This is a genomic window from Paraburkholderia sp. BR10923, assembly GCF_040948765.1.
In the GTDB taxonomy this organism is placed as follows: domain Bacteria; phylum Pseudomonadota; class Gammaproteobacteria; order Burkholderiales; family Burkholderiaceae; genus Paraburkholderia; species Paraburkholderia youngii.
This window is the reverse complement of the sequence record NZ_JBFPKO010000007.1, coordinates 344,592-401,288: the sequence shown is the minus strand read 5'-3', so window position 1 is coordinate 401,288 and position 56,697 is coordinate 344,592. Positions and strand designations below refer to the sequence as shown.

Annotated in this window: 51 protein-coding genes, 1 tRNA gene, 1 rRNA gene and 1 pseudogene; 25 read left to right on the top strand and 29 right to left on the bottom strand. The window is 62.2% G+C overall.

Annotated features, from left to right (window positions below; genetic code table 11):
* A 5S ribosomal RNA gene (rrf, locus tag AB3X94_RS16415) occupies window positions 1-103 on the top strand; the annotation flags it as partial.
* 143 nt (window positions 104-246) lie between these two features.
* Here rrf and AB3X94_RS16410 read toward each other — a convergent pair.
* Window positions 247-1,170, bottom strand: coding sequence for an SDR family oxidoreductase (locus AB3X94_RS16410; RefSeq protein WP_176109095.1), 924 nt, complete (start codon window positions 1,168-1,170; stop codon window positions 247-249).
* 11 nt (window positions 1,171-1,181) lie between these two features.
* Window positions 1,182-1,385 carry a heavy-metal-associated domain-containing protein gene (locus AB3X94_RS16405; RefSeq protein ID WP_176109094.1) on the bottom strand — a complete coding sequence of 68 codons (204 nt, stop codon included), beginning with the start codon at window positions 1,383-1,385 and terminating at the stop codon, window positions 1,182-1,184.
* A gap of 133 nt (window positions 1,386-1,518) precedes the next feature.
* Between AB3X94_RS16405 and cueR the strand changes: the two genes are divergently transcribed.
* The 4 genes from cueR (at window position 1,519) to AB3X94_RS16385 (ending at window position 4,250) form a co-directional block, all read left to right on the top strand.
* Window positions 1,519-1,941 carry a Cu(I)-responsive transcriptional regulator gene (gene cueR, locus AB3X94_RS16400; RefSeq protein WP_176109093.1) on the top strand — a complete coding sequence of 141 codons (423 nt, stop codon included), beginning with the start codon at window positions 1,519-1,521 and terminating at the stop codon, window positions 1,939-1,941.
* 303 nt (window positions 1,942-2,244) lie between these two features.
* Complete coding sequence (locus tag AB3X94_RS16395; RefSeq protein WP_013088978.1) at window positions 2,245-2,391, top strand: DUF3563 family protein; 147 nt, start codon at window positions 2,245-2,247, stop codon at window positions 2,389-2,391.
* Between the two features lie 246 nt (window positions 2,392-2,637).
* Window positions 2,638-2,988 (top strand): hypothetical protein, encoded by a 351-nt coding sequence (locus AB3X94_RS16390; RefSeq protein WP_368612088.1) that lies wholly within the window; start codon window positions 2,638-2,640, stop codon window positions 2,986-2,988.
* Between the two features lie 221 nt (window positions 2,989-3,209).
* On the top strand, window positions 3,210-4,250 hold the full coding sequence (locus AB3X94_RS16385; RefSeq protein ID WP_368593201.1) for an ABC transporter substrate-binding protein: 1,041 nt from the start codon (window positions 3,210-3,212) through the stop codon (window positions 4,248-4,250).
* A gap of 78 nt (window positions 4,251-4,328) precedes the next feature.
* Here AB3X94_RS16385 and AB3X94_RS16380 read toward each other — a convergent pair whose 3' ends face one another.
* Window positions 4,329-5,174 (bottom strand): 23S rRNA (adenine(2030)-N(6))-methyltransferase RlmJ, encoded by an 846-nt coding sequence (locus AB3X94_RS16380; protein WP_368612087.1) that lies wholly within the window; start codon window positions 5,172-5,174, stop codon window positions 4,329-4,331.
* Window positions 5,175-5,293: 119 nt separating this feature from the next.
* Window positions 5,294-6,265 carry an aldo/keto reductase gene (locus tag AB3X94_RS16375; protein ID WP_176109090.1) on the bottom strand — a complete coding sequence of 324 codons (972 nt, stop codon included), beginning with the start codon at window positions 6,263-6,265 and terminating at the stop codon, window positions 5,294-5,296.
* Between the two features lie 234 nt (window positions 6,266-6,499).
* Here AB3X94_RS16375 and AB3X94_RS16370 point away from each other — a divergent pair, with 234 nt between their 5' ends.
* Both AB3X94_RS16370 and AB3X94_RS16365 read left to right on the top strand, forming a co-directional pair.
* Window positions 6,500-7,297 carry a 3-hydroxybutyrate dehydrogenase gene (locus AB3X94_RS16370; protein WP_176109089.1) on the top strand — a complete coding sequence of 266 codons (798 nt, stop codon included), beginning with the start codon at window positions 6,500-6,502 and terminating at the stop codon, window positions 7,295-7,297.
* Window positions 7,298-7,307: 10 nt separating this feature from the next.
* Window positions 7,308-8,540: a patatin-like phospholipase family protein gene (locus AB3X94_RS16365; RefSeq protein ID WP_176109088.1), complete on the top strand. Its 1,233-nt coding sequence runs from the start codon at window positions 7,308-7,310 to the stop codon at window positions 8,538-8,540.
* 162 nt (window positions 8,541-8,702) lie between these two features.
* Here the strand turns inward: AB3X94_RS16365 and AB3X94_RS16360 are convergent, their stop codons facing one another.
* Window positions 8,703-9,902 (bottom strand): amino acid aminotransferase, encoded by a 1,200-nt coding sequence (locus AB3X94_RS16360; RefSeq protein ID WP_176109087.1) that lies wholly within the window; start codon window positions 9,900-9,902, stop codon window positions 8,703-8,705.
* A gap of 445 nt (window positions 9,903-10,347) precedes the next feature.
* Here AB3X94_RS16360 and uvrB point away from each other — a divergent pair, with 445 nt between their 5' ends.
* From uvrB to AB3X94_RS16335, 5 genes are all read left to right on the top strand, one after another.
* Window positions 10,348-12,441, top strand: coding sequence for an excinuclease ABC subunit UvrB (uvrB, locus tag AB3X94_RS16355; RefSeq protein WP_176109086.1), 2,094 nt, complete (start codon window positions 10,348-10,350; stop codon window positions 12,439-12,441).
* Window positions 12,442-12,783: 342 nt separating this feature from the next.
* On the top strand, window positions 12,784-13,332 hold the full coding sequence (locus AB3X94_RS16350) for an iron transporter (RefSeq protein WP_176109085.1): 549 nt from the start codon (window positions 12,784-12,786) through the stop codon (window positions 13,330-13,332).
* Window positions 13,333-13,444: 112 nt separating this feature from the next.
* Window positions 13,445-13,777 carry a cupredoxin domain-containing protein gene (locus tag AB3X94_RS16345; RefSeq protein WP_013088988.1) on the top strand — a complete coding sequence of 111 codons (333 nt, stop codon included), beginning with the start codon at window positions 13,445-13,447 and terminating at the stop codon, window positions 13,775-13,777.
* Between the two features lie 100 nt (window positions 13,778-13,877).
* Complete coding sequence (locus AB3X94_RS16340) at window positions 13,878-14,723, top strand: FTR1 family protein (protein WP_176109084.1); 846 nt, start codon at window positions 13,878-13,880, stop codon at window positions 14,721-14,723.
* The gene (locus AB3X94_RS16335; RefSeq protein WP_368612086.1) at window positions 14,720-16,129 is read left to right on the top strand and encodes a 4Fe-4S binding protein; all 1,410 of its coding nucleotides are present in this window, start codon (window positions 14,720-14,722) and stop codon (window positions 16,127-16,129) included. The genes AB3X94_RS16340 and AB3X94_RS16335 overlap by 4 nt, the downstream gene beginning before the upstream one ends.
* 296 nt (window positions 16,130-16,425) lie before the next feature.
* Here the strand turns inward: AB3X94_RS16335 and hemP are convergent, their stop codons facing one another.
* From hemP to AB3X94_RS16315, 4 genes are all read right to left on the bottom strand, one after another.
* Window positions 16,426-16,686 (bottom strand): hemin uptake protein HemP, encoded by a 261-nt coding sequence (gene hemP, locus AB3X94_RS16330; RefSeq protein ID WP_176109082.1) that lies wholly within the window; start codon window positions 16,684-16,686, stop codon window positions 16,426-16,428.
* Between the two features lie 185 nt (window positions 16,687-16,871).
* Window positions 16,872-17,357 carry an SRPBCC family protein gene (locus AB3X94_RS16325; protein ID WP_368612085.1) on the bottom strand — a complete coding sequence of 162 codons (486 nt, stop codon included), beginning with the start codon at window positions 17,355-17,357 and terminating at the stop codon, window positions 16,872-16,874.
* Window positions 17,358-17,443: 86 nt separating this feature from the next.
* Entirely contained in the window at window positions 17,444-17,842 is a 399-nt protein-coding gene (locus AB3X94_RS16320) for an OsmC family protein (protein ID WP_176109080.1), read from the bottom strand.
* 147 nt (window positions 17,843-17,989) lie between these two features.
* Window positions 17,990-18,868 (bottom strand): pirin family protein, encoded by an 879-nt coding sequence (locus tag AB3X94_RS16315; RefSeq protein ID WP_368612084.1) that lies wholly within the window; start codon window positions 18,866-18,868, stop codon window positions 17,990-17,992.
* 122 nt (window positions 18,869-18,990) lie between these two features.
* Between AB3X94_RS16315 and AB3X94_RS16310 the strand changes: the two genes are divergently transcribed.
* Window positions 18,991-19,998 (top strand): LysR family transcriptional regulator, encoded by a 1,008-nt coding sequence (locus AB3X94_RS16310; RefSeq protein WP_176123511.1) that lies wholly within the window; start codon window positions 18,991-18,993, stop codon window positions 19,996-19,998.
* 426 nt (window positions 19,999-20,424) lie between these two features.
* Here the strand turns inward: AB3X94_RS16310 and AB3X94_RS16305 are convergent, their stop codons facing one another.
* The 9 genes from AB3X94_RS16305 to AB3X94_RS16265 all read right to left on the bottom strand — a co-directional run bounded on the left by AB3X94_RS16305 (window position 20,425) and on the right by AB3X94_RS16265 (window position 28,081).
* Window positions 20,425-20,844 (bottom strand): biopolymer transporter ExbD, encoded by a 420-nt coding sequence (locus tag AB3X94_RS16305; protein ID WP_176109077.1) that lies wholly within the window; start codon window positions 20,842-20,844, stop codon window positions 20,425-20,427.
* Between the two features lie 16 nt (window positions 20,845-20,860).
* The gene (locus tag AB3X94_RS16300) at window positions 20,861-21,592 is read right to left on the bottom strand and encodes a MotA/TolQ/ExbB proton channel family protein (protein WP_368612083.1); all 732 of its coding nucleotides are present in this window, start codon (window positions 21,590-21,592) and stop codon (window positions 20,861-20,863) included.
* A gap of 28 nt (window positions 21,593-21,620) precedes the next feature.
* Window positions 21,621-22,361, bottom strand: coding sequence for an energy transducer TonB (locus AB3X94_RS16295; RefSeq protein ID WP_176109075.1), 741 nt, complete (start codon window positions 22,359-22,361; stop codon window positions 21,621-21,623).
* Between the two features lie 327 nt (window positions 22,362-22,688).
* Window positions 22,689-22,946: a bacterioferritin-associated ferredoxin gene (locus AB3X94_RS16290; protein WP_368612082.1), complete on the bottom strand. Its 258-nt coding sequence runs from the start codon at window positions 22,944-22,946 to the stop codon at window positions 22,689-22,691.
* A gap of 148 nt (window positions 22,947-23,094) precedes the next feature.
* Window positions 23,095-23,982: a glutamate racemase gene (gene murI, locus AB3X94_RS16285; protein ID WP_176109073.1), complete on the bottom strand. Its 888-nt coding sequence runs from the start codon at window positions 23,980-23,982 to the stop codon at window positions 23,095-23,097.
* Window positions 23,983-24,148: 166 nt separating this feature from the next.
* A complete protein-coding gene (bfr, locus tag AB3X94_RS16280) occupies window positions 24,149-24,628 on the bottom strand; it encodes a bacterioferritin (RefSeq protein ID WP_176109072.1) in 480 nt (159 codons plus the stop codon).
* A 201-nt stretch (window positions 24,629-24,829) separates the two neighbouring features.
* The gene (locus AB3X94_RS16275) at window positions 24,830-26,353 is read right to left on the bottom strand and encodes a fumarate hydratase (RefSeq protein ID WP_176109071.1); all 1,524 of its coding nucleotides are present in this window, start codon (window positions 26,351-26,353) and stop codon (window positions 24,830-24,832) included.
* Window positions 26,354-26,401: 48 nt separating this feature from the next.
* Window positions 26,402-26,971: a TIGR00645 family protein gene (locus AB3X94_RS16270; protein ID WP_217709947.1), complete on the bottom strand. Its 570-nt coding sequence runs from the start codon at window positions 26,969-26,971 to the stop codon at window positions 26,402-26,404.
* Window positions 26,972-27,178: 207 nt separating this feature from the next.
* Window positions 27,179-28,081: a DMT family transporter gene (locus AB3X94_RS16265; protein ID WP_368612081.1), complete on the bottom strand. Its 903-nt coding sequence runs from the start codon at window positions 28,079-28,081 to the stop codon at window positions 27,179-27,181.
* 471 nt (window positions 28,082-28,552) lie between these two features.
* Here AB3X94_RS16265 and acs point away from each other — a divergent pair, with 471 nt between their 5' ends.
* The 7 genes and pseudogenes from acs to AB3X94_RS16230 form a co-directional block, all read left to right on the top strand.
* Window positions 28,553-30,535, top strand: coding sequence for an acetate--CoA ligase (gene acs / locus AB3X94_RS16260; protein WP_176109068.1), 1,983 nt, complete (start codon window positions 28,553-28,555; stop codon window positions 30,533-30,535).
* 157 nt (window positions 30,536-30,692) lie between these two features.
* Window positions 30,693-31,121, top strand: coding sequence for a DUF4212 domain-containing protein (locus tag AB3X94_RS16255; RefSeq protein WP_176109067.1), 429 nt, complete (start codon window positions 30,693-30,695; stop codon window positions 31,119-31,121).
* A 4-nt stretch (window positions 31,122-31,125) separates the two neighbouring features.
* On the top strand, window positions 31,126-33,144 hold the full coding sequence (locus AB3X94_RS16250) for a sodium:solute symporter family protein (RefSeq protein ID WP_368612098.1): 2,019 nt from the start codon (window positions 31,126-31,128) through the stop codon (window positions 33,142-33,144).
* A gap of 70 nt (window positions 33,145-33,214) precedes the next feature.
* Window positions 33,215-33,305: transfer RNA gene (locus tag AB3X94_RS16245), tRNA-Ser, on the top strand.
* 149 nt (window positions 33,306-33,454) lie between these two features.
* The gene (locus AB3X94_RS16240; RefSeq protein ID WP_368612080.1) at window positions 33,455-34,201 is read left to right on the top strand and encodes a tyrosine-type recombinase/integrase; all 747 of its coding nucleotides are present in this window, start codon (window positions 33,455-33,457) and stop codon (window positions 34,199-34,201) included.
* The gene (locus tag AB3X94_RS16235; protein ID WP_368612079.1) at window positions 34,186-34,707 is read left to right on the top strand and encodes a tyrosine-type recombinase/integrase; all 522 of its coding nucleotides are present in this window, start codon (window positions 34,186-34,188) and stop codon (window positions 34,705-34,707) included. The genes AB3X94_RS16240 and AB3X94_RS16235 overlap by 16 nt, the downstream gene beginning before the upstream one ends.
* Before the next feature lie 980 nt (window positions 34,708-35,687).
* Window positions 35,688-35,826, top strand: a pseudogene (locus tag AB3X94_RS16230) (protein mobD); the annotation flags it as partial.
* Between the two features lie 166 nt (window positions 35,827-35,992).
* On the opposite strand, the gene AB3X94_RS16225 reads toward AB3X94_RS16230, so the two are convergent.
* The 10 genes from AB3X94_RS16225 to AB3X94_RS16180 all read right to left on the bottom strand — a co-directional run bounded on the left by AB3X94_RS16225 (window position 35,993) and on the right by AB3X94_RS16180 (window position 48,257).
* Entirely contained in the window at window positions 35,993-36,409 is a 417-nt protein-coding gene (locus tag AB3X94_RS16225; protein WP_176109066.1) for a universal stress protein, read from the bottom strand.
* Between the two features lie 170 nt (window positions 36,410-36,579).
* Complete coding sequence (locus AB3X94_RS16220) at window positions 36,580-37,278, bottom strand: response regulator (protein ID WP_176109065.1); 699 nt, start codon at window positions 37,276-37,278, stop codon at window positions 36,580-36,582.
* Window positions 37,275-40,103, bottom strand: coding sequence for a DUF4118 domain-containing protein (locus tag AB3X94_RS16215; protein WP_368612078.1), 2,829 nt, complete (start codon window positions 40,101-40,103; stop codon window positions 37,275-37,277). Before AB3X94_RS16215 ends, AB3X94_RS16220 begins: the two co-directional genes overlap by 4 nt.
* An 84-nt stretch (window positions 40,104-40,187) precedes the next feature.
* On the bottom strand, window positions 40,188-40,769 hold the full coding sequence (gene kdpC / locus AB3X94_RS16210; RefSeq protein WP_176109063.1) for a potassium-transporting ATPase subunit KdpC: 582 nt from the start codon (window positions 40,767-40,769) through the stop codon (window positions 40,188-40,190).
* Window positions 40,770-40,847: 78 nt separating this feature from the next.
* Window positions 40,848-42,926, bottom strand: a complete 2,079-nt coding sequence (gene kdpB / locus AB3X94_RS16205; protein WP_368612097.1) for a potassium-transporting ATPase subunit KdpB — start codon at window positions 42,924-42,926, stop codon at window positions 40,848-40,850.
* An 85-nt stretch (window positions 42,927-43,011) separates the two neighbouring features.
* Window positions 43,012-44,820 (bottom strand): potassium-transporting ATPase subunit KdpA, encoded by a 1,809-nt coding sequence (gene kdpA, locus AB3X94_RS16200; RefSeq protein WP_368612077.1) that lies wholly within the window; start codon window positions 44,818-44,820, stop codon window positions 43,012-43,014.
* Window positions 44,817-44,912, bottom strand: coding sequence for a potassium-transporting ATPase subunit F (locus AB3X94_RS16195; protein ID WP_008918365.1), 96 nt, complete (start codon window positions 44,910-44,912; stop codon window positions 44,817-44,819). Before AB3X94_RS16195 ends, kdpA (AB3X94_RS16200) begins: the two co-directional genes overlap by 4 nt.
* Window positions 44,913-45,248: 336 nt before the next feature.
* Window positions 45,249-47,057, bottom strand: coding sequence for a potassium-transporting ATPase subunit KdpA (gene kdpA / locus AB3X94_RS16190; RefSeq protein WP_176109060.1), 1,809 nt, complete (start codon window positions 47,055-47,057; stop codon window positions 45,249-45,251).
* 142 nt (window positions 47,058-47,199) lie between these two features.
* Window positions 47,200-47,607 carry a hypothetical protein gene (locus AB3X94_RS16185; RefSeq protein WP_176109059.1) on the bottom strand — a complete coding sequence of 136 codons (408 nt, stop codon included), beginning with the start codon at window positions 47,605-47,607 and terminating at the stop codon, window positions 47,200-47,202.
* A gap of 11 nt (window positions 47,608-47,618) precedes the next feature.
* Window positions 47,619-48,257: a GNAT family N-acetyltransferase gene (locus AB3X94_RS16180; RefSeq protein WP_176109058.1), complete on the bottom strand. Its 639-nt coding sequence runs from the start codon at window positions 48,255-48,257 to the stop codon at window positions 47,619-47,621.
* 358 nt (window positions 48,258-48,615) lie between these two features.
* Between AB3X94_RS16180 and kdpF the strand changes: the two genes are divergently transcribed.
* Genes kdpF through AB3X94_RS16155 form a run of 5 tightly spaced genes read left to right on the top strand, consistent with a single transcriptional unit; the run spans window position 48,616 to window position 54,811 of the window.
* Complete coding sequence (kdpF, locus tag AB3X94_RS16175; RefSeq protein WP_063744721.1) at window positions 48,616-48,696, top strand: K(+)-transporting ATPase subunit F; 81 nt, start codon at window positions 48,616-48,618, stop codon at window positions 48,694-48,696.
* Between the two features lie 51 nt (window positions 48,697-48,747).
* Window positions 48,748-50,550, top strand: coding sequence for a potassium-transporting ATPase subunit KdpA (gene kdpA, locus AB3X94_RS16170; RefSeq protein WP_368612076.1), 1,803 nt, complete (start codon window positions 48,748-48,750; stop codon window positions 50,548-50,550).
* Window positions 50,551-50,591: 41 nt separating this feature from the next.
* On the top strand, window positions 50,592-52,757 hold the full coding sequence (gene kdpB / locus AB3X94_RS16165; protein ID WP_368612075.1) for a potassium-transporting ATPase subunit KdpB: 2,166 nt from the start codon (window positions 50,592-50,594) through the stop codon (window positions 52,755-52,757).
* A 35-nt stretch (window positions 52,758-52,792) separates the two neighbouring features.
* A complete protein-coding gene (locus AB3X94_RS16160) occupies window positions 52,793-53,809 on the top strand; it encodes a potassium-transporting ATPase subunit C (protein WP_368612074.1) in 1,017 nt (338 codons plus the stop codon).
* Window positions 53,810-53,866: 57 nt separating this feature from the next.
* A complete protein-coding gene (locus AB3X94_RS16155; RefSeq protein WP_368612073.1) occupies window positions 53,867-54,811 on the top strand; it encodes a PTS sugar transporter subunit IIA in 945 nt (314 codons plus the stop codon).
* Between the two features lie 110 nt (window positions 54,812-54,921).
* Here AB3X94_RS16155 and AB3X94_RS16150 read toward each other — a convergent pair whose 3' ends face one another.
* Complete coding sequence (locus AB3X94_RS16150; RefSeq protein ID WP_368612072.1) at window positions 54,922-55,506, bottom strand: lytic transglycosylase domain-containing protein; 585 nt, start codon at window positions 55,504-55,506, stop codon at window positions 54,922-54,924.
* Window positions 55,507-56,697: the final 1,191 nt, after the last annotated feature.

Here is a 56,697-nt window from a genome sequence, read left to right as displayed (position 1 = left end):
TAGCGAGTCGGTCCCACCCCTTCCCATCCCGAACAGGACCGTGAAACGACTCCACGCCGATGATAGTGCGGATTGCCCGTGTGAAAGTAGGTAATCGTCAGGCTCCCCCAAAGCCAGAAACCCCACCGCCCAGCGGTGGGGTTTTTGCGTTTACGCGGTCGATTCCGCGCGCTTCACTACTTTCCGATCCGCAGCGCATCCTCAAGCTCCTGCGTTGCCATTAGCGTCCGCACGCAAGCCGCAGGATCAAGCGGGAGTCGCCGTTCCCCGCCATGCAAACGCGGCTAGCACCTGCCGGATCGCCGTATCGAACGGTGTGCGTTGGCCGACTCCAAGTGCCTCCAGACGGCTCGATGCCAAATGGCAGTTGTGAGGGCGCGGCGTCGCATCGGTGGGTGTGTGCTGCGCCGTCAAATGCGTGCGGAGTTGCAATGCTTCTGCCAGGCGCACGGCGATTTCGTACTTGTTCATCGGTTCGTCGCCGGACCATTGCACGATGCCGGAGATCGTTTCGCCGCGCGCGTGTCGCTCGAGCATCTGTCGGATCACGACCGCGACATCGGGCGTGAACGTAGGATAGCGGATCGCCCAAGCGTCCATCTTGGCAGCCTGGCTGCCCGGCGCTGCTGACGCCGCGATCGCCGGCACAAGGCTAGTCACGGCTGACTCCGACCAACTCACAATCGGCCCATACAGCAGCGGCAGGCGCAGCACGCATCCGAGCTCGGCCGTTTCGATTAGCGCTCGCTCTCCCTCGAGCTTGCTCTGTCCATACGCGTTCAGTGGCGCGGGTGTGCTGTCGTGACGATAGGGCGGGTGCTTGCCGTCGAACACGTAGTCGGTCGAGATCGACAGCGTCCACGCGCCGCGTCGATTCGCCGCCCCGGCGATCATTCGCACGGCATCAACATTCAACGCACGAGCATGTGCCGGATCGCGCTCGCATACATCGGGTCGGCGCTCCGCCGCGGCAATCACGACGGCATCCGGTGCCACGTGGTCGATGAAACGCTCGACCGCAAGGCTATCGCGAATATCCAACGCGACCATCTGTGGAGACGGTCGGCTAAATGCTGTGGAGACGATGTGCCAATCGACCTGGCGCGCGAGTTCGTCGTTGAGCGCGCGCCCGAGCAGCCCGGAACCACCGATTACTGCAACCTTGAACATGCCCCGCACCCTTAGCGCAGAGACGTGGCCGTATATCCGGCTCGGTCAATCGCGGCCTTCAGCGCCTCGATCGCTTGTGTCGACTCCACGAGCACACGGCCGCTCGTGAGATCTACCTGAACCTGCGCGGCGGCGTCGTGCTCGCGAATCGCGTTCGTGACGGCAGCAACACAGTGCTGGCAGCTCATGCCTTCTACATGGAGTTCGATTGTCATTGCAAAGACCTCAGCGGAATCAGATCGCGGATAGCCGAATTATGCCTGCCGTTTCGTGTTTGGGTAGCTGACCTTCCCACGATGGGAAGGTGTAGGATCGCTTAGAGTTCATCCGCAACCTTGGGAAACAGTCATGAACATCGGCGAAGCGGCCCGCGCGTCGGGCGTTACAGCAAAAATGATCCGCTACTACGAAAGCGTCGGCCTTTTGTCCGCGAAGGCGCGCACGAGCGCTGGTTATCGCGTGTATGGCCCGCAGGAAGTGCACTCTCTTCGCTTCATCCGGCAGGCGCGCCGGCTCGGATTTCTGGTCGAGGATATCCGGCGACTCCTTGCTCTCTGGCACGACCGCTCGCGTGCAAGCGCCGAAGTAAAGCGGATCGCGCTCGAGCATGTCGCCGAACTCGATCGCCGCATCGCCGAGTTGACGGACATGCGCGACACCCTCGCGCATCTGGCCGATCATTGCAACGGCGATGACCGGCCAGATTGTCCGATTATTGAGCGACTAGCGGATACAGACCTTGTTTCGGGACAGGGTTGCCATCCGCTGTAGCCGGTGGGTCGAGGAGAGTCGCAACCTGGTCTGCCGATTCGCTTTGGGTCAAACAGATTGGCGCACCGGAAGTGTGCGTTGAAACTCAGAGCAAGGACGTCCGCGCCGAGCGGGCGGGTGAATCTCAATAAAATCAGCACCGCCAGCGCACCAATTAAGTGCATCATTCCAAATTGGAATGCACATCATGCGGGCATTTCACTGGTCAGGTTGCACCTGAGGGCTATAATGCGGGTTAACCCTTTTACGGGAAATCCCTGATGTCAAATCACCGGGGATTCGATCTGATCCTTGGAGAACGTCATGTTTGCATTCATTCTTGAGAAGCTGAGCACCTGGTTCGAAACCGCGGAACGTAGCCGTCGTGAGGCATACCTCGCATCGTCGTCGGATATCGTCCAGCTCGAACAGCGCATCCGTTCGCTCGAAACCAATGGCTATTCGCGCTAAGTTTCCGCTTTGAGTTTGACCTGGCGGCGCCTGCTTTTGCGCGGCCATTGCAGTACCAATGTCGAGCCCCGTCAAAGCGGGGCTTTGTCGTATCTGCACATCGAAAACCGCGTGCCTTCGGCGTTTTTCGAGTGATCGCCGCAAGAAGGCTGCTCATGGCGAATATCGACTAGCTTCGTAACGCGGGCCGCGGTAATGTAGGACGTTTTTCGCGCAAGACGGCATTCATAACCAATCGGGCTGCCTATGTCCTCCGTCCGTTCGCTGCAAACTTTCCGATCCATGATGGCCGCGGCCGCCACGGCAACCATCGCCACCCTCTGTGCCGCGTCGGACGCATATGCGGTGTCCGATTACGAGCGTCCTCCCGTGGTTCTCGATACGCTTGGCGGCATCAATGATGGCCAGAGCGGTACCGTACTGCTAAGCGCGCCGCCTGCGCCGGAGCCGATCGTCGCCGCGCCGCCGATCGCGGCACCGGTCGAGCTGCCTGCAGAATCGCCGCCGCCGTTCGTGGTCGCGCCTTATATCCAGTTGCCTGCGGGAGGTGGCGTGCGGCCGCGGGCGATGCCCCGACCGGTGCCGTTTCCGCAATAGGTAGCGACGGCGCGAAAGATCGTCGGCGACGCTTCTAACCCGTCTCGCTTCTCCCGAATACGCCGGCTTCGCTCGCCCCCGACAATCCCATTCGGGTTTGGGCGCATGGCGTCCGTGAAACCGTCCGACGACAATCGTTGCGCGCCTCGTCGCCGTGAGCTTCGATCCCGGCTGCGCGCCTGCGTCACCGCTTCGAACGGAAAACACAAGGAGACGTCATCATGCCCAATCACTGGATGCAGCGTGCGACGCGCGCCTGCCTGATCCTGCTCGCACTGGCTACGCTGCCCGGCGCCGGGTTCGCGAAGGACGCGCCGGAAATGCCGACACTGACGATGGCCGTCGGCGGCTTACCCGGCCTCTACTATTTGCCAGTCCTCGCCGCACAGCAGCTCGGCTACTTCAAGGACGAAGGGCTGAACGTCACGCTCGAAGATTTCGCGGGCGGCTCGAAGGCGCTCGAAGCGGTGGTGGGCGGCAGCGCCGAAGTCGGCGCGGGCGCGTTCGAGCACACGCTGTTCATGCAGGCGAAGGGGCAACACTATCGCGCGTTCGTGTTGATGGGCCGCGCACCGCAGATCGTGATCGGCGTGGTGAAGTCGAAGGCCGATCAGATCAAGTCGCTCGCGGACTTCAAAGGCGCGAAGGTCGGCGTGAGCGCGCCGGGTTCGTCGACGGATCTCGTGCTCACCGTCGCGTTGCGCAAGGCCGGCGTGCAGCGCAGCGACATTTCGGCGATCGGCGTCGGAAGCGGCGCCACAGTGCTGGCCGCGGTGGGCAGTGGGCAGATCGACGCGCTATCCAATGTCGATCCAATGATGACCAAGCTCACGCGTAGCGGCGCGATCAAGGTGCTGGTGGATACACGCACGGTCAAAGGCACGCAGGAGGTGTTCGGCGGTACGATGCCCGCCGCAACGCTTTATGCGCCCGAAAGCTTCATCCAGAAAAATCCGAAGACGACGCAGGCGCTGACCAACGCGATCGTGCGCGCGAATCATTGGCTGCAGACCGCGAGCGATGCGGATCTGCTGAAGATGGTGCCGCAAGCCTATCTGCTGGGCGACCCGACGCTTTATCTCGATGCCTTTCACAACGTGCGCGACGCGTACTCTCCGGACGGACTGATGCCCGCAGATGGGCCGGCGACGGCGCTGCGCGCGTTGTCGTCGTTCGACAGCCGGCTCGATCCGAAGAAGATCGATTTGAGTGCGACCTATACGAACCAATTCGCGAGCAAGGCGGCCGCGCAGTTGAAGTGAGCCCGAGCGCAGATCGGCTTGCGCGGGCAGGCAACTGCAGACCGCACGCGCAATGCGCTCACGTGCCGCATATCGCGTTCAATTGCCGCGATATTCGACCTTGAACGTCGCAGCCTTGTCCTCGCCGAGCATCTTGACGAGCCATGGCATCTGGTCCTTCAGCATCTTGGCGAGCGTATAGGGCGGGTTCAGGATGAACATGCCGCTACCGAACAGCCCATAGCCGTCTTCAGGCGGATTGCTGACGGTCAGGCTGACGTGCAGCCAGTTGTCCTTCTGCAATTGTTTCAGCTGATCGGGAAAACGCTGCGACTCGGGGCGCTTGACCTGTGGATACCAGACCGCATACGTGCCGGTCGGAAACCGCTTCAGACTTTCCTCGACGCAGCGCAGCGTGCGCCCGTAGTCGCGCTTGTCTTCATACGACGGGTCGAGCAGGATCAGCGCGCGGCGCGGCGCCGGCGGCAACAGCGCGAGAATGCCGTCGAAGCCGTCGCCCGCGTACAGCATCGCGCGGCGACCCGCGTCGCGAAAATTGTGGCGTAGCACATCGATTTCGGTGCTGTGCAATTCGAATAGCCGCATACGATCCTGCGCGCGCAACTGTCGCCACGCGAGATATGGCGAGCCCGGATAGAAATGCAGCTGGCCATCGGCATTGAGCGCGCTGACTTCGTCGACGTAGTCGGCGAACAGCGGCGGCAGATCGTTGCGGCCCCACAGTTTTGCGATACCCGTCTCGAACTCGCCGGTTTTCGTCGCGTAGCCTTCCTTCAGCGAGTAGACGCCGGCGCCCGCGTGCGTGTCGATATACCAGTAGGCCTTGTCCTTCTGGCCAAGGTAGAGCAGGAGCTGCAACACGACGGCGTGTTTCAGAACGTCGGCGTGATTGCCGGCATGAAAGGCGTGGCGGTAGCTGAGCATGATGAGAGGACGCTGAGAGAGCGCAGGCCGGCCCGACGGAGCCGGCGACGCGCGGTCGCGTATTGTACGCGACCGCGCGTGCCCGGTTACCCACTCAGTGCGTGGCGCTGCGCGCGCGATTACTCGTGCGCGTCGCCGATGATCTCCTCGATCCGCTGCTTGATCTCCGGCGTGATGCGCGTCGCCACCTCGGCGGACCGCATGTTTTCGCCGATCTGTTCGACGCGCGAGGCGCCCGTGATCACCGTGCTGACATTCGGATTCTTCAGAATCCACGCGATCGCGAGCTGACCGACCGTGCAGTCGAGTTCGTCGGCGACCGCGCCGAGCTGGCCGACCACGTTGTTCCGCGTCGGGTCGGTGAGCTGCTGACGCAGCCAGTCATAGCCCTGCAACTGCGCGCGACTGTCGGCGGGCACGCCGTCACGGTATTTGCCGGTGAGCAGGCCCGATGCCAGCGGACTCCACGTGGTCAGTCCGAGGCCGATGTCCTCGTAAAGCCGCTTGTATTCCCGCTCGACGCGTTTGCGGTGAAACAGGTTGTATTGCGGCTGCTCCATGACCGGCTTGTGCAGATGATGCCGCTCGGCGATTTCATATGCGGCGCGAATCTCGTCGGCGTTCCATTCCGAGGTGCCCCAGTACAGCGCCTTGCCGCGCGCGATCATGTCGCTCATTGCCCAGACCGTTTCCTCGACTGGCGTGTTCGGGTCGGGACGATGACAGAACACGAGATCGACGTAATCGAGTTGTAGGCGCTTCAACGACCCGTCGATCGCGTTCATCAGATACTTGCGGTTCAGCGTGTGGTACTGATTCGGCGCTTCGTTGAGTCCCCAGAAAAATTTCGTCGACACCACGTAACTGACGCGCGGCCACGCGAGTTCCTTCAACGCATGGCCCATGATTTCCTCGGATTTGCCGCCCGCATAAACTTCGGCGTTGTCGAAGAAATTGACGCCCGCGTCGCGCGCCGCGGCAAGCGATTCGCGCGCGGCGCGGTGATCCACCTGGTTGCCGTACGTGACCCATGAGCCGATCGACAACTCGCTCACTTGCAGGCCAGAGCGGCCCAGACGTCGATAATTCATGCATGTCTCCTGGTTGGTGATGCCACGGGAATGGAGCCGGATTCAGTCCGGAAGCGTTCAGTTTAAATAGATCCGGTTCGGCGTGCGTTTTACCTATGTCGTTCACAGGGTTCATGCACAATAGCAAAGTCAGCCGCCGCGCTGCATCCGCCGAACGGTCTATACCGTTTGGCCGACTTCTCCCGGCGCGCGGCTTCGTGGTCTCATTGCTCATCAACTGCATGGAGGTTCTGGATGTCGTCTCTGAACTCGAATCTGAACGGCAAGGTCGCCGTCGTCACTGGCGCCGCGAGTGGCATCGGCAAACAGATCGCGTTGACTCTGTCGGCCGCAGGTGCGGCGGTCGCGATCGCCGATCTGAACCAGGAGGGCGCGAACGCCGTTGCTGAAGAAATCAGAAAGGGCGGCGGTAAGGCAATCGGCGTGGCAATGGACGTGACGAGCGAAGACGCCGTCAACCAGGGTATCGACAAGGTCGCCGAGGAATTCGGCTCGATCGACATTCTCGTTTCCAACGCCGGCATCCAGATCGTCAATCCGATCGAAAACTATTCGTTCTCGGACTGGAAAAAGATGCAGGCCATTCACGTGGACGGCGCGTTCCTGACCACCAAGGCCGCGCTCAAGCACATGTACAAGGACAATCGCGGCGGAGTCGTGATCTACATGGGCTCGGTCCACTCGCATCTCGCCTCGCCGCTGAAGTCGGCGTACGTGACCGCGAAGCACGCTCTGCTGGGTCTGTCGCGCGTGCTCGCCAAGGAGGGCGCTGCGCATAACGTGCGTTCGCACGTCGTGTGTCCGGGCTTCGTGCGCACGCCGCTCGTCGACAAGCAGATTCCCGAGCAGGCGAAGGAATTCGGTATCAGCGAAGAGGAAGTGATCAAGCGCGTGATGCTGGGCGGTACCGTCGACGGTATCTTCACGACGGTCGAAGACGTCGCGCAGACCGTGCTGTTCCTGTCGACCTTCCCGAGCGCGGCGCTGACCGGCCAGTCGTTCGTCGTGAGCCACGGCTGGTATATGCACTAAGGGGCGGCCCATGGCGCAACGCAATCTGAAGCGGGCGCGCGTGGGCGTGTCCGGCGACGGGGAGGGTGCGGGTCCGGCGATTGCCGCCCGCTCGCGCCGGCACCTCCGGTTGCCCAGCTACGAAACCGTCGCGCTGATGCTGCAAGGCGGCGGCGCGCTCGGCGCCTATCAGGCCGGCGTCTTTCAGGGGCTTTACGAAGCCGGCATCGAACCGAACTGGATCGCGGGAATTTCGATCGGCGCGCTGAATACGGCGATCATTGCGGGCAATGCGCCGGAACGACGCGTCGAGCGTCTGCTGCAATTCTGGGAGACGATCTGCCAGCCGGCGTTCGGACCGCCGTTGCCGGCTCCGGTCGAACACGTGCTGTTCAATTCGAGCGAAGCGGTGCGCAAGGCATTTACGGCAGCGCAGGCGATGAGCGCGATCGTCGAAGGGCAAAAGGGCTTTTTCGTGCCGCGTTTTCCGCCGCCGTTGCCGACAGTGTCCGGCTCGCCGCAATTGGCGAGCTACTACGACACCACGCCGCTGAAGGCCACGCTCGAGTCGCTGTGCGATTTCGATCGGATCAATTCCGGGGAAATACGCGTGTCGGTGGGCGCGGTGAATTGCGGCACGGGCAACTTCGCGTACTTCGACAATACGCGCACCACGCTCAGGCCCGAGCATTTCATAGCGTCGGGCGCGTTGCCGCCGGGGTTCGCGGCCGTCGAGATAGACGGTCAGTTCTACTGGGACGGCGGCCTGATGTCGAATACGCCGCTCTACGAGGTGCTCCAGACCACACCGCGTCGCGATACGCTCGCGTTTCAGGTCGATTTATGGAGCGCGATCGGGCCGGTGCCGGACAACATCACCGACGTGCAGGGGCGCATGAAAGACATCCAGTATTCGAGCCGTACGCGTCTCGTGACCGACATGCTGCAGCGTTCGCAGCGTTTCCGTCACGTACTGCGCGAGGTGCTGGACCGTGTGCCCGAAGAGCAACGCGACGATCCGTGGTGCAAGCTGGCCGAAGATCTGTCGTGCTCGAAGCGCTACAACGTGATTCACCTGATCTACCGGCACAAGGAATACGAAGGACACTACAAGGACTTTCAATTCGGTCTGTCGACGATGCGCGAGCATTGGCGAAGCGGTCTCGAAGATATTGTCCGTTCGCTCGAACAGCCCGACTGGCTCGATATGCCGCAGAACGATGCCGGGTTCGTCACGCACGATATTCATCGGGACTCGCGCTGATTCTTCGCGGAGAAACCCGACGCCGCGCCGGCAAGGCCGAACGAACAGTCCGGCAGGTATAAAAAAACGGCGCCCTTTTCTGAAAAGGGCGCCGTTTCTACAGGCAGTTGCAGCGGCGAAGCTGCTGCACTGGCGCGGCAAACCTCCGCGCCGTGAATTGCCTTACTTGAGCACGTGAGCAATCGCGTTGGCGACGACGTCGAGGTTGCGCGTATTGAGCGCAGCCACGCAGATACGGCCGGTGCTGACCGCATAGATGCCGAACTCTTCGCGCAGACGATCCACTTGCGCAGCCGTCAGACCCGAGTACGAAAACATGCCGCGCTGTGCGTTCACGAAGCTGAAGTCACGATCGACGCCGCTTGCCTTCAGGCGCTCGACGAGACCATTGCGCATTGCGCGGATACGGTCGCGCATTTCGCCCAGTTCGCTTTCCCACGTCGCGCGCAGTTCCGGCGACGCGAGCACGGCCGCGACCACCGAGCCGCCGTGCGTCGGCGGGTTCGAGTAGTTGGTGCGGATCACGCGCTTCAGTTGCGACAGCACGCGCGCCGCTTCTTCCTTGCTCGAGGTGATGATCGACAGTGCGCCGACACGCTCGCCGTACAGCGAGAACGACTTCGAGAACGACGACGACACGAACACGTTCAGTTCCTGCGCCGCGAACAGACGCACGGCTGCCGCGTCCGCTTCGATGTTGTCGCCGAAACCCTGGTAGGCGATATCGAGGAACGGCACGAGATTGCGCGCCTTGACGACCTCGACGACCTGCTTCCACTGTTCGACGCTCAGGTCGACGCCGGTCGGGTTGTGGCAGCACGCGTGCAGCACGACGATCGTGCCCGCCGCATAGCTGTTCAGCGCACTCAGCATGCCGTCGAAGTTCACGCCGTGCGTCTGCGCGTCATAGTACGGATACGATTCGACGACGAAGCCCGCGCCTTCGAACAGCGCGCGATGGTTTTCCCAGCTCGGGTCGCTGATCGCGACCTTGCTGTTCGGATTCACGCGCTTCAGGAAGTCCGCGCCGATCTTCAGCGCCCCCGTGCCGCCCAGCGCCTGCGCCGTGACGACGCGGCCGGCCGCGATCAGCGGCGAGTCGTTGCCGAGCAGCAGCTTTTGCACGGCGGCATCGTAAGCGGCGATACCTTCGATCGGCAGATAGCCACGCGGCAGTGCGGCATCGACGCGGGCCTTTTCCGCCTCGCGCACGGCGCGCAGCAGCGGAATCTTGCCTTCTTCATTGAAGTAGACACCAACGCCGAGGTTGACCTTGGTGGCGCGCGTATCGGCGTTGAAAGCTTCGTTCAGGCCCAGAATCGGGTCGCGGGGAGCTAGTTCGACGGCGGAGAACAGAGACATGATGGGTGGGCAGCAGTAGTGAAAAGAGGGCGGCTTCGCGCGCGGGCGGCCTCATCTGGAGCGTCGGCGGCGTTTCGCGTGTGCGGCGTGAGTTCGACGAAACGCGAAAATCGGGGACGGCCTATGGACAGCGGCGAGCGAGCGCAACTTCGCATTGTAACGAATCCGGGCGCTTTTTTCGGACGCCCGGTTGGCCCAAGGGCAATTATTTGCTTGAAAAACAGGCACTGGGAGCCATGTGGCAGAAAGGAATTCGAGCGGACGGGGCGATTTCGATCGCGCGACCCGGCCAAGGTGCGCTGTCCTTCGCCTCGCGCACAAGTCCGCAAAGGGCCATGACACGCCGCCGCCCGCACGGCCCGCGCCTCCCTACGTAACCCCGCTCGATCTTCGCTTTCCGCAACCCGTTAGAATGATTCTTTGCCCAAGGCCGGTGCCGCCCCTCATGTCCGAACACCATCTGACTGAAGCCGACGATACGCTCGACGAATCCAAATTCATCACGTTCGACGGTTCGCCGTTCAAGCTCTACCAGCCGTATCCGCCCGCCGGCGACCAGCCCACGGCCATCGAGACGCTCGTCGAAGGCGTCGGCGATGGTCTCGCGTTCCAGACGCTGCTCGGCGTGACCGGCTCCGGCAAGACCTTCACGATGGCCAACACGATCGCGCGCCTCGGCCGCCCGGCGATCGTGTTCGCGCCGAACAAGACGCTCGCCGCGCAGCTGTACTCGGAGTTCCGCGAGTTCTTTCCGCGCAACGCGGTCGAATACTTCGTCTCGTACTACGACTACTACCAGCCGGAAGCGTACGTGCCGCAGCGCGATCTGTTCATCGAGAAAGACTCGTCGATCAACGAGCATATCGAGCAGATGCGGCTTTCGGCGACCAAGAGCCTGATGGAGCGGCGCGACGTGGTGATCGTCGCGACGGTGTCGGCGATTTACGGTATCGGCAATCCGTCCGAATACCACCAGATGATCCTCACGCTGCGCACCGGCGACCGGCTCGGCCAGCGCGATGTCATCGCGCGGCTGATCGCGATGCAGTACAGCCGCAACGAAGCCGACTTCCAGCGCGGCTCGTTCCGCGTGCGCGGCGATACGATCGATATCTTCCCGGCCGAGCACGCCGAGATGGCGGTGCGCGTCGAGCTGTTCGACGACGAAGTCGAAACGCTGCAGCTGTTCGATCCGCTCACCGGTCGGGTGCGGCAGAAGATTCCGCGCTTTACCGTGTATCCGTCGTCGCACTACGTGACGCCGCGCGACACCGTGCTGCGCGCGGTCGAAACGATCAAGGCCGAACTGCGCGAGCGGCTCGAGTTCTTCTATAGCGAAGGCAAGCTCGTCGAGGCGCAGCGGCTCGAGCAGCGCACCCGCTTCGACCTTGAAATGCTGCAGGAGCTCGGATTCTGCAAGGGCATCGAGAACTATTCGCGGCATTTCTCGGGCGCGGCGCCGGGCGAGCCGCCGCCGACGCTCGTCGATTACCTGCCGCCCGACGCGATCATGATGCTCGACGAATCGCACGTGCTGATCGGCCAGCTGAACGGCATGTACAACGGCGACCGCGCGCGCAAGGAAAACCTCGTCGATTACGGCTTCCGGCTGCCGTCGGCGCTCGACAACCGGCCGCTCAAGTTCAACGAGTTCGAGCGCAAGATGCGCCAGGTCGTGTTCGTGTCGGCGACGCCGGCCGACTACGAAAAGAAGACCTCAGGGCAGGTCGCCGAACAGCTGGTGCGCCCGACCGGCCTCGTCGATCCCGAAATCGAGGTGCGGCCGGCGCGCAGCCAGGTCGACGACGTGCTCAGCGAAATCAACGAGCGCATCAAGGCCGGTGATCGGGTGCTCGTCACGACACTGACCAAGCGGATGGCCGAGCAGCTCACCGAGTTTCTGGCCGACCACGGCATCAAGGTGCGCTATCTGCACAGCGACATCGACACGGTCGAGCGCGTCGAAATCATCCGCGATCTGCGTCTCGGCGCGTTCGACGTGCTGGTCGGCATCAACCTGCTGCGCGAGGGGCTCGATATTCCCGAGGTGTCGCTGGTCGCGATTCTGGACGCGGACAAGGAAGGCTTCCTGCGCGCGGAGCGTTCGCTGATCCAGACCATCGGCCGGGCGGCGCGTAACGTGAACGGCAAGGCGATCCTCTACGCGGACAACATCACCGACTCGATGCGTCGCGCGATCGACGAAACCGAGCGGCGCCGGGCCAAGCAGATCGCGTTCAACGCCGCGCACGGCATTACGCCGCGTGGGGTCGTGAAACGGATTCGCGACATCATCGACGGCGTGTACAACGTCGACGAAGCGCGCGCCGAGTTGAAGGAGCAGCAGACCCGCGCGAAGTTCGAGGACATGTCCGAGAAGCAACTCGCCAAGGAAATCAAGCGCCTCGAAAAGCAGATGATGGAGCACGCGAAGAATCTCGAATTCGAGAAAGCCGCGCAGACCCGCGACCAGCTGGCGCTGCTGCGTCAGCGCGTGTTCGGCGCGAATGTCGGCGATCACGTGTCGGGCGTCGACTAATTGACGTTTCCCTCCACCGCTTTTGTCCACCATGAAAGGGCGCGGCCGCTCGCCACGCCCTTTCTCATTGGCCGGTACTCGAGCTCCCGCGGGAGCCGTCCGGAGCGGTCACTTTGGCCGTGACGAATTCCGTCCCACCTTCCTCGATACACAAAGATTTTCTTAAGCCAACCTTAAAACCATGCTGGCATGAGGCCGAGCGCACTAACAGGTTTGTTCTCATCAGCGATCGATGATAAACTCAACCAATATTGAGAATGGTTCGCATTTAAATTCACATCTGACTTGCGGCCCCGTGTTTCAATGAAATCGATTCCAGTCTGATAAAAACAAGGAGCATCAATGCGGATTTCTTCCTTTGTGCAGGGTGGCGCGGCAACGGTAGCCGCAGTCGCGGCGCTGTCGGCCTCGGCCGCCGAATATCCGATCGGCAAGCAGCAGATCCAGGGTGGCATGGAAATCGGCGTGGTCTACCTGCAGCCGATCACGATGGAGCCCGAAGGCATGATGCGCAAGGCGTCGGATTCGGACATCCATCTCGAGTCCGACATTCACGCGGTCAAGAACAATCCGACCGGTTTCGCCGAAGGCGACTGGATGCCTTATCTGCAGGTGCGCTACGAACTGACGAAGGCCGGCTCGAACCAGCCGTTGAAGGGCGACCTGATGGCGATGGTCGCGAACGACGGTCCGCACTACGGCGACAACGTCAAGCTGCAAGGCCCGGGCAAGTATCACCTGAAGCTGATCGTGGAACCGCCGATGCAGATGGGCCACATGGCGTTCGGCCGCCACGTCGACAAGGAAACCGGCGTGGGTCCGTGGTTCAAGCCCATCACGCTCGAATATGACTTCACCTTCGCTGGCATCGGCAAGAAGGGCGGTTACTGATCGGCGCGCGATGCAAACGCGGTCGCTCGACGTATCAGTGAATGCAGCAGACGGCGCGCGGACAGTCGGTGTGATACCCGGCGTCGGCGCGTCGCGTTTTCCGGAAAGGGCAATGGGAATCAACCGAAAGATCACGATGCTTGCCGCCACGTTTTGCCTGGCGGCCACGGCTCACGCAGCCGACCTGCCGACCTTCAAGCTCGAAATGAACGACGGCAAGCTGAACCCTGCCCGCATCGAAGTGCCGGCGGGGCAGCGTATCAAAATCGAAGTGCGTAACACCGGCAAGGGCGCGGCGGAATTCGAAAGCGTGCAATTGCGTAAAGAGAAGGTGCTGGCGCCGGGCGCCGATTCGTTCGTCGTGATCGCCCCGCTGGAGCCGGGCGAATACAAGTTTTTCGACGACTTTCATCAGCAGGCGCAGGGCGTGATCGTCGCGAAGTAAGCAGTGGTCTCGATCGGCGGCGAGCGCCGCGGGAAGCGGGTGCTGTCGTTCGAGCGAGACAACGGAAGCGGGCAGTAGAAGGATCGAAGGGAGAGCTTGAATGGGTCAGATTCTGTTCATCGTGTGGCGGGAAAGTGTCGAGGCGCTGCTGGTCGTCGGCATCCTGTACGCGTGGTTGAAAAATGGCGACGACGACGCGCGCCGCGGCCTGCCGTACCTGTGGGGCGGCCTGGCGGCCGGCGTGATCGCGGCGGTAGCGCTCGGCGCGGCGCTGGTCGGCTTCACCGAGGTGCTCTCCGGTGACGCGCAGGATTACTTCCAGACCGCGATGGTGCTCATCGCCTGCGTGCTGATCGTGCAGATGGTGCTGTGGATGAAGCAGCACGGCCGCACGCTGAAGCGCGACATGGAACAGTCGCTGCAAAAGAGCAAGCGCGATTCGAACTGGTGGGGTGTCGCGCTGCTGGTCGCGCTGGCGATCGCGCGCGAAGGCAGCGAAACGGTCATCTTCCTGTACGGCCTCGGCTTCGGCCAGTCGGGTCATGTCGACGGCAGCCAGATGCTCGCTGTCGCGATCGGTCTCGCGCTCGCATTCCTGACCTTCTACGTGTTGCAGCTCGGCGGCAAGATCATCTCGTGGCGGGTCTTTTTCCGCGTCACCGAAATCATGCTGCTGTTCCTCGGCGCGGGGCTGTTCCAGACCGGCATCGACAAGCTGATCGACAAGGAAATCCTGCCGACGCTCGTCGACCAGCTGTGGAATTCGTCGGCGATCCTCGATGATTCGAGCACCTTCGGTTCGCTCGTCGCGACGCTGACCGGCTACCGTGCGCATCCGGCACTGATGAATCTGCTTGCCTATGCCGTCTACTGGGCGGTCGTTTATCTGCTGGTGCGCCGCGCCACTCGCAAGCCCGCGCAGCAAACAGCAGGGCGCGCGGCATGAGCGCCGTGATGGCTTCGCGGCCGGGCCGCCTCGCGGCGGTCGGCCAGTGGATGCAGCGCCATGGCGCGGTGATTCGTGGCATCCAATGGGTCGTGGTCGCGGTGTACGCGGTCCTGATCATCGCGCCCGCGCTGATGCCGCTGCCGGACGATACCGCGCATCTGTGGAGCAACCTGACGCTCGCCGCGCAGTTTGTGTTCTGGGGCATCTGGTGGCCGTTCGTGCTGCTGTCGATGGTGATGCTCGGCCGCGTCTGGTGCGGCGTGCTGTGCCCGGAGGGCGCGCTCGCCGAGTTCGCGAGCAAGTACGGCCGCGGCCGCGCGATTCCGCACTGGATGCGCTGGGGCGGCTGGCCCTTCGTTGCGTTCGGCATCACGACGATCTACGGCCAGATGGTGAGCGTCTACCAGTATCCGAAAGCGGTGCTGCTGGTGCTCGGCGGCTCGACTTTCGCGGCCATCGTGATCGGTCTGCTGTACGGACGCGAGAAGCGCGTCTGGTGCAAATACCTGTGCCCCGTCAACGGGGTTTTTTCGCTTCTGGCGCGCCTCGCGCCGTTTCACTACAAGGTCGACGAAGACGCGTGGCGCCGTTCGTACACCAACGGCGAGCATGGGCACCGGGTGATTCCGATCAACTGCGCGCCGCTCGTGCCATTGCGCAACATGAAGGGCGCGGCCGACTGCCATATGTGCGGCCGCTGCAGCGGACACCGTGATGCGATCGAGCTGACGTGGCGCAAGCCGTCGACGGAAGTCGTGCAGTTGGGCGACAAAAAGGCGAATCCGTGGGACACCGCGCTGATCCTGTACGGCCTGCTCGGCATCGCGATCGGTGCGTTCCACTGGACCGCGTCGCGCTGGTTCATCGACCTGAAGATGTTCGCGGCGAGCTGGCTTGTCGATCACGACATCACGTGGCCGCTCGAGACCAATGCCCCGTGGTTCCTGTTCACGCATTACCCCGACCAGAACGACGTGTTCTCGTGGCTCGACGGCTCGCTGCTGATCGGCTACATCCTCGCGACGGCGCTCGTCTATGGCACCGCGCTGCTGCTGTTGCTGACGGGCGCCACGCGCATGCTCGGGCGCTTCAACGCAACGCGGTTGCATCACTTGACGCAGGGGCTGATTCCGATTGCGGGCGCGGGTGTGTTCCTCGGTTTGTCGGCGACGACGCTGTCGCTGCTGCGCGCCGAGCACGTGTCACTGTGGTGGGCGTCGGATCTGCGCATCGCGATCCTCGTGATTGCCAGCGCGTGGAGCGCATGGCTCGCGTGGCTCGTCACGCGTCGCTATAGCGAGCGCTTCGTGCAGCGCGCGCTGGCGATGCTGTGGTTCGTCGCGGCGCTGGCGGTCGTCAATAGCGCGTGGTGGCTGATGTTCTGGGGCTGGGCGTCGAAGTAAGTGTTGGCCTGGGTTCGGTGCGAACGCAGGCGCAAGCGCAAAGAAAGCAAGCGCAAAAGCCGTGGAATGGCAACATCCCACGGCTTTTTCATTTTGAACTTCAGCGATGTGCGCCGTTGCGCGCTTCTGCTTTCGAATGAGAACCAAAAAAACGGCCTGGCTTGCTGCGACGGCTGGCTTGGTGTCTGCACGAAGGGGTCTAGTTCTCGCGTGCAAGCCGTCGTGGCTGGCTAATGCCTAACACCTCTCGGGGAGGTGGTCCCCACAATACCCGGTACTTACTTCGTGTTGCGTTGCTACTTCGTCAGGATCAGCTTGCCGAGGCGCGTCGCACGTAACTGGTACGTCTCGCCGTTGTGCACGATGCTGATGTGACTATGGCCTTGCAGCAGCGCGTCGCTGCGCACGACCCGTTCCGCCGTCTCGCCTTGGCCGGCGGTGCGTTCCGCGGTGGGCTTCGCCGCTTGCGCAGTCGTCGTCGACGGCTTCGTGCGGCTGGTTAGCGCGGCCGCCGAGCGGCGCAGGCTGAGCGTGGTGGAGCGAGTCATATCGGTCATTCGTTCTAGCTTGTTCGTCGATTCGATGGGATGATTCTAAATGATAACTATTCCTATTTACAAGGGCGAGAAATTCATCGGATTCGACTTCTGATAGCTGAATGAAATGTGCGGCTAGACGACGGCCTTGGGGCCATCCTGAACATGGCCCCGTAGCGGCGCGGGCGAGACGCCCGCGCGGTTTCTCAGTGCAACGGCCCCGGTTCCTGTTTGGTCGCGACGTACTGGCGGATCAGTCTCACCGTGTCGATATCGTTCTCGCGATACGCGGACTTGACGATCTCCTGCGTCCGCACGGCGTCCTGATCGGTCGTCGAGACGGGCAGCGTGGTCGCGTACTCGAAGCGCAGGAACAACTGCAGTTCGTCGGGTTGCTCGATCGTCATCGTCAGTGAGCCGCCAACGTGTTCGGCGGTCGGCAGGATGTCGTAGCGCACGCTGTTGCTTTCCTGCAGCGTGACGCGATCGCGCACGGTGGCCTGGCCGTAGTGCAACTCACGCTCGAGCACATTGCCGTCGCGCGACAGGATCGTGCAGCTGTCGAGACCCATCACGAACAGTTGCGGCTGCTCGGCGCGCAACACGAGACCTTCCCACAGCTGCTCGCGGGTCATCGATTCGACGAGGGGATTCAACGGATCGTTGATCTGAATGAGGTGTTCGAAATTCAAGTCGACTGCGTCCTATGAAAATATTGCAATGCCCGTGGCCCGAACGGGCGACGTCCGACCGTCCTATGCATCGTCTGGTGCGCCTGTTAAGCGACGGCGAGCGCGGAGCGGATCGAGATCGTGTGCGTGAGGATCTTGTGCACCGGGCATGCATTGGCAATTTGCAAAAGCCGTTCCCGCTGCTCGTCGGACAGTTCGCCATCGAGCATGATCTGACGGTCGATCGTCGAGCCCGCGTCGCCGGTTTCCATCGACAGTTTGACCCGTACGCTCGCGAGCGGCCAGCCTTTGCGCTGCGCGTACATCTTCAGCGTGATCGACGTGCACGCGCCGAGGCTCGACAGCAGCAGCGAGACCGGTGTCGGGCCGCGGTCGCCGCCGCCTAGCGATTCGGGTTCGTCGGCAATCCATGTGTGCTTGCCGTCGTCGAACACGACCTGGAAATTCGTCGAACCGATGTGGGCGGTGACGGTGGGCTCTGCCATGCGCGCTCCTATGATAGCGATCATATTGGGTCGCGCGCGTCGGACTGTTGCAATCAACGCGGCTCGCGCGACATCAGCCGATATTGTGACCGAATTTACCGTTGTTCGCGCCCCGAGAGGGGCGATCTGGCGGCGCGCGTTAGCCGGTCAATGCGTGATCGCGCCCATCCGCCCGGCCTGATAGTCGACCACCGCCTGACGGATCTCGTCCTCGGTATTCATCACGAACGGGCCATAGCGCACCACCGGCTCCTTCAGCGGTACGCCGCCGAGCAGCAGCACTTCGAGCGGTTCGTCGCCGGCCGTGATGGTCACCGTGTCGCCGTCGTTGGCGAACACGACCATCGTGCGCGCGTCGATGTCGGCGCGCGCGTCGCCTTCGCCATACACGCCCTTGCCGGACAGCCCATACGCGAACACGCGATAGTCGGCCGGCACCGGTTGGCGGATCGTCGCGCCCGACTGCAGAGAGAAATGCTGATACAGGATCGGCGTACGCGTTTCGATCGCGGCCTTGATGCCGAGCGCCTCGCCCGCGATGACCTTGACGCGCACCCGGCCGTCTTCGGACGTCGCGACTGGGATGCGTGCCGACGGGATCTCCTGGTAGCGCGGCGCGATCATCTTGTCGCGACGCGGCAGGTTCACCCATAACTGCAGGCCGTGCACGCGCCCGCCAGTGCGCGTGAATTCCGGGTCGGGCATTTCGCTATGCACGACGCCCGCGCCCGCGGTCATCCACTGGACGTCGCCGGCGTGCAGCGTGCCCGAATGACCCGCCGAGTCCTTGTGGCCGAACTGGCCTTCGAGCACGTAGGTGACCGTCTCGAAGCCGCGATGCGGATGATCGGGCGCGCCGATGGCCTCGCCCGGCGCATAGTCGACCGGCCCCATTTCGTCGAGCAGCAGGAACGGATCGAAGTCCATCAGGAGACGCGTCGGAAACGGTCGATGAACGACGAATCCGCCGCCTTCCACCGTGCGAACCGACGGAAACGTGCGTTCGATCGTACGTGACGTAGTCATCAATATCACCTCGAAAAATGGGGAATAGCGTTATTTCTGAAACATGGAGCTATTATAGGGACCGTTTTTCGCGGTGCCAGCCGCCCCTCAGCAATGGATTGTTCTGTTTATGGAACGATGAGATGAAGATCGATTCACACAACCTGAACGACCTGATGTACTTTTCGCAGGTCGTCGAACATGGCGGATTTTCGGCCGCCGAGCGGGTGTTGGGCATCTCGAAGTCGCGCCTGTCGCGCCGGCTCACGGAGTTGGAGGCGTCGCTCGGCGTGCGGCTGTTGCAGCGTTCCACTCGCAAGCTCGCGCTGACGGAAGCGGGGCAGCTGTTCTACCAGCACTGTCAGGCGATGCTCAGCGAAGCGCAGGCGGCGGTCAATGTCGTGCAGCAGCTGCGCTCGTCGCCGCGTGGCACGGTGCGCGTCAGCGTGCCGGTCACGATCTCGCAGACGATTCTGTCGACGATCCTGCCGGAATTCATGCACCGCTATCCGGAAGTGCGCGTCGTGATGCGCGTGACCAATCGCGTGGTCGATCTGTTCGAGGATTCGATCGACGTCGCGCTGCGCGTGCGTTCCGATCCGCCGGAAAACGCGAACATCGTCGTGCGGCCGCTGTGGCGCACCGAGCAGATGCTGGTCGGCGCGCCGAGCCTGCTGCAGCAGAATGCGCCGCCGTTGACGCCGGCCGACCTGAACCGCTTCGAAACACTCGACGTGCCGACGAGCGACGGCCGCCACGTGTACAACCTGATCTCGCCCGACGGTACGCGCCATGCTCACGAGCACGAGCCGCGTCTCGTGACCGCCGATCTGATGACGATTCGCGAGGCGGTGCTGGCCGGTGTCGGCATCGCCGCATTGCCCGAGATGATGTATGGCGCCGCGTTGAGGGCGGGACTGTTGTCACCCGTGATGCCGGGCTGGAGTTTTCCGACGCCGCAGTTGTACGCGGTGTTCGTATCGCGTCAGGGCATGGTGCCGGCCGTGCGCGCGTTCGTCGATTATCTGGTCGAGATGCTCGATCCCGATGAAGGTAAGCACATCATGGGCGAGTGTCCTGCGCACGGCAACAAAACGGTGGCACAGGCATCGGTTGCGGCGGCGGCTCCGGTTGCGTCGACGGTGGCTTAATCAGGCGCTTGAGGAAACTCAAGAGGCGCACGGTACGCTGCGGCCGCTATCGTGCTTCGCAAATCGCTTTTAGCATTTAAGCGTGGCCTGTTATGGTTACTTTCAATGGCCGTTTGCTTGAATGCGCGCGCGCACAGGAATATAGTGAAATCCCTTTCGCTAAGGAGTCTCCTATGCGAAAACTCATGGCCGCTATCATAGCGGGCCTGATAGGGCTGACCGCGTTGTCCGTGTCGACCACGGCCCTCGCATGCGGTGATAAAAGCTATCAGTCTTCGGCCGATGGCAAATGATCCCGCCGCCCGAAGGCGCCGAGCGCGCACAAAAAAGGCCTTCATCCGACGATGAAGGCCTTTTACTTTCTGGCCGTGTTTCAACGGGTTTTTCGCGTGGACGAGCGTTCTGCTTCGCGTGCCACGCGACCCGTTACTTCGTTTTGGGCTGCGTGACGAAGCCGATCTTCGTCAGTCCGCCAGCCTGCGCGGCAGACATAAACTGAGCGACCTTCTCGTAGGGCACCTTGCGGTCCGCATCGAGATGCAGTTCCGGCTGCGGGCTCGCCTGCGCGGCCGCGGCGATCTTCGCGGCGAGCGCCGCGTCGTCGACCTTGGTGCTATCCCACAGAACGTTGCCGTCCGCGTCGATCGACACCGTCACCTGCGCGGGCTTCGTGTCTTCCTTCTGACTGCTCGCATGCGGCAGATCGATCTTGACCGCGTGACGGATCACCGGAATCGTCACCATGAAGACGATCAGCAGAACCAGCATCACGTCGACGAGCGGCGTCATGTTGATCTCGTTCATCAGGCCGTCGTCATCGTCTCCGGCGAAAGGGCTCATTGCCATTGGAGTGCCTCGTCGATCAGTTGGCGCGGGTCGCGAGACGCAGGCCGTCGCCGCGCTTGGTCGACGACAGACGGGCACCCGTTACGAAGAACGCATGCAGGCCGTGCGCGAAGCGGCTCAGCTTCGCGACGATCGCCTTGTTGGCGCGCGTCAGCGCGTTGTAGCCGAGCACCGCCGGAATCGCGACGAACAGACCGAACGCGGTCATGATCAGCGCTTCGCCGACCGGGCCGGCCACCTGGTCGATCGACGACTGGCCGCTCGCGCCGATCGCGAGCAGCGCGTGATAGATGCCCCACACGGTGCCGAACAGGCCGACGAACGGCGCGGTGCTGCCGATCGACGCGAGAATCGCGAGACCGCTCTGCATGCGCGCGACGCTTTCGTCCATCGTGTCTTTCAGGCAGCGCGTGATCCAGTCCGACACGTCCATGCGGTCATGCAGATGCGGCTGCGTCTGGTGATGATGGTCGGCCGCTTCCTGGCCCGACAGCGCGAGCGCGAGGAACGGATTGTCATACGGCGTCGAGGCGCCGCCGCCGAGCTTCTTCACGCCGTCGGCGAGGTCGTCCGAATGCCAGAACGCCTGCTCGGCGTTCTTCGTCAGGCGCTTCAGGCGCACCACATTGCAGCCCTTGACGATGATCACGCTCCACGACATCACCGACATGATCAACAGTGCGAGCGCGATACCGCGCGTCACGAAATCCCCTTGCGCCCACACGTGCGCCAATCCGTAGTTTTGCATCGCAATTCCTTGTTTTTGAAAGCTTGCTTCAGTCGGTCAGATTGAAGTTGAAAGGCTGGGTGTACGCGGCTCTGACGGGCTCGCCGTTCTCGAGATACGGTTTGCAGGCGCTCGCGCGCACGGCCGCGACGGCCGCGTCGTCGAGACGGCTAAAGCCGCTGCTCTTCTTCAACTCGATGCTTTCGAGCTTGCCGGTCAGGCCGACCACGAAATGGACGTACGCCGTGCCGGCCTCGCCGCGGCGCCGCGACAGCGCAGGGTAGTCCGGATGTGCGATGTTGCAATCGAGATGCGACACGTTCTTTGGCGCACTGATGTCCATCGTCTGTTTGCCGATCGCGGGCGCTGCCGCGGCGGGCGGCGTCGCCGGTGCGGCAGGCGCGGGTGGTGTCGGATCGGGCGCCGCGACGGGCGTCGGCGACGGCGCAGCGGCCTCGGGCAACGGAGTCGGAGTGGGAGTCGGCTTTGGCGTCGGGGCCGGCTTCGGCTGGACTTTCGGCTTCGTATGGACGGGCGGCGTCGGCTGAGGCGGCGGTGCGATCGATTGCAGCGCGGCCGGTGCGGCGATCGGTGCTGGCGGCAGCAGCTCCGCGGTCATCACGTGCGATTCGAGCGCGACCTGCACGGGCTCGTGACGCAGCGTCATGATCACGGCGAGCAGCGCGACGTGTACCGCGGCGACCACGGCGGTGGCCGTCAGCGCGCGGGAATTCGGGCGGGTGGACGACACGAGCGGGGCGCCTGCGGTAACGGGGTGCGGAGCCTGCATGGTCAGTGTGGCAGCGCACCGTTCGGGCGGCGCGGCGGACAGGACATCGTCATGTTCGGAAAATCAGCAGCGAAATGACCAAAGTAGTCACGAAACCAATCAGCAATTCCATCTCGAGCTCCTTTCGAAGGGGAGAGCGGGGTAGCTGGCTGGTACGAATACTGGCTTGCTGACGGCAGTGGGATAACGCGGTACGGCGGACTGTACTGCGGTTTTGTTGCAGACATGCGGCACTGTCAATGTCGCATTAAGCGTTACATTAAATGTGCATCAAGTATAGGGGCTTTCGGACACTGACACGGCTTGCACCGCGCCCCGCTAGCTAATTCAGGCTGCCTTGCGCTCGTAGAACGTGACCTGCACGACCTCGGCGATGCTCTGCACTTGCTGATGACGCTCGACCACAGCGCAACGACTCGCGCACACGCCGCTTTGCAGCATCACGTCGCGCACGGATTCCTCGCATTTGCCGCAGCACGAGGCGACGCCCAGTTCAAACTGCAACTCGTCGAACGAGTCGATGCCGTCCGCGATCGAGGAGCGGATGGTGCGGTCGGAAACGGATTTGCAAACACAGACGATCATGGCAGGCGTCATAGCTAACGTTAATGCGAATTATTATCATTTTGTTTGGTTCGTTTGACAAGCGTCGTCTGCGATTTTTTGTAACAAAACCAGCCTCTCAGAATGGATTTCGTCCGAAGGACGGGCAGCGGGTGAGCGAGATCCGGGTCTAGGCGGCGCGGGAATCCGATGCGGCTGTGCGGCGGGAGGGTATCAACACGTGCTCGACCGCAGCCTCGATCCGCAGCAGTGTGGCGGCCAATTGCTGTTGATGGATGCCGTCGTCGGTGGAGTAGAAGCGTGGTAGCGGCGTGCTTGCAGCCGGCGTGGCGGCGCGCAGGCCGTGCTGCTCGAGCACGCGTTCGAGTTGGCGAGCGATCGCCACACTCGTGTCGATCAGCGCGAGCCGCTCACCGACGATGTCGCGGATCGCAGCGTCGAGAAACGGGTAATGGGTGCAACCGAGCACCAGCGTGTCGGCGCCGGCGTCGAGCATCGGTTGCAGGTAGCTGCGCAGCAGTGCGCGCAGCTCGGCCGAGCCGACGTCGCAGCGCTCGACCGCCTGCACTAGCCCGTGCCCGGGCTGGCAGAGAAAGCGGCAATCGGCGGCGTAGCGTTCGAGCAGTCCCTGGAAGCGGGCGCTGCGCAGCGTCGCCTGGGTTGCCAGCACGCCAGCGACGCGGCTCCTGGATTGCAGTGCGGCGGGCTTGACGCCCGGTTCGACGCCGACTAGCGGAATCGGCAGCTTTTCGCGCACCAGCGCGATCGACTGCGCGGTCGCCGTATTGCACGCGACCACGAGCGCCTTCGCGCCTCGTGCGGCGAGCCATTCGCCGATCGCTAGCGTGCGGTCGGTGATGAAGTCGTCATCGCGCTCGCCATAAGGCGCGTACAGCGAATCGGCGACATACAGCAGCGCCTCCTCAGGCAGTTGCGCGCGCACCGCGCGCAGCACCGACAGTCCGCCGAGCCCCGAATCGAAAATACCGATCGGCGCCTGCGACGCGGCGCCAGCGGCAACACTGCGGACAGTCGGGGACGGCGCGGGGACGGGCATAGTGAAGAAAACGAGCGTGACGTGGTGGTCGAAGAAACAGGCGGAGCCAGGGGCAAAGCGCGAGCAAGCGCGCAAGTATATCGCCCACGCGGTACGGTCCGGGCGCGAATGCCTGCCCGGCAGGCATTCGCGCCGCTACCTCGCGGGATGCTTCAAGGTGCCTCGCTCAGGACTCGACCGAGCCCATCGCGCTTTGCTGGTAGTTCTGGATACCGACCTTGTCGATCAGATCGAGCTGGGTTTCGAGCCAGTCGATGTGCTCTTCCGTATCGTCGAGAATCTTCGTGAAGATTTCGCGCGAGATGAAATCGCGCACCGATTCGCAGTAGGCAATCGCCTCCTTGCAGGTGCTTTGCGAAATCTGTTCGAGCTTCAGATCGCATTCGAGGATCTCTTTGGTTTCCTCACCGATCAGCAGCTTGTGCAGGTCCTGCAGATTCGGCAGACCGTCGAGCATGAAGATCCGTTCGATCAGCATGTCGGCATGCTTCATTTCGCCGATCGACTCGTCGTACTCGTGCTTGCCGAGCTTATCGAGGCCCCAGTGACCGTACATCCGCGCATGCAGGAAGTACTGGTTGATCGCGGTCAGCTCGTTCTTCAGCTGCGCGTTCAGATATTCGATGACCTTCTTGTCGCCTTGCATGTTATTTCCTTTTTCGGGGACCTTGAATTTCCAACAACAATAAACGCCATGCCCCAAAAAGCCAAGAATCCGACACAAGTTTTGGCGGCGTTTGGCGCCTCGTGCGTGCGGCGCCTTGCGCATGCGTGATGCGGGGCAAAAAAAAGCCGGGACCGCAGCCCCGGCTTTTCGACCGATCCGAGTGGCGCTAATTGCGACTCATCAAGCCGTGGCGACCGGAATCTTGCCGATCTTGGCCTGCCATTCCTTCGGGCCGGTCTGGTGCACGGAGGTGCCGTTCGAATCGACGGCGACCGTGACCGGCATGTCTTGCACGTCGAACTCGTAGATCGCTTCCATACCGAGGTCTTCGAACGCGAGCACCTTCGCGCTGCGGATCGCCTTCGACACGAGGTACGCGGCACCGCCGACGGCCATCAGATACGCGGCCTTGTGCTTCTTGATCGCCTCGATCGCGACCGGGCCGCGCTCGGCCTTGCCGATCATCGAAATGAGGCCCGTTTGCGCGAGCATCGTCTCGGTGAACTTGTCCATCCGCGTCGCGGTGGTCGGGCCTGCCGGGCCGACCGCTTCGTCACGTACCGGATCGACCGGGCCGACGTAGTAGATCACGCGGTTGGTGAAATCGACCGGCAGCTTCTCGCCCTTCGCGAGCATGTCGGCGATGCGCTTGTGCGCGGCGTCGCGGCCCGTCAACATCTTGCCCGACAGCAGCAGCGTCTGGCCCGGCTTCCAGCCGGCCACTTCTTCCGGCGTCAGCGTGTTCAGATCGACGCGTTTGCTGGTTTCCGTGTTCGGTTCCCAGTGCACCTTCGGCCATGCGTCGAGCGACGGCGCTTCCAGCCTGGCGACGCCCGAACCGTCGAGCGTGAAGTGCGCGTGGCGGGTCGCCGCGCAGTTCGGGATGATCGCGATCGGCTTGGACGCGGCGTGCGTCGGCGCGGCCATGATCTTCACGTCGAGCACCGTGGACAGGCCACCGAGACCCTGCGCGCCAATACCGAGCGCGTTGACCTTCTCGTGCAGCTCGACGCGCAGCTCTTCGATCCAGTCCTTCGGGCCGCGTGCGATCACGTCCTGGATGTCGATCGGGTCCATCAGCGATTCCTTGGCCATCACCATCGCTTTCTCAGCGGTGCCGCCGATGCCGATGCCGAGCATGCCCGGCGGGCACCAGCCGGCGCCCATCGTCGGCACGGTCTTCAGAATCCAGTCGACGATCGAGTCCGACGGGTTCAGCATCGCGAACTTCGACTTGTTCTCCGAGCCGCCGCCCTTGGCCGCGACCTGCACGTCGACGGTGTTACCCGGCACGATCTCGTAGTGGATCACGGCCGGCGTGTTGTCCTTGGTGTTCTTGCGCGCGCCTTCGGGCGGGCTCACGATCGATGCGCGCAGCACGTTGTCCGGGTTCAGGTAACCGCGGCGCACGCCTTCGTTGATCATGTCGGTGACGCTCATCGTGGCGCCGTCCCAGCGCACGTCCATGCCGACCTTCACGAACACCGTGACGATGCCGGTGTCCTGGCAAATCGGGCGCTTGCCTTCGGCGCACAGGCGGCTGTTGGTCAGGATCTGCGCGATCGCGTCCTTCGCTGCCGGGCTCTGTTCGAGCTCGTATGCGCGGCCGAGCGCTTCGATGTAGTCGAGCGGATGGTAGTAGCTGATGTACTGCAGCGAATCAGCGATGCTCTGGATCAGATCTTCCTGTTTGATGACGGTCATGGCTAGCTCAGTGGGGAGGCGCTTGTTTTCGGATCGCAGCGCGTGCGGTCAGTCTTGCGCCTTCAGGGGAGTGGAAACCTTGATGCCGCCCACGGCGTGCAATGCCGCGGGCTCTTCGAAATGCTTGGGATGCGTGTGCGTGGTGAGGCGGTCGACGAGCGCCATCACGAGCGCGGATACGAGGAACGTGACGTGGATGATCACCTGCCACATGATCGTGTGCGTCGTGTTCTGGTCGGGGCTGATGAAGGTCTTCAGCAGATGGATCGACGAGATGCTGATCAGCGCCATCGACAGCTTCACTTTCAGCACGCCGGCGTTCACATGATCGAGCCATTCCGGTTCGTCCGGATGGCCGTCGAGGCCGAGGCGCGACACGAACGTTTCATACCCGCCGATGATCACCATGATCAGCAGGTTCGAGATCATCACCACGTCGATCAGGCCCAGCACGACGAGCATGATGCTGGTTTCGTCGAGCTTCATCGCGTCGGACACCAGATGCCAGACTTCCTTCAGGAACAGCACGACGTAGACTGCCTGCGCGACGATCAGCCCGAGATACAGCGGCACCTGCAGCCAACGGCTCATGAATACGAGGTGGGGCAGCGCGCGCATAGGGCGGCGCGGACGGGCGGAGGCGGGTCGCGAAGCGGACATAGGCAACGGTCAGATGAAGCGGGGGTGACGGAACACGGGCCAGGCGCCGACGGCGGTGCGGGGCGCGGCCATCGGAGGATCGCGAGACTCGCGTCGGGCGCCGTATTGTACCGCGTCGGTCGAATCTGCTGCTCTGCGGCGGGCAGCGCGCCCGCCACGCCCGAACTACGATGCGACCGGCGGCACGCTGCGCGCCTTCAGGCTCGCGAGACCGATACCGGCGACCACGCAGGCGAGCGCGATGCCGTGCGCGAGCGTGGGCCGCTCGCCGAGGAACACGATGCCGTAGAGCGCCGCGGCGACCGGCAGCACCGCGCTGAACACGCCGGCGAGACTGCCGGACACGTGGCGGATGCCTTTCATCCACAGCCAGAACGAGAAGATGCTGGCCGACAGCCCGTACCACAGCACCAGCATCCAGACGTTCGATGGCACCGCGCGATAGTCGAAATGCGCGAGCGCGCCGGCGCCGAGCGGCAGCATCAGCAACAGGCCGAACAGATGCGTGTACGCGCAGATGTCGATCGGCGCGAGCGTCTGCGTGAGGCGGCGCGACAGGATGATGTACAGCGATTCGCAGCACACCGCGCCGAGCACCATGAAGTTGCCCGCGAGCGAGCCGGTGGCGGCCGTCGCGTCCGCGCCCGCCTCGCCGTGCGCGACATTGATGACGACGACGCCGACGATCGCCAGCGCGATCGACGCGAGCGCGCGGCCGTCCGGCCGCTCCTTCAGGAGCAGCCACGACAGCAACGCGACGACCGCCGGAATCGTGCTCGTGATCACGCCGGCCGCGACCGCGCTGGTGCGCGCGACGCCGTTGAGCATCAGCAGCGTGAAGCCGAAGGTGCCGAATAGCGCTTGTAAAAACAGGTTGATCCATTCGTCGCGTTTGACGCGGCGCAGTTTGGTCACGCGCAGGAGCGGCCATAGCACGGCCATCGCGATGACGAAACGCAGCAGCGCGAACAGCGGGACGGGAACGAAGGCGACGATCGATTTACCGATTCCGACATTGCTGCCCACCAGCAGCATCGAGGTAATGAGAAGCAGGGCGTAGCGATTCAAGCTGGAATCCGGACGGCTAGTTCAGTTAGCATTGTAAGAGGCCGTGCGACCGGGCGTAAGGGTGCGAAGACGGGCGACCGGACGGTGCAACGGGTTCGCATCAGCGGCATGCGATGTGCTGCGGGTGAACATGGAACGCTCCGTAGAACGGGCGATCTTTTCCGCGCGCATCTCGTCTGATCAACGCTCAAGCACGTCGGTGGCTCGCCCGATCTAAGGGTTTTCGCTTGCAGATCAACACGATGTGCGTAAGTGGCCGGTAAGTTGCGGCGCTTATGGTTGAGCCTTGACGCGTGTTGATCGAGCAGGGTGCCTGCAAGCACGGATGTTGCGATGCCGCACGCGCGCGCGTTTGACGGCATTGCGAGGTGGGAGACAGCGCCGCTCGTGGCGGCTCGAACAGGATAAGGCCCGCGCGCGATGCGCGCCGGTACAGGTTTTCCGTTTTTCATCTTCACCAAGGGGTTGTCGATGTCTGCGATTGAATCGGTTCTTCAGGAACGCCGCGTTTTTCCGCCCTCCGCCGACACGGCGAAGGGTGCCACGATCTCCGGCATGGACGCGTACCGGGCGCTTGCCGCCGAAGCGGAGCGCGACTACGAAGGCTTTTGGGGGCGTCTTGCGAAGGAGACGCTAAGTTGGCACAAGCCATTTACAAAGGTGCTGGACGAATCGAAGGCGCCGTTCTATACGTGGTTCGAAGACGGCCAGCTGAACGCGTCGTATAACAGCATCGACCGTCACGTCGAGGCCGGCAACGGCGGGCGCGTCGCGATCGTGTTCGAAGCCGACGACGGCACCGTCACCAACGTCACCTATCAGGATCTGCTGCAACGCGTATCGCGCTTCGCGAATGCGCTGAAAAAACGTGGCGTGAAGAAGGGCGACCCGGTCGTCATCTATATGCCGATGTCTATCGAGGCCGTCGTTGCGATGCAGGCATGCGCGCGTATCGGTGCGACCCACTCGGTCGTGTTCGGCGGCTTCTCGTCGAAGTCGCTCAACGAGCGGCTCGTCGACGTCGGCGCGGTCGCGCTGATCACGTCCGACGAACAGATGCGCGGCGGCAAGGCCTTGCCGCTGAAGAGCATCGCCGACGAAGCGCTCGCGCTCGGCGGCTGCGAGAAGGTCAAGAGCGTGATCGTGTACCAGCGCACCGGCGGCAAGGTCGCCTGGGACGCGGCACGCGACCTGTGGATGCACGAACTCACGCAGGGTGAGTCGGACCAATGCGCGCCCGAATGGGTCGACGCCGAGCATCCGCTCTTCATCCTCTATACGTCGGGCTCGACCGGCAAGCCGAAGGGCGTGCAGCACAGCACCGGCGGCTATCTGCTGTGGGCCGCGCAAACGCTGAAGTGGACCTTCGACTGGCGGCCCTCGGATGTGTTCTGGTGTACCGCCGACATCGGCTGGATCACCGGGCATAGCTACATCACGTACGGGCCGTTGACGCTCGGCGGCACCCAGGTCATGTTCGAAGGCGTGCCGACCTATCCGGACGCCGGGCGCTTCTGGCAGATGATCGCCAAGCACAAGGTCACGCTGTTCTATACGGCGCCGACTGCGATCCGCTCGCTGATCAAGGCCTCCGAGGCCGACGCGAAAGTGCATCCGAAGAGCTACGACCTGTCGACGTTGCGCATCATCGGCACGGTCGGCGAGCCGATCAATCCTGAAGCGTGGGTGTGGTACTACGAGAACGTCGGCGGCAGCCGTTGTCCGGTCGTCGATACGTGGTGGCAGACCGAAACCGGCGGTCACATGATCGCGCCGATGCCGGGCGCGACGCCGCTCGTGCCGGGTTCGTGCACGCTGCCCCTGCCGGGCATCATGGCCGCGGTCGTCGACGAAACGGGCCAGGACGTGCCGAACGGCCAGGGCGGCATTCTGGTGGTCAAGCGTCCGTGGCCGGCAATGCTGCGCAACGTGTGGGGCGATCCGGACCGCTACAAGAAGAGCTACTTTCCCGAGGAGCTCGGCGGCAAGCTCTATCTCGCCGGCGACGGCGCGGTGCGCGACAAGGAAACCGGCTACTTCACGATCATGGGCCGCATCGACGACGTGCTGAACGTGTCGGGCCATCGTCTCGGCACGATGGAGATCGAGTCGGCGCTGGTCGCCAATCCGCTCGTCGCGGAAGCAGCCGTGGTGGGCCGCCCCGATGCGACGACCGGTGAGGCGGTATGCGCGTTCGTCGTGCTGAAGCGTGCGCGTCCGCAAGGCGAAGAGGCTGTCAAGCTCGCGAACGAACTGCGCAACTGGGTCGGCAAGGAGATCGGTCCGATCGCGAAACCGAAGGACATCCGCTTCGGCGAGAACCTGCCGAAGACGCGTTCGGGCAAGATCATGCGTCGTCTGTTGCGCTCGCTCGCGAAGGGCGAGGAGATCACGCAGGACGTGTCGACGCTGGAAAACCCGGCGATTCTCGACCAGCTCGGCGAGTCGATTTAAAGCGTTGTCAGCGGGTCTGCGCGGACGGCGGCGGTGTGTCGATCGACACACTTGCCGGTGTATCGAGCAGACCCGTGAATCGAGCGGACAGCCTGCATCACGGCATTGCGCGGACAATCCCAATTGCCTCGCCGTTGCCTTTTTGATACATAGGCGCATGGCCGCGCCGCACCTATCCTCCCATGCCACGTTGAACCCCCCGCCTGAACCGCCTCCGGTCTCGGCGGCGATGGCGCTCGCGCATCGCAAATACTGGCGTTTCAACCTCGCGCTGATCGCGGTGCTGATGACGCTCGGCTTCTTCGTTTCCTTCGTCGTGCCGTTGCTGGCGCCCGCGCTCGCGCCGGTGCGCGTCGGCGGCTTCAGCCTGCCGTTCTACTTTGGCGCGCAGGGCGCGATCCTGATCTACCTTGCGTTGATCGTCGTCTATATCGTGCTGATGCAGCGCGCCGATCGTAGGTTGCAGCGCGCGTTCGAAGCGGATTCGCAGCGCGATGCCGCAAGCGGTCCCGCCGCGGATTCCACCAGCGGCGCGAACGATGAAGTCAACGTCGGCACGGATGCGCCGGCCGCGCGCGGACGCTGAGCCGATGAAGCTCACGCATCGGCTGATCCGCTCGTACGCGCTCTACACGCTCGGCTTTCTGCTGTTCGTCTATGTGATGTGGCGCATCGAGCGCAGCACCGGTCCCGGTGTGTGGATCGGCTATGTGTTCCTGTTCGTGCCGATCGCGGTGTATGCGGTGATAGGCGTGCTGTCGCGCACGTCCGATCTGGTCGAATACTACGTGGCGGGACGGCGCGTGCCGTCGGCGTTCAATGGCATGGCGACCGCGGCCGACTGGCTGTCGGCCGCGTCGTTCATCGGCCTGGCGGGCTCGATCTACGCGACCGGCTACGATGGCCTCGCGTACGTGATGGGTTGGACCGGCGGCTATTGTCTCGTTGCGTTCCTGCTCGCGCCGTATGTGCGCAAGCTGGCGCGCTACACGATTCCCGACTTTCTCGGCACGCGCTATTCGAGCAACGCGGTGCGCGGCCTCGCGGCGCTCGCCGCGATCCTGTGCTCGTTCGTTTATCTGGTCGCGCAGATCCAGGGTGTCGGGCTGATCGCGACGCGCTTTATCGGCGTCGATTTCGCGGTCGGCATTTTCTGCGGGCTCGCGGGCATTCTGGTGTGCTCGTTTCTGGGCGGCATGCGCGCCGTTACGTGGACTCAGGTTGCGCAGTACATCATCCTGATCCTCGCGATGCTGATACCGGTGTCGATGATCGCGCATAAGGACGGCCTCGGCTGGGTGCCGCAATTCAGCTATGGGCGCCTGATGGAGCGCATGGAAGCGCTCGAGAAGCAGGTGCGCGACGCGCCGCTCGAGGAGCGCGTGCGCGACGACTATCGACGCCGTGCCGCGCTGATGCAGATGCGGCTCGATACGCTGCCGCAATCGTTCATCGACGAGAAGCAGCGGCTCACGCAGGAGGTCGGCGATCTGCGGCGCCATAACGGTCCGTTGCGCGAGATCAAGGAACGCGAGCGCGCGCTCGAACAGTTTCCGCGCGATGCGGCCGCCGCGCAGATCGTCTGGAGCCAGAAGCGCGACGACATGCTGATGCGGGCGACCGCCCCGGTGCCGATGCACGAACCGTTTCCTGCTGTCGGCGATGAAGACCGGAGCACGCATGCGCGTAACTTTCTGTCGCTGCTGCTGTGTCTGTCGCTTGGCACGGCGAGCCTGCCGCATATCCTGACGCGCTATAACACGACCACTTCGGTGGGGTCGGCGCGCCGCTCGGTGGGCTGGACGCTCTTTTTCGTCGCGCTGTTCTATCTGACCGTGCCGGTGCTCGCGGTGCTGATCAAGTACGAGATCCTGTCGAATCTGGTCGGCCATCATTTTGCCGATCTGCCGCAGTGGCTGATGCAATGGCGCAAGGTCGAACCGAGCCTGATCAGCCTCGCCGATACGAACGGCGACGGCATCGTGCGCTGGAGCGAGATCCAGATGCAGCCCGATATGGTCGTGCTCGCGGCGCCCGAGATCGCGGGGCTGCCGTATGTGATGTCGGGCTTGATCGCGGCGGGGGCGCTGGCGGCGGCGCTATCGACCGCGGATGGTCTGCTGCTGACGATCGCGAACGCGCTGTCGCACGACGTGTACTACCACATGGTCGATCCGAACGCGTCGAGCCAGCGGCGGGTGACGATCTCGAAGATTCTGCTGCTGGGTGTCGCGCTGTTCGCTTCGTATGTGGCGTCGCTGAATACGGGGAATATTCTGTTTCTGGTCGGGGCGGCGTTTTCGCTGGCTGCGTCGAGTCTGTTTCCGGCGCTCGTGCTGGGCGTGTTCTGGAAGCGCACGACGCGCCTCGGTGCGGTGACGGGGATGGTGGCGGGGCTCGTCGTGTGCATCTACTACATCGTGTCGACGTATCCGTTCTTCACGCAGATGACGGGTTTCACGGGTGCGCGCTGGTTCGGCATCGAGCCGATCAGCTCGGGCGTGTTCGGCGTGCCGGCGGGGTTTCTCGTGGCGATCGGGGTGAGTTTGATCGATCGCAAAGCGGACGCTTATACGATCGCGCTGGTCGACTATATCCGGCATCCGTAGGCTGTTTTCTTGCGGCGCTGGCGGGGGTGTGGCGCAAGGCGCGAAGTTTGCTATAATTCGGCTCCCCGCCGGAGAGATGGATGAGCGGTTTAAGTCGCACGCCTGGAAAGCGTGTATAGGTTAATAGCCTATCGGGGGTTCGAATCCCCCTCTCTCCGCCAGGACTCGCTCCGCGAGATTCCGACTGATTCCGAAAAACACCCCCAAAGCCTTGAAACATCAAGGTTTTGGGGGTGTTTTTCTTCTTGCCGATTCCAGCTCAGACCAACACAATCAACCCATCAAGTAGGGGTGAGAGTGGGGGTGAGAAATGGCGACATCTCAATCTCGGCAACTTCATCGACTATCGGCGCTGCGCGTCGGCAAACTGGTCGATCCGGGCTATTACCCGGACGGTGGAGGCCTTTACTTTCAGATTTCCGCCTCGGGCTCGCGCTCGTGGATCTTCCAGTTCAAGCTCTCCGGCCGCTCGCGCGAGATGGGCCTCGGGCCGATCGCGACGGTCTCGCTGTCCCAGGCCCGCGCCGAGGCGGCGCGCTGCCGGGCGCTCCTGAAGGACAAGATCGATCCGATCGAGGCGCGCAACGAGGCGCAGCGCAAGGCGGCTGTCGAAGGTTCACGGCAATTCCGCATCGCCGCGGCGGAATATATCGAAAACAATCGCCGCAGTTGGAAGAACATCAAGCATGCTAAGCAGTGGACCAGCACGCTCGCGATGTATGCCCATCCGATAATCGGTGATAGGGATGTGAAAGACATCGACACGGCGATGATCGTCCGAATCCTGCAGCCGATCTGGGCAGACAAGCGTGAGACCGCGAGCCGTGTGCGCGGTCGCATCGAGACGATTCTTGACGCCGAGAAGCTGCTTGGCTATCGACAGGGCGAGAACCCGGCGCGTTGGTGCGGCCACCTGGACAAGGTGCTGGCGAAGCGCAAGCGCGCAGCCGTGCAGCATCATCCGGCTATGCCGTGGGCCGACATCCCGGAATTCATAACGAAGCTTGAGGCAAGGAAGAGGAGGGCGCGCGCTCTGCAATCATGCTGCATCTGCTGATCCTGGCTGCCGCCCGAACGAACGAGGTACAGTTCGCCGCGCTGGAGGAGTTCAATCTGAAGACCAGGATATGGACGATTCCGGGTGAGCGCATGAAGATGGGTATCCCGCATCGCGTGCCGCTGTGTGACAAGGCGTGCGGGCTCGTCGAGAAGGCGCTGAAAATGGCGAAGTGGGGCTACTTGTTCCCCGGGGATAAGAAAGGCAAGCCGCTATCGAACATGGCGATGCTGGAACTGCTTGCAGGAATGGGCTACACCGAGTTCACAGTTCATGGCTTCCGATCAACGTTTCAGGACTGGGCAGAGGAATACGGCGAATATCCGGACGTTCTGGTCGACAAGGCACTCGCGCACCAAACGAAAAACAAGTCGCGCGCCGCGTATCAGCGGGGCGATATGGTCGAGCGGCGTCGCAAGATGATGGAGCACTGGTCGCTATACTGCGCCGGGCAATCGGCAGTCGTGCTGCCAATTGCTTCGGGGCAGGTTTCGATTGTTGCCTGACAGCAGGTCAACTAGGTCCAAGCTCAATCGCGTATAAGGTCACGACAGAATTCAAGTTTTGATGTGCATCAGTGCCGATTGAGTTCCCTGATGGTGGGGCGTCCCATCAATGTGGCGACGCATTCTTCCGCGGCAGGAACTCAGTCATACGGATAGATTCGCACAAGGCAGAGTTTCAGTCGGAGGTTAAAAGGCAGCTATCGTCCATCAAGGACGATGGCATCACCGCGCCGAAAGACCGAAATCGGTGTCGAAGCGAGCATTCGTATTCGCGCACATGTGGCATGTTGTCCAGCTTCGGCTGGAAGAGGTCGCTCGATTTCCGCACCTATCCTGCCATCACTCAATTTTCATGTCGTTTTTGGTCCCGAGTGTGACTTCGGTGCGCGTACTGTGCAGCCATGCACAGCAGAAATGCGCTTCCGTGTAACTGCCGTTGATTTTGCATTCAAAGGTCGTGGTGCAATGGAGCGGGCGAGTTGAGCATTATTTAAGACTGCTGTGCGTTCCAGGTGTGTTGCACGGAGAAAGCTCGTCGGCAACCAGTTGACGTCCAACGTGTTCGACGGTGCCACCTGGCGCAAGGCAGATGGCATGCACGTTCGATCTGTGTCGTATAGCAGTGAACATCCTTACGGGTTGAGCGACCGTACGCGAAGACGGTATGGCGATCGCGAGGAAAGACGGGTGGCGCGTCGCGTTCGTCCTTCGGTCACTTCAAATGCGGTGCGGTTTTCTTTCGACATGAATCGATGGGCACACGGTATTCGCAGCCGTTGATGCTCGTGTCCATGAGCGACGCACGCGTGTAATTCCATGTGCATCGACGTGACACCGGATTAGGCAGAAAAAATATTTTTCGTTCCGTCAGATTCCTCTGTATTCCGATGGGTTCAACCTATGCCGGAAATCGCCAGTAGCGGGCCGGATACCGAAAATCTGTAGAGGTGTGACATGGCAACGCAAAATCCCCCCTCTACATGGTCGGCGGCAGCAAGGGTGGCATCGGTAAGATGCATTGTGACGCTGGCGCTGGTTGATCACCTGCGACGGACTGATGTCAACGTCGTGCTGTTGGAGACGGACACGTCCAATCCGGATGTCATGAAGGCTGTTCACGGACGCGCTGATGGCACAGGTTCGTGATGCGCTGGCACGCGGCAAGGCGGGTTGGACGCGACGAGAGAGAACGTTTGAATTCGCGGAAGGTATGGCAGGCACGTTCGCGGGACCCGTTTGCGGCGAGCCGCGTAAATTGGGTCTCAGCAACGTCGTAGTGTGGAAGTCAGTGGAGCATCGTGACGGGCGTTGAAGACAGGCGCCATAGCTTTGCAAGCACTGCCCATCTGTGAAAAAAACCAAGATGGCTAGCATCAAGCACCACGATATCGGCATGATCTTTAGCCGCGTACTTTGCGATCGTTCGCTCCGGCGGCCCGAAGACACGCTTCCAGGTGTAGGGTACGCCGGCCTCGTCAAGGATCGCGCGCGTTTGCATCAGTGCGTCTTTTGACCGCTCCTTCTCGAGTTTATGCAGCGCGGACCGCGAATGAAATGCTGCCACGCGACCTTGTGTCAGGTCCTCGAGGACTTCGATCACTTCCACCTCCGACACGCATTTTTCGGAGAAGAGGAACGCTCCGTGGCGCGCAGCTTCGAGAGCGCCCTTGTCGTCCAGCACTGGAATGAGCAACTTCAGCACATCGATCCTCCTGTCCGCACACATCGGCCCGTGTCATCTTCAATTGAAGCACGGCCCGCGTCACGATGACGTAAAAGCACAAAACCGATGCATAAAAACTGCGTCAAATTCGGATCGTTATCCGGATTCCGCCAGGAGGCCCATGCTGTTGCCCACGCGACGGCTGCTGTCTACCTGACGCCGACAAGCCGATATCCGACGCCTGTCTCAGTCACGATGTGCTCGGGCTGTGCCGGATCGCGCTCGAGCTTCTGCCGCAGGTGACCCATATAGATCCGCAGATAATGTGCGTTTTCTGCATGAGAGGGTCCCCAGACCTCCTGCAGAAGCTGGTGATGCGTCATCACGCAGCCGGCGTGACGCAAGAGCGCAACGAGCAGCCTGTACTCGAGCGGCGTCAGATGGACAGCTTCGCAGTCGCACTGTACCGATCTCGCTGCAAGATCGACAGTGATCGACCCGAAGGACACCTTGGCCGACTCAGCGATCACGAAGCGATTCTGCCTGCGTAGCAGCGCGCGGATCCGAGCTACCAATTCGGCAATGCTGAACGGCTTCGTCAGATAATCGTCCGCGCCGGCGTTGAGCGCCGTGACCTTCTCTTCATCGCGGGTACGCCCTGACAGGACGACGATTGGCACGTCGGACCATCCGCGCAGTTGCCGGATCACGTCGAGACCGTCGATATCCGGAAGTCCGAGATTGACAATCACGAGATCCGGCCTTGCGCTCGCAGTCATGGCAATGCCTTCCTGTCCTGTGTTGACATCGAGGACGCGCATCGCCTCTTCCTGCAGCGACATCCGCACGTACCGGCAAATGTGCCTGTCGTCCTCGATCAGCACAACCGTAACGAACGGATCGCTCATGACGCCTGAGTGCGATTCATGGCATCGCCGGGCGCGTCTTTCGACCGCTCCTGTGACGTGTCTTCGCTGAGCACATCGGCGTCCCCGATTTCTGCTGGCGGCGTCTCGTCAGCCGGCAACATGAACCAGAAACAGGCGCCGAGCACGCTTCCGTTCGGATCGGTGCGGTTTGCTGCGCCAATTTTTCCTCCATGCGCCTCGACGATCGCGCGGCAAATCGCAAGACCCAGCCCTATACCGGGCAACGCCGATTCCTTTTCACCGCGGGTGAACTTGTCGAATACGCGAGACTCCATGCCGGGGGACAGCCCCGGTCCGCTGTCTTCCACATTGACTCTCACATAGCGACGGCCATTCTCCTCGACGGCGGCTGCAGTGATGGCGATGGGTGACCCGGCCGGTGTGTACTTCGCGGCATTGTCGAGCAGGTTGGCGAGGAGTCGTTCCATCAGCACGGCATCGAGCTGGGCCAGCGGCACATCGGACGGCACATGTGTAGATACCTTGCGCCCGGAGAGCGGACGGCGCGAAGCTGCCAGCGCGGCGCCGATCAATTCTTCGAGCGACGACCATTGGCGGTTCAAGCGCATGCTGCCTTCCTGCAAACGGACCATGTCGAGCAGGTTGGTCACAATGGCCGTCATCCGCATCGCCTCGTCATAGATTGCCTCGCCGAGCTCATTGGAAGCCCGCTGCCCGGCCTTCTCGACGTGGCCCGGTTCTGCCAGCAAAGAGGCGAAGCCCACGATCGCGGTCAACGGCGTACGCAAATCATGCGAGATCGCGGACAGCAGTGAATTGCGCAGACGTTCTGACTCCATGCTGATCAGCGCGTCCTGCGCGATCTCGACATAATGAACACGCTCGAGTGCGAGTGCGATCTGGGCCGCAAACGTATCGAGCATGCGGCGCTGTTCTGGTGCTGCAAACTCTCCCATGCCTGCAGACAGCAGTGCGAGGACGCCGCGTGTACGCATCGGCGCGCGCAGCGGCAGGTAGAGTGCCGCTGCTGCCGGCAAAGTCTCTGTTCCGTGGCCGGCTGGTTTTTGCTGGTCATAAACCCACTGCGCGATATCACAATCGAGATCGCCACCGGTCAGCGTGACAGCCGGGTCCGGATTTTCGACCTTCTGCCGCACCTTTTCGGCGCTGTCAGGCAGCAGGATCGCGACGCGCGCCTGAAAAACCTCGGCAACATGGCGCGTGCCGATCTCCAGGATCAGGGCGGTGGTGAGCGCTGCGCCAAGCTCGCGCGTCATCGCGAACATCGCGTCGGTCCGGCGCTCGCGTATTGTTGCGACATGAGCCTGTCGCCTCAGACTGGACGTCAGGTGGCTGATCGTCAGCGATGTCAGAAGCATCACCGCGAACGTCAACAGATACTGTGTGTCCGATACGGAAAACGAAAGCCGGGGTGGCACGAAAAAGAAGTCGAACGCGGCCACGCCAAGAAACGAAAGCAGCACACCTGGTCCACGGCCCACGCGTACTGCCGTAAAGATCGTGCCAAGCAGGTACAGCATGACGAGATTCGCCAGCGCGATCCTGTCCACCAACATAGTGGCGAGAGCAGTAATCGCCGCGCAGATCGCCACCGCATATCCATAGGAAATCAACGGGAACCCGCGTTGATCCTCAGCCGGTGCAACAAAGCTGCCTGCCGCGCCGCGAGGGGCGGCGGATTCACGCACTGCGCCTGAATTGATCAGCGAGATATCAATGTCCCCGGCGGCGCGGATCAGACGCTCGGTAGTGGACTGTCCCAGCCATCCGCGCCATCCGCGCAACACGGCTGCGCCCACGACGAGCTTCGACACATTGCGCATGCGCGCATAGGCAATCAGCGTCTGTGCGACATGCTCACCCTGCAACGTGACGGTTTCCGCGCCCAGATCAGATGCAAGCTTGAGCGCGTCGAGCGTACGTCCGCGTATTGCGTCGGGGAGCCGCTGAAGCTTCGGCGTCTCGACATAGACTGCCAGCCAGTCAGCCCTCAGGTTCGATGCCAGGCGAGCCGCCGCACGAACGAGATTGCTGCTGTCGGGACCGGCACCGACGCACACGATGATGCGCTCGCGCGCCTGCCAGATACGCTCGATCGACTGATCTGCACGATACTCGCGCATCTGTGCATCGACACGGTCCGCGGTGCGACGCAACGCCAGTTCGCGTAGAGCGATCAGATTGCCCTTGCGGAAGAAGTTGCGGACGGCATGCTCCGCCTGCTGCGGCATATAGACCTTGCCATCGCGCATGCGATCGAGCAGTTCCTCTGGCGGCAGGTCGACCAGCGTCACTTCGTCGGCGAGATCGAACACGCGGTCGGGTACGGTTTCCCACACGCGGATGCCGGTGATCTGCCCGACCACGTCGTTCAGGCTTTCGAGGTGCTGGACGTTGACGGTTGTGTATACGTCGATGCCGGCGTCGAGCAGCTCCTGCACATCCTGCCAGCGCTTCAGATGCCGGCTGCCCTGGACATTCGAATGCGCCAGCTCGTCGACGAGAATCAGCTGCGGCTTGCGCGCGAGTGCTGCGTCGAGATCGAACTCGGCAAGCAGCCGCCCTCGATATTCGATCCGCGCGGGCGCAATGACCTCCAGCCCCTCGATCAGTGCGAGCGTTTCCTTGCGTCCATGTGTTTCGACGATTCCGACGACGACATCGACGCCTTCCTCCTTGCGGTATTTGGCGGCCTGCAACATCGCAAACGTCTTGCCGACTCCGGCCGATGCGCCAAAGAACACCTTGAGCCGGCCACGCTGGCTTTTTTCTTCATCGCGCTGGATGCGGTCCAGCAGTTCGTCGGGATCAGGCCGGTTCATCGCACCCCCTGCGGGTTATCCCGTCATCATGTCGTCGAGGCTCATACGTTTGCTATATGCCGTGCGCTGTCTGCCTGGGGAAAATCAATGCATCGGCTTGAGTTGATCGAGCGCGAGGTTGAGTTTCAGCACGTTCACGCGACGCTCGCCCAATACGCCAAGTTGCCGCCCCGACGTGTTCTGCGTGATCAGCTCGTTGATCTGCTGCTCGGGCAGCCCGCGCGCCTTTGCAACGCGAGCCGCCTGATACGCAGCAGCAGCCGGTGAAATATCCGGATCAAGACCGCTGCCCGATGACGTGACCAGATCGACAGGCACAGGCGTTGTGTTGGACGGATCGGCGTCGTGAAGCGCTGAGAGCCGCCCCTTCACTTCATCGGCGAGCGCCGGGTTGGTGGCACTGAGGTTCGAGCCACCCGAGTTTTGCGCGTTGTACGGGTTCGGTGTCGTGGCCGACAGCCGACCCCAGAAGTAATACGGCGCATCGAACTGCTGGCCGATGATTTCCGAGCCGACGGCCTTGCCGTCTTTCTCGATGAAGCTGCCGCTTGCCTGATGCGGAAACAGCACGTGGCCGACCGCTGTTACGACAAGCGGATAGACGATGCCCGTGATCACCGTCAGGAACACAAAGAGGACCAGCACGGGGCGCAATGAATTCTTCATGGTCGTGTACTCGAGCGTTCTTGCCATTCAGCCAGATCGGGATACGGGATATCAGGGCACTTACAGTTTCCGGACGCGCTAGACCCATCCAAACGCGGCCAGTATCATGTCGATCAGCTTGATGAACGGGAAGGGCAGGATAATGCCGCCCAGGCCATAGATCAGCAGATTGCGCCGCAGCAGCGCCGCGGCACCCAGCGCACGATATCTGACGCCCTTGAGCGCAAGCGGGATCAGGAACACGATGATCAGCGCGTTGAAAATCACCGCCGACAGGATCGCTGACGACGGGGATGTCAGACGCATGACATCCAGTACGCGCAGTTGCGGGTAGGTCGAAGCGAACGCGGCCGGAATGATCGCAAAGTACTTCGCGACGTCATTGGCGATCGAGAACGTGGTCAGCGATCCACGTGTCATCAGCATCTGTTTGCCGATCTCGACGATCTCGATCAGCTTGGTCGGATTCGAGTCGAGGTCGACCATGTTGCCGGCTTCCTTGGCTGCCTGGGTGCCGGAGTTCATCGCCACCGCGACGTCGGCCTGCGCGAGGGCGGGGGCATCGTTGGTGCCGTCACCGGTCATCGCCACGAGGCGTCCTTCACCCTGATGCTCCCGGATCATCCTCAGCTTGGCCTCGGGCGTCGCTTCGGCGAGGAAGTCGTCAACGCCGGCTTCAGCTGCGATCGCCGCAGCCGTCAGGCGGTTGTCACCCGTGATCATCACGGTCTTGATGCCCATCTTGCGCAGTTCCGCAAAGCGCTCCTTGATACCGCCCTTGACGATATCCTTCAGTTCGATCACGCCAAGAACGCGTGCCGGACCGCTATCCTTGCTGTCGTGACCGCCTGGCTTATCGGCTACAACCAGCGGTGTACTACCGCGCCGTGCGACATCGGTCACCGCGGTGTTGACTTCCGCCGGATAACGGCCACCGTTCGCCTCGACATACTGTTTCACTGCTTCCGATGCGCCCTTACGGATTTCCCGGTTCGGCAGATCGACTCCGCTCATCCGCGTTTGTGCGGTAAATCCGAGGAACGTCGCGTGCAGCGACGTCATGTCGCGCTCGCGGATATTGAAGCGTTGCTTCGCCAGCACGGAGATGCTACGGCCTTCCGGCGTTTCGTCGGCCAGCGAGGCGAGTTGCGACGCATCGGCGAGATCGTGCTCCGACACGCCGGGTGCCGGTATGAAGGTAGACGCCTGGCGGTTGCCGAGCGTGATCGTGCCGGTCTTGTCGAGCAGCAGCACGTCGACGTCGCCAGCGGCCTCGACCGCACGCCCCGACGTCGCGATCACGTTCGCCTGCATCATCCGGCTCATCCCCGCGACACCGATTGCCGACAGGAGACCGCCAATCGTGGTCGGGATCAGACAGACGAGCAGAGCGACAAGTGCGGTGATCGTCACCACATGACCCGCTTTCGCGGCTTCGACCGAGAACATCGAAAACGGCAGCAGCGTCGCGGTGGCGAACAGCAGCACGAGCGTCAACGCAACCAGCAGGATCGTCAGCGCAATCTCGTTCGGGGTCTTCTGCCGCTTCGCTCCTTCGACCATGGCAATCATCCGGTCGAGGAAGGCTTCACCGGGATTGACCGTGACCCGCACCACGATCCAGTCCGACAGGACGCGCGTGCCGCCCGTCACCGATGAAAAGTCGCCGCCTGACTCCCGGATCACAGGCGCGGATTCGCCCGTGATGGCCGACTCGTCGACCGACGCGACGCCCTCGATGACTTCGCCGTCAGCTGGAATCGTGTCTCCGGTCTCGACCAGCACGACATCGTCCTTGCGCAGATCGGTCGATGCCATGACGCGCACGGCCGCTTTCGGATGCGGGTCGTTGAGTTTCTTGGCCACCACGTTGTGCTTCGCACTGCGCAGCGACGCCGCCTGCGCTTTCGAGCGCCCCTCCGCAAGCGCTTCGGCGAAGTTTGCAAACAGCACCGTGAACCACAGCCACAACGTAATGGCGAGGATAAATCCGGCAGGCGCCTCGGCCTGCCCGGCGAGCGCGGCCAACCAGAGGATGGTCGTAAGAATGCTGCCCACATACACGCAGAACATCACGGGATTGCGCAACTGCGTGCGAGGCGTCAGCTTTTTGAACGAATCGACAATCGCGGGTTTCACGAGAGCCGGATCGAACATCGAGCGTGCGGCGGTCCGTGCCTGGCCAAGGTTGTCGGGACGATGGACAGGCGGTTCAATGGAAGTGGTCATGCTTTCCTCGAATTCAGTGACCTGAAATCATCGACAGATGTTCGACGACCGGACCCAGTGCAAGCGCGGGCACGAATGTGAGCGCACCGATCAGCAACACGGCGCCGAGCAGCAGCACGACGAACAGCGGTCCATGCGTGGGCAGCGTGCCCTCCGTGGTCGCAATGCGCTTCTTTTCCGCAAGGGACCCGGCGATCGCGAGCACCGCGACAACCGGAACGAACCGGCCCAGCCACATCGCGATAGCCAGCAGCACGTTATAGAACGGCGTATTGACCGAGAGTCCCGCGAACGCGCTACCGTTGTTGTTGGTGGCCGACGTGAATGCGTAGAGGATCTCCGAGAACCCGTGTGCCCCCGGGTTGGCGATGCCGGCTGTGCCGAGCGGAGACAGCACACCGATCGACGTACCCACCAGCACGATCATCGGCATCACGAGTACCGCGATCGACACCATCTTCATCTCATAGGACTCGATCTTCTTGCCGATGTATTCGGGCGTTCTCCCGATCATCAGTCCGGCGATGAATACCCCCAGCAGGGCAAACACGAGCATCCCGTAGAGTCCGGACCCTACTCCGCCATACACCACTTCGCCCAGTTGCATCATCAGGAGCGGCACGAAGCCGCCCATTGGCGTCAGCGAATCGTGCGCGTTGATGACCGCGCCGCACGATGCGGAGGTGGTGGCAACCGTGAAGACGCCGGAATCGGCAATCCCGAAACGCGTTTCCTTGCCCTCCATGTTGCCGCCTGGCTGCATCGCAGAAGCGGCCTGATCGACGTGCAACGACGCGAACAAAGGGTTACCGGACTGTTCAAAGCTGATTTCGCCCCAGCACGCGATCACAAATGCGATCGTCATCGCGGCGAGTACCGCGTACCCCTGGCGCGGGTCGCCGACCGTCCTGCCAAAAACGATGCATAACGCTGCACCGATGCTCAGCATTGCCACCATCTGAACAAGATTGGCCAGCGGTGTCGGGTTCTCATACGGATGGGCGGAATTTGCGTTGAAGAAACCGCCACCGTTGGTGCCGAGCATCTTGATCGCTTCCTGCGACGCCAGCGGACCCATGGCAATGGTCTGTTTGTCGGCCTTGACGTCCTGCATGACGGGGTTGCCCTTCGCGTCCTTGACGGCATTACCCTGGGCGTCGGTCTTCGGCACCTGATAGGTCGTAACCTGAAGCGTCGGCACGTCGACGTACGACCTGAAATTCTGGATCGCTCCCTGACTGATGAACACCAGCGCTACGACGAATGAAATAGGTATGAGGATGAACAGCGTGGTGCGGGTCACATCGACCCAGAAATTGCCGATCGTCTTCGCCGTGTGACGGGCAAAGCCGCGTATCAGCGCGATGGCCACGGCAATACCCGTCGCCGCGGACAGGAAGTTCTGCACGGTGAGCGCCGCCATCTGGGTGAGGTAGCTGACCGTGGATTCCGGCGTATAGTTTTGCCAGTTCGTATTGGTCGCGAAACTCACTGCGGTGTTGAAAGCGGCGTCCGGCGTCATCGGACCAAAACCCTGCGGGTTGGCCGGCAGCCATTGCTGCAGTCGCAGAAAGCCGTACACGGCGAGGGTGCCGAGTGCATTGAAAATCAGAACGGCGAACGCATACTCCTTCCATGACATTTCAGCGTCGGGATCAACCCCTGCGAGCCGGTAAAGAGGTCGTTCAACCGGTCGCCCGATCCTGCGTACAACGACCGATGAGCCATCAAGCACGGCGCTCATGTAGCGGCCAAGCGGTATCGCGACCGCGATCAGCACCACGATGAAGAGTGCCAGATAGAGGGTGTTATGAGCGTTCATTCGAGATCCTCCGCACGCAGCAGCGCGTACACGAGGTAGACAAGCAGTAGAAGCGTCGCAGCAGAGGCGAGCCAGATCATCCATGCATTCACGGCCGGCCTCCCGATGCGCGGCGGCGCAGCTTTTCGCAGCCGTTGGCGAGCGCGAGGCAAAGTCCGCAGAAGACAACGATGCCGGCGATGTAGATCACGTCCATCTTCGTTCTCCATGACTGACCGGCATAGCCGGAAGGCAGCGGGAATCGCCACTGTCAAAACTAGGCGAGGCGAAGTAAAAAAGGTGTAAATTCGAAAAGAGTGGCCGATCCGGAGTGCTGAAACCGGCAATTTTTCGGGTTTCAAATTGCCGCGGGGGACGAGTGAGTGAACCGTTTAGCGAGCAACTGGCAAACGCAAACACGCATCAGCTGATCGATAAGCCTGGCAATGCTAGTGGGTGAGCACCATGCTCAATTGTTCCGCCAGAGGGCCCAGCGCGAGCGCCGGCAGGTAAGTCAGCGAAGCGACCATGACGACCGTGCCAACCAGCAACCCGACGAAGAGGCCGGTGTGCGTCGGCAGCGTGCCCGGACCCGCCGAGCGCCGCAGTTTGCCTGCGAGCGATCCGGCAATCGCCAGCACCGGGACGATCACGGCGAACCGGCCGAACCACATCGCGATGGCGAGCATCCAGTTGTAATACGGGGTATTGGCGGACAGACCCGCAAACGCGCTACCGTTATTGTTCGCCGCTGAAGAAAACGCATAGAGAATTTCGCTGAACCCGTGCGCGCCGGGATTTGCAATACCCGCGACTCCAGCCGGTACCAGCACGGAAATCGCAGTGCCGACGAGCACGAGCAACGGCGTCGCGAGAAGCGCCACGGCGACCATCTTCATCTCGAATGCGTCGATTTTCTTGCCGAGATATTCGGGTGCACGCCCAATCATCAGTCCAGCAACGAAGACGGCCAGGATCGCATAGACGATCATGCTGAAGAGACCCGAGCCCGGTCCGCCGAACACGACTTCGCCCGTCTGCATCAGCACCATTGGCACGAGTCCGCCAACCGGCGTGAACGAGTCGTGCATCGCATTGACGGCGCCGTCGCCTCCGCTCGTCGTCACGGTTGCGTAAAGCGCCGACGTCACGACGCCGAAACGTTGCTCCTTGCCTTCCATGTTGCCGCCCTGAACGACGGCACTTTGTGTCGCACCGGCTTTCGGCGCGAAAAGGTGCGTGACGCCATGCTGTTCTGCGTGAATCGTAATCGCAGCGGCGACGACGAACATCGCGCTCATCGCGGCAAGGAGCGCCCAGCCTTGCCGCCGGTCACCGACCACCACACCAAATGTGTAGCAAAGCGCGGCCGGAATCAGCAGGATCGCAAGCATCTGCAGAAAGTTGCTGAACGGGGTGGGGTTTTCGTAGGGATGCGCGGAATTTGCGTTGAAGAAGCCGCCGCCATCGCCGCTCAATAGCTTGATCGACTCCTGGGAGGCGACGGGGCCCATGGGCAGCATTTGCTGTTGCGAACTCATGGACTGCTGCAGCACGTTGCCGGCGGCGTCGTGCATGGTCTGCCCCTGTGCATCCAGTTTTGGCTGCTGCCACGTGACGGCCTGCAGCGTGTGCACTTCGCGATACGCGTCGAAATTCTGGATCACGCCTTGCCCTATGAATGCCAGCGCGAACGCGGCCGACAGCGGCAACAGGACATAGAGTGTGGTGCGGGTCAGGTCTACCCACAGATTGCCGACCGTCTGCGCGCCACGCCTCGCGAGCCCACGCATCAGCGCGAACATCACGGCGATGCCGCTTGCGGCGGAGAGGAAGCTTTGCACGGTGATGCCGAGCATCTGGCTCAGGTAGCTCAGTGTTGCTTCACCTGAGTAGCCCTGCCAGCTCGTGTTCGTCACGAAGCTCACAGCCGTGTTGAATGCGGAATCCGGGCTGACGGCCGGGAGCGCTTGGGGATTGAGCGGCAGCCACTGCTGCACGCGTTGCAGCGCATACAGGAAGAGCAGGCCCACGGCGTTCACGAGAAGCAGCGCAACCGCGTAGGTCTTCCAGCCCATCTCGGCGTGCGGATCGATGCCGGCGGCGCGATAGATCAGCTGCTCGACCGGCCGCCCAATCCGGGAAAGCAACGGTGCCTCGCCGTCGGCCGCGCGCGCCATGTAAAGCCCGAGCGGCTTAACGAGTGCGATCAGGACGACCAGGAACAGGCCAATCTGAAAGCTCGCACTTGCAATCATGCCCCCTCCCACAGCCACCGCACATCGAAAAGCGGTGTTCCATCTGTATTTCAGCTCGTGAAATGTCAATTCGATGGAAAGACCACAGTGTGCCGCGTAAAAATCTCGTCAATGCGGGATCGGAGACCGTTGTTTTGTTGAGTCAGGCGGTTCCTGCGAGTTCCGGATTCAGTTCAATGTGCAGCACAACGAGCCAGCGTCGAGGACATTTCTCGGCAATCTTCAGCACGCCCTCGTCGTTGGCGCCGTGGTGCGGGCCGACATAGCCTTTCTGCACTGCGTTGCACCAGGCACGATGCGCGTCAGTCCGAAGCCAGTAGCTGACCAGCCCGCACGTCACACAGCTGAAGATCAGCGCGTCCATCATCGTCAGGCCGGGATCGACCTGCTGCGCAACATACACGAACGCGGTGGTCAACGCCTGATTGGCCGCGACGGTCAGGAGCACGAGCTTGCGCCAGCCGCGCGCACGCATCGCCATCTTCAGGCGAGCGCTGTTCTGCGGGTCGTTCGGCCCTTGATTGCCGTCGCGCCGCGGGGGTTCATGCATACGGATGCACTTCAAGCGGCAAAGCGGACGAACTGAGCGTCAGGAAGCGCGATCTGATGCGTCCACGCAGCCAGTGTTCGCGCAACCACGGGTGCCTTGCTGAGAATCGCGCTCTCGTAGACCTTTCCGGCGAAACGCACCGCGTCGACAATGCGGAATCCCTGTCGGCGATAGAAGGCGACGAGATGTGCAGCCGGATACGGTGTATCGAGGGCGAGCTCCGAGTAGCCGCGCGTTGCGGCCCAGTGTTCGGCAAATGCCAGCAGGGATTTGCCGATGCCGCGGTTGTGCCACGACGGATCGACGGCCAGTTGCCGGATCGTCGCGACGTCGTGCCGATGGAAGTGTTCGCAGGCCGATTCGCTGTCAGGTGCGTACAGCGTCATGGTGCCGATCACCTTCTCGTCGCTGACCACCACAAAGCAGTCCCCCGCCTGCGCGCGCCTCGTCGTGATCGCCACATCCTGATCCACACAGGTGCAGTTCAGTCCCATCTTGCCGAGACGCCCAAACGCAAGATGCAGCATGGTGGTGAGCTGCACGTACGAGTCGCGCGACGGATCGAAGCGTCTCAGCACCACGTTGCGAATACCCCGTTTGATGTGGGCCGGGGGTAGCTGTCTTGCGCTTGTTGTACGTGGCCTCGACATGACATCTCTCCAGACTTCGTTACTTGTCCGCAGTCTAGGGTCGGCCCCCGCGTGCCACAAGAAAAAATGTCGTAAAGAGTGTGGTGAGGCGCCACGTCGCTACTTTCTATACGTCTGCAGTTCCCCGGATTTACGCCATTTTTATTTTCTCCGTTCTATACCTGTAGCGAACCCGCAGGGACAGGCGGGCGCACCGTGCGTGACACGGTGAGGATCGGTATTGCAATGAAAATTCTGACGAGGAGTCGTGCCATGAACCTGCTGGTCTGGCTGCCGCTCATGTTCGGGCTCGGGCTCTTGAGCCTCGTGCTGTGCCTGCTGTTTGTCGACGCGTGCGAGCGTATCTGAGGAGACCATCATGGCCTGGCTTGCTGCTGCGATATCCGCTTTGACGTTCGTGTATCTGTTCGTTGCGCTGATCCGGCCCGAGTGGTTCTGACCGGCCCACAGGACACGCACGCTCTTTATTCCGTTTCCGTGGGGGTGGCCCATGTGGACCCTGCCGCTGCTTATTCTCGTCACGGCGATCGCCGTATCGATACCGCTTAGCCGTTACATGACGTGGATCATGGACGGACACTATCGTGCGCCGCGCTTTTTGCGTTGGTTCGAAGCGAAGCTCGACAGCGGCGCGCAGGACTGGAAGCAGTACACGATTGCGCTGCTGATTTTCAACGTTGCGCTGTTCGTGTTCGGCTTCGTGGTGCTGTCGCTGCAACCGCTGATGCCGCTCAATTCGCTTGGACGCGGCATGCTTGCTCCCTCGACGATCTTTAATACGGTCATCTCGTTCATGACCAACACGAATCTGCAGCACTATTCGGGCGATCAGCATTTCTCGAACTTCACCCAGATTTTCTTCATCCTGCCGAACATGTTCCTGTCGGCCGCCGTGGGGCTTTGCGCCCTGACTGCGATCATCCGTGCACTGCGCGGAGAACATCTGGTGGGTAATTTCTTCGTCGACATGTGGCGCGTGGTGGTCTACATGTTCGTGCCGATTGCGCTCGTCGTCGGGACGATCTTCATCCACGAAGGCATGCCGATGACGTACGCCAGCGCCGAGCAGGTGACGACGCTCGAGCCGGCGGCAATGGGCACGGCGGACAACGGCCAGGCGAAGCAGCAGACGCTGATCGTCGGTCCGGTGGCAGCCGTGATTCCGATCAAGATGCTCGGCACCAACGGCGGCGGCTTTTACGGCATGAACAGTGCCCATCCCTATGAAAATCCGACGGCGCTGTCGAACTGCGTGACCACGCTCGCGATGATGATCTTTCCGTTCTCGCTCGTGCTGATGTACGGACGGATGCTCGCGCGTCTGCGTCACGCGGTCGTGATCTACTGTGTGATGCTGGCCATGATGGTCGGGCTCATCGGCTGGGCGATCTACTGGGACACGCTGCAGCCCAACCCCGCGTTCACGGCGCACGCGGTTGCGCGCACCTACACGCTGGCAGGCACGAACCGGACGCTGACGATACCGCCCGTGGCGGGGTTGCCAGTCGAACAGCATCTCGGCAACCTCGAAGGCAAGGAGCTGCGCTTCGGCACATCGGCCGGGGCGACGTTCGCGGCGATCACGACCGACGTGACCTGCGGCGCGGTCAACGCCGAGCATGACAGCCTGAATCCGCTCGCCGGGCTGTCGCCGCTGATCGGCATGTGGCTGAACTGCGTGTTCGGTGGCAAAGGCGTGGGCATGATCAATCTGTTGCTGTTCCTGATCGTCGGCGTATTTCTCGCCGGTCAGATGGTGGGACGCACGCCCGAGTATCTCGGGCGCAAGGTCGGCGCGCGCGAAATGAAGCTCGCGATGATCGCGCTACTCGTGCACCCAATCCTGATACTTGGTCCGACAGGGCTTTTCTCGGCGACCGACTGGGGCACGAAGGCAGAAGCGAATCCGGGCGCGCATGGCTTTACCGAAATCACCTATCAATTTTCGTCCGCGTCCGCGAACAACGGCTCGGCGTTCGATGGCCTGTCGACGAACTATGGGCTCAATGCCAATCCGAACCCCGCGCCCACTGCCGTGCAGTGGGATACGGCGACGGGTCTCGTGATGCTGTTCTCGCGCTACCTGCCGATCGTCGCGCCGATCGCGATGGCCGCGTTCCTTGGGCGCAAGAAGGTCGCACCGGCCACGCTCGGCACGATGCGCGACAACACCGCGACATTCGGCTTCCTGCTGCTCGGCACGATCGTCATCGTCGGCGCATTGCTGTTCCTGCCAGCCGCGGCGCTCGGACCGCTTGCCAATCATCTCGGGCCGATCCCGTTCGGCGGATAGATATCGCACGCACATCACGACAGCATAAAGGAACGTTCATCATGAACTCGACCCAGCTTGCACCCCAGGCAGTGCCGCCCATTGCGAGTGGCCCACGGCCGCCTCGCAAGCCGACCGGACACCTGTTCAACCGCGAACTGCTGGCGATGGCCTTCAGACAGTCGCTGATCGCATTGAGACCGGACATCCAGTGGAAAAACCCGGTGATGTTCGTCGTCGAGATCGGCGCGGTGCTGACTTTTGTGTTCATCCTCGAGATTGCGTTCGGTATCGCGCACAGCGTGGCACCGCTGACGTATTTCATCGCGCTGTTCGCGTGGCTGCTGCTCACCGTCGTGTTCGCGAACTTCGCGACCGCGATTGCCGAGGAGCGCGGCAAGGCACAAGCCGATGCTTTGCGGCGCGCGCGGCACGATACCGTGGCCAACCGTCTGCGCGCCGATGGCACGTTCGAGACCGTGTCTTCCATCAAGCTGCAGCGCGGCGATGTCGTCGTCGTACGGGCCGGCGAGGTGATACCCGGCGACGGCGACGTCATCGAAGGTACGGCCTCCGTCGATGAATCCGCCATCACGGGTGAATCGGCACCAGTGATCCGCGACGCGGGCGGCGACCGCTCGGGTGTGACGGGCGGCACGACGGTGTTGTCCGATGAGATCACCGTGCGCGTGTCGGCCGATCCGGGCGAGACCTTCCTCGACCGGATGATCGGGCTGGTTGAGGGCGCGGTAAGGCAACGCACCCCGAACGAAATCGCATTGGCGCTCGTATTGTCGGCCTTCACGCTGATCTTTCTGATCGTCGTCGTGCCGCTGTGGCCGATGGCGCTCAATGCCGAGCAGTACATGACCAGCTACCTGGGCCTGTCGGAGCCGCTGCACAGCCTGGGCACGGATGTGCCCACGCTCGTCGCGCTGCTGGTCTGTCTGATTCCGACGACGATCGGCGCACTGCTCGCGGCGATCGGCATTGCTGGCATGGACCGCGCATTGCGCGCGAACATCATCGCCAAGAGCGGCAAGGCCGTGGAAGTCGCGGGTGATATCGACACGGTCGTGCTCGACAAGACCGGCACGATCACGATCGGCAATCGCCGCGCGACGGCCTTCCTGCCCGTCGGCATCGCCGACGAGAGCGAACTGAAGCGGCTCGCCGCGCTTGCATCGTACGGAGATCAAACGCCTGAAGGCAGGAGCATCGTCTCCGTCTCGTCGCCGCCGGCGCCCTACGCAACGGCTAACGGTACTGCCGACGCAGACAACGAACCGAAAATTATTCCCTTCAGCGCGCAGAGCCGCATGAGCGGCATCGACATGCCTGACGGGCGGATGTTGCGCAAGGGTGCACCCGACGCGATCGTCGCCTGGGTTCGCGAGCGCGGCGGCGAGGTGCCCTATGGCCTCGATGCGATTCTGCGGCAAGCCGGCGAGCAGGGGGCGACGCCAATCGTCGTTGCAAACGGCAACGAGATTGCGGGCGTCGTGCTGCTCGAAGATATCCTCAAGCCCGGTATTCGCGATCGAATTCAGCACTTGCGCAAGATGGGGTTACATACGGTGATGGTGACTGGCGACAACGAATGGACGGCCTCGACGATTGCGCGGCTTGCGGGCGTCGACGAGTTCATCGCCCAGGCCACGCCGGAAGCCAAGCTCGTCTATTTGCGCAAGGAACAGGGCGAAGGCAAGCTCGTCGCGATGATGGGCGACGGCACCAACGACGCGCCGGCGCTCGCTCAGGCCGACGTCGGTCTCGCGATGAACTCCGGCACACAGGCGGCCAAAGAGGCCGGCAACATGGTCGATCTCGACAGCGATCCGACCAAGCTGATCGAAGTGATCGAGATCGGCAAACAGTTGCTGATGACGCGCGGCGCGCTGACCACGTTTTCGATTGCCAACGACGTGGCGAAATACTTCGCGATCGTGCCAGCGCTCTTTGCCGGTACGCTGCCGTGGCTTGCTGCGATGGATGTGATGCATCTGCATTCGCCGACCTCGGCGATCCTGTCGGCTGTGATTTTCAATGCACTGATCATCCCGTTGCTGATTCCTGTCGCGCTGAAGGGCGTGAAGTACAGGGCGCTCGGTGCAGACGCGCTGTTGCGCCGCAATTTGCTGATCTGGGGGCTGGGTGGCGTGATCGTGCCGTTTGTCGGGATCAAGCTGATCGATGTCGTGATGGTCGGATTGCGACTCGTTGCGTAATTGTCGCGTTGCGATTGGGCAGTAGGGAGAAAGCCATGCTGCGCTATGTTTCGAAGAGTATCTGGCTGCTGGGATTCGCGGTCGTGCTGGTGTGCGGTATCTATCCCGGTATCCTCTGGGTCATCGGCCAAACGGCGTTCCGGTTTCAGGCGAACGGCAGCATCGTGGACGGTCCGGACGGCAAGCCGGTTGGCTCGCTATTGATTGCCCAGCCATTCACGAAGGATGAATATTTCCAGTCGAGGCCATCGGCGGTCTCATACGATGCCTCCGCCTCGGGTTCATCGACGTTGGGTGCTGCGAACTACGCGCTGCGCGACCGCGTTGCGCGCATGCTGGGGCCGATTGCGCACTATGCGCAAGGGCCCAAGGCCGGGCAACTTGTCGCGCCCGACGTCGAAGCCTGGTTCCAGGGCGATCACGCGGGTGGCAAACCGCATATCGTCGCGCAATGGGCCGACGCGCACAACAGCCTCGCGCAGGCGTGGGTCAAGGCGGATCCGTCGCACGCGAAGTACGTAGACGACTGGGCGAAGCAACATGCGCAGGTGGTGCAGCAGTGGATCGCGGCGAATCCCGGCACGCCGCAACCGAAGGCGCCGGATCTCGCCGTGCCGTTCTTCGAGTCGTTCTCGGGCGAGCATCCCGGGTTGTTCCCTTCGGCCGTGACCCGCACGGGCAGCGATGGAAAGAGTGTGACCGCGATCGAACCGGTGAAGGAGGGCACGGACATTCAGGCGATGTTCTTTGATATGTGGCGGCAGGATAATCCGGACATTGCTCTGCAGGACGTTCCGGGTGATTTCGTCACCACCTCCGGCTCAGGGCTCGATCCGGACATCACGCTCGCCAATGCGATGTATCAGCTCGACCGCGTGGCGGCAGCGTGGGCGAAGGATACGAAGCACGATCCTGCCGGGATACGCGCGGAAATCGGCGCAATGTTGCGCGACACTGCTCACGCGCCGTTTGCAGGGCTGGTCGGCGAGCCTCTTGTCAACGTGCTTGAGATCAATCTCGAGCTGCGCCACCGGTATGGGCCGCCTGCGTAATCGCTGCCCAAAGCTGCCGAATCGAAATGAGACGGGAACGGCAAATCGAGGAACAACATGAAGCATTCTCTGGCAGATCTGAAAGCCCTCTTTGATCTGAGGCACATTGGATCTCATCGCACTTCCCAGCCGCCTGCGAGCCGCGATGTCGTCATGCGCATCACGCTCGACGCACAGCATGCGATGCCGTTGCGTCTGGCGTTGATCCGCGACTGTGCCGGCCAGTCGTGGACGATCCGCATGACGCCGCTGCACGGAACGGATCGGGTGCGCCTCATACTCTACCTGCCGAGGTCGGCGTTGAAGGAGGCGATGCAGCGGGTGACGCATCTGGCGCCGACCGCGGAGATTGCGCAATTGCTTGAAGTACCGGATACACCCACCGACAGGTGGAGCAAGCTGATGCAACGCCCCGAGTCGCCGCATGCCGATATTCATGGAAGACGCAAGGGCGAGGTCTCGGACGAGGATACGATCGCTTACCTGCTGACCGAGAGTCATGTTTTGCTCAATCTCGCGGTTGCTGATCGCGAATCTCTGTTCGCACGTCTTGCACAACTACTCGAGCAACGCTATGGCCTGGAGGCAGCCGCCGTGATGGCCGGTCTTGCCGCCCGCGAAGCTTTGGGCTCGACGGCGCTCGGCCAGGGCGTGGCCGTGCCTCATGGTCAGATCAAAGGACTGCGGGGCGCTCTGGTGCTGTATGTACGTCCCGTTATGCCGATTCCGTTCGATGCGCCGGACGGCGAGCCTGTAACCGACCTGGTTGTGCTGTTCGTGCCGGAATGGGCGAACATGACGCATCTGCACTTACTCGCTGAAGTGGCGGAACGCTTTTGCGATCAACGGTTCCGGGAGCGACTCCGCGCCTGCGCGGACCCGCACGCTGTATGTCAACTCTTTGCGGATTTCGAGGCGCAAGATGCTGCGGAACGTGACGGACCGGAAGCAGGGCAGTTCGATGCACCGTCAACTGTGATCAAGATTCGTCCACACTCCTAACGGTCCCGTTTCCAGAAGTAGTCTTCCGCCTCGAGGAAACGAAGAGGGGCTTTGTACTGCTCCGCCGACCGTGGGTGGTCGAGTTGGAGCAGTTTTGATCAGATCGGTCGTTACCCATTTTGCGTGCCAAGCAATAGCGTAAAACGGTGCATATGCACGAGAACGCGGTGCGTATAGCCCTTTTCGCCGCCGCTGTACCGCCACAGCGCGGCGGTAACGTCGCCTCCGGAAGCGTCGAGGTAATCGCGCAATATCGACGAGCCGATGCGGACATTGACGGCGGGATCGTCGAGTTCCTTGACGCTAGCGAACGCCTGTGGATGGGCGGCGGGCAGTATTTGCATCAGCCCACGTGCACCGACCGCGCTCACCGCATGCGGGTCGAAGCCGGATTCGACAGCCATCACCGACAACAGCAGAATAGGGGACATCGAATAGCGGTTCGCTTCGGTCAGGACAGCTTGTGCAATCTTCAAAGAATCAGCAGCCGACACGCGAAACTGCGCGCGCAGCGCTGCGACGATGTCGTCGGGCCTCGAAAAGGGACGGGCCTCGCTCGCAGCAGAGACGCCTGAATTTTGCGCATGTGCGTAATGCAAGAGGCTGCATAGTGCGAGGGCCGCCGTCATCAAGGCAAGGCGCAATAGTGCGTATTTCCGGCGTGCTTTGGCAAGACCAGGTTTTTGTTCGTGCATATGATCAGGGAGGAGCCCGGATGCAAGCACTGTAAAGACGATATCGTTGAAGTTTTCAAAAAAAATCAGTAGTGCACGTAAAAATCGGATAAATATCTTAAAAGCTGGAGGGTGTTAGAAGGTCATCTTCGTCCGGCATCGGGCGGCCGTCGGCACCGCCCTGGCGGAATTCGTGCGCCACCTTGACTCGCTTCCATTCGAGCCCCTTGGCACAGGGCACGGTTGAGATCACATAGTGTCTTGCGCCGCCGAGCGCTGCGCCAGCGCCCGCGGATAGCCCGTACCGAGCTCATTGATGATGCGCACGACCGGCAGCAGATCCTGCCCAAATGCGAGCTCAAGCCCGTTTCGGCACACCATTGCCTCAGCGCGCTTTCGACAGCATCGGCTTCAATTGAATACCAGCGCTTGAGAACGCCTTCACGCTCGGGCAAATCCTTGAACTACAGCTTCGGCTGCTCTACGTGGCCGTGACTCGTGCGTAGCCCGGTATCTCCGCATTGCACGACGGGCTGCTGCGGCCTTTCAGTCTCCGGCGCTGCCTCCTGCCGGTGAAAGCGGAGTGGGCGTTGCCCGACGATGTTTGCGCAGTACGGTCCGGCAGATGAGGACGCAGTTCGGCCTCGATCCGATCGATGGTCGGTGACGCTTCGAGGAGTGCGCTTAGGCCCACGTAAAGAGCTGCGTTTAGCGACCTGGACTAGAGGCGCGCGCTTGCCCAGGCATGGCCGAATCCGGAATTTGTGCAGCAGCCCGCTGCACAATTGCCGTGGTTCCACCTTTGCACCTTGCTCGACAAGGTCAAAGATATCGCGCGTCGGGACAGGTAGGCCGCCAAAGCGCTCGGGCACGGCTGGCCGCGCAGCGTGTTGGTCATACAGGTCGAGACGGCCGCGCGCGCAGGCAATGCGGGCAACCGCAGAGCGGTTGCCGCCACCGCAATCCGATTTGGCGCGCGACGCTCTCAAGGATCCGTATTGCGCTTCTTTTTTGCTCAAGGTCGCCTCGCTGACGCTTACCCGGCTTGCCGCTGTGCCAGTGAGAGTAACGGCGCTTCCGGTTCGCGGCTCCGACGGCCCGCGGACCAGTACCAACGGTGAACTTCCTTTCAAATCGTCGGCTTCCACACACAGGGCCACCGCCGGCTGGCATACGCATCGGAACTGCACTACATTGACCGTGAGGGGATTC

Excerpts from the sequence above, each read along its gene's own strand:
- AB3X94_RS16270 (WP_217709947.1), bottom strand. The coding sequence starts at position 26,971 with ATGCGCGCGCTGCCCCACCTCGTATTCATGAGCCGTTGGCTGCAGGTG.
- bfr (WP_176109072.1), bottom strand. The coding sequence starts at position 24,628 with ATGCAAGGCGACAAGAAGGTCATCGAATATCTGAACGCGCAGCTGAAG.
- AB3X94_RS16250 (WP_368612098.1), top strand. The coding sequence starts at position 31,126 with ATGAAGCTCACGCATCGGCTGATCCGCTCGTACGCGCTCTACACGCTC.
- AB3X94_RS16340 (WP_176109084.1), top strand. The coding sequence starts at position 13,878 with ATGGGTCAGATTCTGTTCATCGTGTGGCGGGAAAGTGTCGAGGCGCTG.
- cueR (WP_176109093.1), top strand. The coding sequence starts at position 1,519 with ATGAACATCGGCGAAGCGGCCCGCGCGTCGGGCGTTACAGCAAAAATG.
- AB3X94_RS16180 (WP_176109058.1), bottom strand. The coding sequence starts at position 48,257 with ATGTCGAGGCCACGTACAACAAGCGCAAGACAGCTACCCCCGGCCCAC.
- AB3X94_RS16405 (WP_176109094.1), bottom strand. The coding sequence starts at position 1,385 with ATGACAATCGAACTCCATGTAGAAGGCATGAGCTGCCAGCACTGTGTT.
- AB3X94_RS16345 (WP_013088988.1), top strand. The coding sequence starts at position 13,445 with ATGGGAATCAACCGAAAGATCACGATGCTTGCCGCCACGTTTTGCCTG.
- AB3X94_RS16240 (WP_368612080.1), top strand. The coding sequence starts at position 33,455 with ATGGCGACATCTCAATCTCGGCAACTTCATCGACTATCGGCGCTGCGC.
- AB3X94_RS16185 (WP_176109059.1), bottom strand. The coding sequence starts at position 47,607 with ATGCATGAACCCCCGCGGCGCGACGGCAATCAAGGGCCGAACGACCCG.
- uvrB (WP_176109086.1), top strand. The coding sequence starts at position 10,348 with ATGTCCGAACACCATCTGACTGAAGCCGACGATACGCTCGACGAATCC.
- AB3X94_RS16350 (WP_176109085.1), top strand. The coding sequence starts at position 12,784 with ATGCGGATTTCTTCCTTTGTGCAGGGTGGCGCGGCAACGGTAGCCGCA.
- AB3X94_RS16380 (WP_368612087.1), bottom strand. The coding sequence starts at position 5,174 with ATGCTCAGCTACCGCCACGCCTTTCATGCCGGCAATCACGCCGACGTT.
- AB3X94_RS16255 (WP_176109067.1), top strand. The coding sequence starts at position 30,693 with ATGGCCGCGCCGCACCTATCCTCCCATGCCACGTTGAACCCCCCGCCT.
- AB3X94_RS16215 (WP_368612078.1), bottom strand. The coding sequence starts at position 40,103 with ATGAACCGGCCTGATCCCGACGAACTGCTGGACCGCATCCAGCGCGAT.
- murI (WP_176109073.1), bottom strand. The coding sequence starts at position 23,982 with ATGCCCGTCCCCGCGCCGTCCCCGACTGTCCGCAGTGTTGCCGCTGGC.
- kdpA (WP_176109060.1), bottom strand. The coding sequence starts at position 47,057 with ATGATTGCAAGTGCGAGCTTTCAGATTGGCCTGTTCCTGGTCGTCCTG.
- AB3X94_RS16290 (WP_368612082.1), bottom strand. The coding sequence starts at position 22,946 with ATGATCGTCTGTGTTTGCAAATCCGTTTCCGACCGCACCATCCGCTCC.
- kdpB (WP_368612097.1), bottom strand. The coding sequence starts at position 42,926 with ATGTTCGATCCGGCTCTCGTGAAACCCGCGATTGTCGATTCGTTCAAA.
- kdpA (WP_368612076.1), top strand. The coding sequence starts at position 48,748 with ATGTGGACCCTGCCGCTGCTTATTCTCGTCACGGCGATCGCCGTATCG.
- kdpF (WP_063744721.1), top strand. The coding sequence starts at position 48,616 with ATGGCCTGGCTTGCTGCTGCGATATCCGCTTTGACGTTCGTGTATCTG.
- acs (WP_176109068.1), top strand. The coding sequence starts at position 28,553 with ATGTCTGCGATTGAATCGGTTCTTCAGGAACGCCGCGTTTTTCCGCCC.
- AB3X94_RS16275 (WP_176109071.1), bottom strand. The coding sequence starts at position 26,353 with ATGACCGTCATCAAACAGGAAGATCTGATCCAGAGCATCGCTGATTCG.
- AB3X94_RS16310 (WP_176123511.1), top strand. The coding sequence starts at position 18,991 with ATGAAGATCGATTCACACAACCTGAACGACCTGATGTACTTTTCGCAG.
- AB3X94_RS16365 (WP_176109088.1), top strand. The coding sequence starts at position 7,308 with ATGGCGCAACGCAATCTGAAGCGGGCGCGCGTGGGCGTGTCCGGCGAC.
- AB3X94_RS16375 (WP_176109090.1), bottom strand. The coding sequence starts at position 6,265 with ATGAATTATCGACGTCTGGGCCGCTCTGGCCTGCAAGTGAGCGAGTTG.
- AB3X94_RS16370 (WP_176109089.1), top strand. The coding sequence starts at position 6,500 with ATGTCGTCTCTGAACTCGAATCTGAACGGCAAGGTCGCCGTCGTCACT.
- AB3X94_RS16305 (WP_176109077.1), bottom strand. The coding sequence starts at position 20,844 with ATGGCAATGAGCCCTTTCGCCGGAGACGATGACGACGGCCTGATGAAC.
- AB3X94_RS16390 (WP_368612088.1), top strand. The coding sequence starts at position 2,638 with ATGTCCTCCGTCCGTTCGCTGCAAACTTTCCGATCCATGATGGCCGCG.
- kdpC (WP_176109063.1), bottom strand. The coding sequence starts at position 40,769 with ATGAAGAATTCATTGCGCCCCGTGCTGGTCCTCTTTGTGTTCCTGACG.
- AB3X94_RS16155 (WP_368612073.1), top strand. The coding sequence starts at position 53,867 with ATGAAGCATTCTCTGGCAGATCTGAAAGCCCTCTTTGATCTGAGGCAC.
- AB3X94_RS16360 (WP_176109087.1), bottom strand. The coding sequence starts at position 9,902 with ATGTCTCTGTTCTCCGCCGTCGAACTAGCTCCCCGCGACCCGATTCTG.
- AB3X94_RS16150 (WP_368612072.1), bottom strand. The coding sequence starts at position 55,506 with ATGCACGAACAAAAACCTGGTCTTGCCAAAGCACGCCGGAAATACGCA.
- AB3X94_RS16385 (WP_368593201.1), top strand. The coding sequence starts at position 3,210 with ATGCCCAATCACTGGATGCAGCGTGCGACGCGCGCCTGCCTGATCCTG.
- AB3X94_RS16160 (WP_368612074.1), top strand. The coding sequence starts at position 52,793 with ATGCTGCGCTATGTTTCGAAGAGTATCTGGCTGCTGGGATTCGCGGTC.
- AB3X94_RS16395 (WP_013088978.1), top strand. The coding sequence starts at position 2,245 with ATGTTTGCATTCATTCTTGAGAAGCTGAGCACCTGGTTCGAAACCGCG.
- AB3X94_RS16410 (WP_176109095.1), bottom strand. The coding sequence starts at position 1,170 with ATGTTCAAGGTTGCAGTAATCGGTGGTTCCGGGCTGCTCGGGCGCGCG.
- kdpA (WP_368612077.1), bottom strand. The coding sequence starts at position 44,820 with ATGAACGCTCATAACACCCTCTATCTGGCACTCTTCATCGTGGTGCTG.
- AB3X94_RS16235 (WP_368612079.1), top strand. The coding sequence starts at position 34,186 with ATGCTGCATCTGCTGATCCTGGCTGCCGCCCGAACGAACGAGGTACAG.
- AB3X94_RS16335 (WP_368612086.1), top strand. The coding sequence starts at position 14,720 with ATGAGCGCCGTGATGGCTTCGCGGCCGGGCCGCCTCGCGGCGGTCGGC.
- AB3X94_RS16300 (WP_368612083.1), bottom strand. The coding sequence starts at position 21,592 with ATGCAAAACTACGGATTGGCGCACGTGTGGGCGCAAGGGGATTTCGTG.
- kdpB (WP_368612075.1), top strand. The coding sequence starts at position 50,592 with ATGAACTCGACCCAGCTTGCACCCCAGGCAGTGCCGCCCATTGCGAGT.
- AB3X94_RS16220 (WP_176109065.1), bottom strand. The coding sequence starts at position 37,278 with ATGAGCGATCCGTTCGTTACGGTTGTGCTGATCGAGGACGACAGGCAC.
- AB3X94_RS16320 (WP_176109080.1), bottom strand. The coding sequence starts at position 17,842 with ATGGCAGAGCCCACCGTCACCGCCCACATCGGTTCGACGAATTTCCAG.
- AB3X94_RS16295 (WP_176109075.1), bottom strand. The coding sequence starts at position 22,361 with ATGCAGGCTCCGCACCCCGTTACCGCAGGCGCCCCGCTCGTGTCGTCC.
- hemP (WP_176109082.1), bottom strand. The coding sequence starts at position 16,686 with ATGACCGATATGACTCGCTCCACCACGCTCAGCCTGCGCCGCTCGGCG.
- AB3X94_RS16315 (WP_368612084.1), bottom strand. The coding sequence starts at position 18,868 with ATGACTACGTCACGTACGATCGAACGCACGTTTCCGTCGGTTCGCACG.